General features: G+C 63.6%; 54 protein-coding genes and 1 pseudogene. 22 read left to right on the top strand and 33 right to left on the bottom strand.

What is annotated here, in order from left to right:
- Positions 1-765: M48 family metallopeptidase (locus AC07X6_RS01855; RefSeq protein WP_494789882.1), on the top strand; the 765-nt coding region annotated here is incomplete at its 5' end.
- A gap of 45 nt (positions 766-810) precedes the next feature.
- Here AC07X6_RS01855 and waaA read toward each other — a convergent pair.
- The 4 genes from waaA to AC07X6_RS01835 form a co-directional block, all read right to left on the bottom strand.
- A complete protein-coding gene (gene waaA, locus AC07X6_RS01850; protein WP_494789881.1) occupies positions 811-2088 on the bottom strand; it encodes a lipid IV(A) 3-deoxy-D-manno-octulosonic acid transferase in 1278 nt (425 codons plus the stop codon).
- A gap of 18 nt (positions 2089-2106) precedes the next feature.
- Positions 2107-3129, bottom strand: coding sequence for a lipopolysaccharide heptosyltransferase I (waaC, locus tag AC07X6_RS01845; protein WP_494789880.1), 1023 nt, complete (start codon positions 3127-3129; stop codon positions 2107-2109).
- Between the two features lie 4 nt (positions 3130-3133).
- Positions 3134-4516: a phosphomannomutase/phosphoglucomutase gene (locus AC07X6_RS01840; RefSeq protein ID WP_494789879.1), complete on the bottom strand. Its 1383-nt coding sequence runs from the start codon at positions 4514-4516 to the stop codon at positions 3134-3136.
- A 100-nt stretch (positions 4517-4616) separates the two neighbouring features.
- Positions 4617-4925: an H-NS histone family protein gene (locus AC07X6_RS01835; RefSeq protein ID WP_230538861.1), complete on the bottom strand. Its 309-nt coding sequence runs from the start codon at positions 4923-4925 to the stop codon at positions 4617-4619.
- A 176-nt stretch (positions 4926-5101) separates the two neighbouring features.
- On the opposite strand from AC07X6_RS01835, the gene AC07X6_RS01830 reads away from it, so the two are divergent.
- The 8 genes from AC07X6_RS01830 (at position 5102) to AC07X6_RS01795 (ending at position 11748) form a co-directional block, all read left to right on the top strand.
- Entirely contained in the window at positions 5102-5239 is a 138-nt protein-coding gene (locus AC07X6_RS01830) for a hypothetical protein (RefSeq protein ID WP_494789878.1), read from the top strand.
- Positions 5240-5323: 84 nt separating this feature from the next.
- Entirely contained in the window at positions 5324-6163 is an 840-nt protein-coding gene (locus AC07X6_RS01825) for a symmetrical bis(5'-nucleosyl)-tetraphosphatase (RefSeq protein WP_494789877.1), read from the top strand.
- Positions 6164-6250: 87 nt separating this feature from the next.
- Positions 6251-7171, top strand: coding sequence for an AraC family transcriptional regulator (locus AC07X6_RS01820; RefSeq protein ID WP_230538864.1), 921 nt, complete (start codon positions 6251-6253; stop codon positions 7169-7171).
- A gap of 118 nt (positions 7172-7289) precedes the next feature.
- On the top strand, positions 7290-7844 hold the full coding sequence (locus AC07X6_RS01815) for a carboxymuconolactone decarboxylase family protein (protein ID WP_494789876.1): 555 nt from the start codon (positions 7290-7292) through the stop codon (positions 7842-7844).
- Between the two features lies 1 nt (position 7845).
- Positions 7846-8925, top strand: a complete 1080-nt coding sequence (locus tag AC07X6_RS01810) for an acyl-CoA dehydrogenase family protein (RefSeq protein ID WP_494789875.1) — start codon at positions 7846-7848, stop codon at positions 8923-8925.
- Entirely contained in the window at positions 8922-9716 is a 795-nt protein-coding gene (locus AC07X6_RS01805; RefSeq protein WP_494789874.1) for an ABC transporter ATP-binding protein, read from the top strand. Before AC07X6_RS01810 ends, AC07X6_RS01805 begins: the two co-directional genes overlap by 4 nt.
- A 20-nt stretch (positions 9717-9736) precedes the next feature.
- The gene (locus AC07X6_RS01800; protein WP_070222116.1) at positions 9737-10981 is read left to right on the top strand and encodes an ABC transporter substrate-binding protein; all 1245 of its coding nucleotides are present in this window, start codon (positions 9737-9739) and stop codon (positions 10979-10981) included.
- A 2-nt stretch (positions 10982-10983) separates the two neighbouring features.
- Positions 10984-11748, top strand: a complete 765-nt coding sequence (locus tag AC07X6_RS01795; protein ID WP_494789873.1) for an ABC transporter permease — start codon at positions 10984-10986, stop codon at positions 11746-11748.
- On the opposite strand, the gene AC07X6_RS01790 is transcribed toward AC07X6_RS01795, so the two are convergent.
- The 6 genes from AC07X6_RS01790 to AC07X6_RS01765 form a co-directional block, all read right to left on the bottom strand.
- A complete protein-coding gene (locus AC07X6_RS01790) occupies positions 11745-12491 on the bottom strand; it encodes a lysophospholipid acyltransferase family protein (RefSeq protein WP_230538870.1) in 747 nt (248 codons plus the stop codon). The genes AC07X6_RS01795 and AC07X6_RS01790 overlap by 4 nt on opposite strands.
- A 107-nt stretch (positions 12492-12598) precedes the next feature.
- Entirely contained in the window at positions 12599-13900 is a 1302-nt protein-coding gene (locus AC07X6_RS01785) for a dihydroorotase (RefSeq protein ID WP_494789872.1), read from the bottom strand.
- 24 nt (positions 13901-13924) lie between these two features.
- Positions 13925-14890, bottom strand: coding sequence for an aspartate carbamoyltransferase catalytic subunit (locus AC07X6_RS01780; RefSeq protein WP_034746695.1), 966 nt, complete (start codon positions 14888-14890; stop codon positions 13925-13927).
- Positions 14883-15407 (bottom strand): bifunctional pyr operon transcriptional regulator/uracil phosphoribosyltransferase PyrR, encoded by a 525-nt coding sequence (gene pyrR / locus AC07X6_RS01775; protein ID WP_494789871.1) that lies wholly within the window; start codon positions 15405-15407, stop codon positions 14883-14885. Before pyrR ends, AC07X6_RS01780 begins: the two co-directional genes overlap by 8 nt.
- Positions 15408-15446: 39 nt before the next feature.
- Complete coding sequence (ruvX, locus tag AC07X6_RS01770) at positions 15447-15830, bottom strand: Holliday junction resolvase RuvX (protein WP_494789891.1); 384 nt, start codon at positions 15828-15830, stop codon at positions 15447-15449.
- Between the two features lie 11 nt (positions 15831-15841).
- Complete coding sequence (locus AC07X6_RS01765; RefSeq protein ID WP_077408478.1) at positions 15842-16444, bottom strand: YqgE/AlgH family protein; 603 nt, start codon at positions 16442-16444, stop codon at positions 15842-15844.
- Between the two features lie 386 nt (positions 16445-16830).
- Here AC07X6_RS01765 and AC07X6_RS01760 point away from each other — a divergent pair, with 386 nt between their 5' ends.
- Entirely contained in the window at positions 16831-18294 is a 1464-nt protein-coding gene (locus tag AC07X6_RS01760; protein ID WP_494789870.1) for a cryptochrome/photolyase family protein, read from the top strand.
- Between the two features lies 1 nt (position 18295).
- Here AC07X6_RS01760 and AC07X6_RS01755 read toward each other — a convergent pair whose 3' ends face one another.
- From AC07X6_RS01755 to AC07X6_RS01730, 6 genes are all read right to left on the bottom strand, one after another.
- Positions 18296-23569, bottom strand: a complete 5274-nt coding sequence (locus tag AC07X6_RS01755) for an Hpt domain-containing protein (RefSeq protein WP_494789869.1) — start codon at positions 23567-23569, stop codon at positions 18296-18298.
- Between the two features lie 41 nt (positions 23570-23610).
- Positions 23611-25848: a methyl-accepting chemotaxis protein gene (locus AC07X6_RS01750; protein WP_494789868.1), complete on the bottom strand. Its 2238-nt coding sequence runs from the start codon at positions 25846-25848 to the stop codon at positions 23611-23613.
- Complete coding sequence (locus tag AC07X6_RS01745) at positions 25848-26429, bottom strand: chemotaxis protein CheW (protein WP_494789867.1); 582 nt, start codon at positions 26427-26429, stop codon at positions 25848-25850. The genes AC07X6_RS01750 and AC07X6_RS01745 overlap by 1 nt, the downstream gene beginning before the upstream one ends.
- 62 nt (positions 26430-26491) lie before the next feature.
- On the bottom strand, positions 26492-26857 hold the full coding sequence (locus tag AC07X6_RS01740) for a response regulator transcription factor (protein WP_070222135.1): 366 nt from the start codon (positions 26855-26857) through the stop codon (positions 26492-26494).
- 36 nt (positions 26858-26893) lie between these two features.
- Positions 26894-27316, bottom strand: a complete 423-nt coding sequence (locus AC07X6_RS01735; RefSeq protein ID WP_494789866.1) for a response regulator — start codon at positions 27314-27316, stop codon at positions 26894-26896.
- 84 nt (positions 27317-27400) lie between these two features.
- Positions 27401-27553, bottom strand: coding sequence for a rubredoxin (locus tag AC07X6_RS01730; RefSeq protein ID WP_010401308.1), 153 nt, complete (start codon positions 27551-27553; stop codon positions 27401-27403).
- A 96-nt stretch (positions 27554-27649) separates the two neighbouring features.
- On the opposite strand from AC07X6_RS01730, the gene thiD reads away from it, so the two are divergent.
- On the top strand, positions 27650-28507 hold the full coding sequence (thiD, locus tag AC07X6_RS01725; RefSeq protein ID WP_354670243.1) for a bifunctional hydroxymethylpyrimidine kinase/phosphomethylpyrimidine kinase: 858 nt from the start codon (positions 27650-27652) through the stop codon (positions 28505-28507).
- Between the two features lie 59 nt (positions 28508-28566).
- Positions 28567-29856: a glutamate-1-semialdehyde 2,1-aminomutase gene (hemL, locus tag AC07X6_RS01720; protein WP_494789865.1), complete on the top strand. Its 1290-nt coding sequence runs from the start codon at positions 28567-28569 to the stop codon at positions 29854-29856.
- Positions 29857-29861: 5 nt separating this feature from the next.
- On the opposite strand, the gene AC07X6_RS01715 is transcribed toward hemL, so the two are convergent.
- From AC07X6_RS01715 to mpl, 9 genes are all read right to left on the bottom strand, one after another.
- Positions 29862-30578, bottom strand: a complete 717-nt coding sequence (locus AC07X6_RS01715; protein WP_494789864.1) for an HAD family hydrolase — start codon at positions 30576-30578, stop codon at positions 29862-29864.
- Between the two features lie 285 nt (positions 30579-30863).
- Positions 30864-31829, bottom strand: coding sequence for a magnesium/cobalt transporter CorA (corA, locus tag AC07X6_RS01710; protein WP_034746658.1), 966 nt, complete (start codon positions 31827-31829; stop codon positions 30864-30866).
- A 222-nt stretch (positions 31830-32051) separates the two neighbouring features.
- Positions 32052-32792, bottom strand: a complete 741-nt coding sequence (gene mtgA / locus AC07X6_RS01705; RefSeq protein ID WP_474295519.1) for a monofunctional biosynthetic peptidoglycan transglycosylase — start codon at positions 32790-32792, stop codon at positions 32052-32054.
- A complete protein-coding gene (aroE, locus tag AC07X6_RS01700) occupies positions 32774-33601 on the bottom strand; it encodes a shikimate dehydrogenase (RefSeq protein ID WP_494789863.1) in 828 nt (275 codons plus the stop codon). Before aroE ends, mtgA begins: the two co-directional genes overlap by 19 nt.
- A gap of 11 nt (positions 33602-33612) precedes the next feature.
- Entirely contained in the window at positions 33613-34470 is an 858-nt protein-coding gene (locus AC07X6_RS01695) for an energy transducer TonB family protein (RefSeq protein ID WP_494789890.1), read from the bottom strand.
- 136 nt (positions 34471-34606) lie between these two features.
- Positions 34607-36694, bottom strand: coding sequence for a ribonuclease catalytic domain-containing protein (locus tag AC07X6_RS01690; RefSeq protein WP_230538883.1), 2088 nt, complete (start codon positions 36692-36694; stop codon positions 34607-34609).
- 2 nt (positions 36695-36696) lie between these two features.
- A complete protein-coding gene (locus AC07X6_RS01685; protein ID WP_230538884.1) occupies positions 36697-37311 on the bottom strand; it encodes a chorismate--pyruvate lyase family protein in 615 nt (204 codons plus the stop codon).
- Positions 37308-37892, bottom strand: coding sequence for a YqiA/YcfP family alpha/beta fold hydrolase (locus tag AC07X6_RS01680; RefSeq protein ID WP_230538885.1), 585 nt, complete (start codon positions 37890-37892; stop codon positions 37308-37310). Before AC07X6_RS01680 ends, AC07X6_RS01685 begins: the two co-directional genes overlap by 4 nt.
- Positions 37889-39265 (bottom strand): UDP-N-acetylmuramate:L-alanyl-gamma-D-glutamyl-meso-diaminopimelate ligase, encoded by a 1377-nt coding sequence (gene mpl, locus AC07X6_RS01675; RefSeq protein WP_268993773.1) that lies wholly within the window; start codon positions 39263-39265, stop codon positions 37889-37891. The genes AC07X6_RS01680 and mpl overlap by 4 nt, the downstream gene beginning before the upstream one ends.
- A 115-nt stretch (positions 39266-39380) precedes the next feature.
- On the opposite strand from mpl, the gene AC07X6_RS01670 reads away from it, so the two are divergent.
- From AC07X6_RS01670 to AC07X6_RS01630, 9 genes and pseudogenes are all read left to right on the top strand, one after another.
- On the top strand, positions 39381-40019 hold the full coding sequence (locus AC07X6_RS01670) for a hypothetical protein (RefSeq protein ID WP_474292825.1): 639 nt from the start codon (positions 39381-39383) through the stop codon (positions 40017-40019).
- A 19-nt stretch (positions 40020-40038) separates the two neighbouring features.
- Positions 40039-40593 carry a TlpA family protein disulfide reductase gene (locus AC07X6_RS01665; RefSeq protein WP_494789862.1) on the top strand — a complete coding sequence of 185 codons (555 nt, stop codon included), beginning with the start codon at positions 40039-40041 and terminating at the stop codon, positions 40591-40593.
- An 82-nt stretch (positions 40594-40675) separates the two neighbouring features.
- Positions 40676-41113: a type II 3-dehydroquinate dehydratase gene (gene aroQ, locus AC07X6_RS01660; RefSeq protein ID WP_034746628.1), complete on the top strand. Its 438-nt coding sequence runs from the start codon at positions 40676-40678 to the stop codon at positions 41111-41113.
- Between the two features lie 91 nt (positions 41114-41204).
- Complete coding sequence (gene accB / locus AC07X6_RS01655) at positions 41205-41669, top strand: acetyl-CoA carboxylase biotin carboxyl carrier protein (RefSeq protein ID WP_070222155.1); 465 nt, start codon at positions 41205-41207, stop codon at positions 41667-41669.
- 101 nt (positions 41670-41770) lie between these two features.
- Complete coding sequence (accC, locus tag AC07X6_RS01650; protein WP_230538888.1) at positions 41771-43186, top strand: acetyl-CoA carboxylase biotin carboxylase subunit; 1416 nt, start codon at positions 41771-41773, stop codon at positions 43184-43186.
- On the top strand, positions 43183-44127 hold the full coding sequence (gene prmA, locus AC07X6_RS01645) for a 50S ribosomal protein L11 methyltransferase (RefSeq protein ID WP_230538889.1): 945 nt from the start codon (positions 43183-43185) through the stop codon (positions 44125-44127). The genes accC and prmA overlap by 4 nt, the downstream gene beginning before the upstream one ends.
- A gap of 8 nt (positions 44128-44135) precedes the next feature.
- Positions 44136-44204: pseudogene (locus AC07X6_RS01640) on the top strand (MJ0042-type zinc finger domain-containing protein); the annotation flags it as partial.
- 159 nt (positions 44205-44363) lie between these two features.
- The gene (locus AC07X6_RS01635; RefSeq protein WP_494789889.1) at positions 44364-45392 is read left to right on the top strand and encodes a DUF3426 domain-containing protein; all 1029 of its coding nucleotides are present in this window, start codon (positions 44364-44366) and stop codon (positions 45390-45392) included.
- An 11-nt stretch (positions 45393-45403) separates the two neighbouring features.
- Complete coding sequence (locus AC07X6_RS01630; RefSeq protein ID WP_494789861.1) at positions 45404-46342, top strand: carbohydrate kinase family protein; 939 nt, start codon at positions 45404-45406, stop codon at positions 46340-46342.
- A gap of 97 nt (positions 46343-46439) precedes the next feature.
- Here AC07X6_RS01630 and AC07X6_RS01625 read toward each other — a convergent pair whose 3' ends face one another.
- Both AC07X6_RS01625 and AC07X6_RS01620 read right to left on the bottom strand, forming a co-directional pair.
- Positions 46440-46973: a YggT family protein gene (locus tag AC07X6_RS01625; protein WP_227742044.1), complete on the bottom strand. Its 534-nt coding sequence runs from the start codon at positions 46971-46973 to the stop codon at positions 46440-46442.
- Positions 46974-47056: 83 nt separating this feature from the next.
- Positions 47057-48025, bottom strand: coding sequence for a transcriptional regulator (locus AC07X6_RS01620; protein WP_494789860.1), 969 nt, complete (start codon positions 48023-48025; stop codon positions 47057-47059).
- 25 nt (positions 48026-48050) lie between these two features.
- Here AC07X6_RS01620 and AC07X6_RS01615 point away from each other — a divergent pair, with 25 nt between their 5' ends.
- The gene (locus AC07X6_RS01615) at positions 48051-48338 is read left to right on the top strand and encodes a hypothetical protein (RefSeq protein WP_474292831.1); all 288 of its coding nucleotides are present in this window, start codon (positions 48051-48053) and stop codon (positions 48336-48338) included.
- A gap of 719 nt (positions 48339-49057) precedes the next feature.
- On the opposite strand, the gene AC07X6_RS01610 is transcribed toward AC07X6_RS01615, so the two are convergent.
- The 6 genes from AC07X6_RS01610 to AC07X6_RS01585 form a co-directional block, all read right to left on the bottom strand.
- Positions 49058-50209, bottom strand: coding sequence for a ribonucleotide-diphosphate reductase subunit beta (locus AC07X6_RS01610; protein ID WP_034780261.1), 1152 nt, complete (start codon positions 50207-50209; stop codon positions 49058-49060).
- 118 nt (positions 50210-50327) lie between these two features.
- Positions 50328-53279, bottom strand: coding sequence for a ribonucleoside-diphosphate reductase subunit alpha (locus AC07X6_RS01605; RefSeq protein WP_494789859.1), 2952 nt, complete (start codon positions 53277-53279; stop codon positions 50328-50330).
- 392 nt (positions 53280-53671) lie between these two features.
- Positions 53672-54283, bottom strand: a complete 612-nt coding sequence (gene ampD / locus AC07X6_RS01600; protein WP_494789858.1) for a 1,6-anhydro-N-acetylmuramyl-L-alanine amidase AmpD — start codon at positions 54281-54283, stop codon at positions 53672-53674.
- On the bottom strand, positions 54261-55337 hold the full coding sequence (locus AC07X6_RS01595) for a sigma 54-interacting transcriptional regulator (protein ID WP_494789857.1): 1077 nt from the start codon (positions 55335-55337) through the stop codon (positions 54261-54263). Before AC07X6_RS01595 ends, ampD begins: the two co-directional genes overlap by 23 nt.
- A gap of 111 nt (positions 55338-55448) precedes the next feature.
- Positions 55449-55703 carry a PP0621 family protein gene (locus tag AC07X6_RS01590; protein WP_474292835.1) on the bottom strand — a complete coding sequence of 85 codons (255 nt, stop codon included), beginning with the start codon at positions 55701-55703 and terminating at the stop codon, positions 55449-55451.
- On the bottom strand, positions 55700-56503 hold the full coding sequence (locus AC07X6_RS01585) for a cytochrome C assembly family protein (RefSeq protein WP_230538896.1): 804 nt from the start codon (positions 56501-56503) through the stop codon (positions 55700-55702). Before AC07X6_RS01585 ends, AC07X6_RS01590 begins: the two co-directional genes overlap by 4 nt.
- Positions 56504-56533 lie beyond the last annotated feature (30 nt).

Genomic DNA, 56533 nt, shown 5'->3' with positions numbered 1-56533 from the left:
CCTCCCCTGCCTTCCCCGCCACGCACCGCCGATGGCCCGCCGCTGCGCCAGCTGCAACTGGGCAGCCACCTCGTCGAATTCGCCCTGCGCCGTTCCACGCGCCGTTCCATCGGCTTCATGATCGACGATAACGGCTTGCGCGTGACGGCGCCCAAGCGCGTCACCCTGGCCGAAATCGACAACGCCATCCGCGCCAAGCAAGGCTGGATCGTCTCGAAGCTGCTGGAACGGGGCGAGCGCAAGGTGCAGCGCCAGCAGCGCCCGCCCGTTGCATGGGTCGATGGCGCCGTGCTGCCCTACCTCGGTGGCGAGATCACCTTGCGGCTGCACCAGGCGCCGCGCCACCGCGCCAGCTTCCAGCGCGAGACGAATGAGCTGCACGTGTGGGTCACGCCCACGGGCAGCGAGCAGCAGTTGAAGGAAAAAGTGAAGGGCTGGTTCCAGCACGAGGCGCGCCAGCTGTTTGAGGCGCGCCTGGACCTGTATGCGGACAAGCTGGGCGTAAGCTACGATTCGCTGTCGCTGTCGTCGGCCGGCACGCGCTGGGGCAGCTGCACCATCGAGCGCAAGATCCGCCTGAACTGGCGCCTGGTCCACTTCGCCCTGCCGCTGATCGACTACGTGGTGGCGCACGAGCTGTCGCACCTGCTGGAAATGAACCACAGCCCCCGCTTCTGGGCCACCGTGGAATCGATCTATCCCGATTACGACGGCGCCAAGCAGGCATTAAGGAAGCGCTCGCAAGAACTGCCGGTGTTGTTTTAACGGCACTCCCACCAAACGGCGCAAAGCTGGGGTCTGACCCCGGAATTAAACCAACAATAAAGGTTGGATGGCCGCGATGGTGCGCGGCGTGGCACCCCGGTGCTGGTTGGCAAACGCCAGCGCCCGCTCTCCCATGGAAGATAAACGCGCCGGATCCTGCAGCAAGGCCGCCGCCTGCGCCATCAGCGCGTCGGCATCCGCCACCAGCGCGGCGCCGCCGGCGGCAATCGCCTGCTCGGTCACCAGGGCAAAATTGAAGGTGTGCGGGCCGATCAGCACGGGCTTGCCCAGCGCTGCCGGCTCGATCAGGTTCTGTCCGCCCAGTGGCAGCAGGCTGCCGCCGACGAAGGCGCAATCGCAGGCCGCGTAGTACGCAAACATCTCGCCCATGGTATCGCCCAGCAGCACCTGCGTGCCCGCCGCCACAACATCGTCCTGCGCCAGGCCGGACCTGCGCTGCACGGCCAGGCCATGCGCCGCAATCAGTTTTTCCACCTCGTCAAAGCGCTGCGGGTGGCGCGGCACGATCAGCAGCAGCGCATCATCTGGCAAGCTGGCGCGGGTATACGCATCGAGGATCAGCGGCTCTTCCCCTTCGCGCGTGCTGGCGCACAGCAGGACGGGGCGCCGGCCGATGGCGCCGCGCAGCCAGGCGCCTGTCGCCAGCGCCGCCTCGGGCACGACGACGTCGAACTTGATGCTGCCCGTGACGACCACGTCCCGCACGCCCAGCTGGCGCACGCGATCGGCATCGTCCTGCGTCTGCGCCGCCACCAGGCTAATGCCGCGCGCCGCGTCGGCAATGAGTTGACCCAGGCGCTGCGCCTTGCCCAGCGAACGCTGCGACAGGCGCGCGTTGGCCAGCACCACGGGCACTTTGTAGCGATTGCATTGATGGATCAGATTCGGCCACACTTCCGTCTCCATCAGGATGCAGATGCGCGGCGCAAAATGGCGGATGAAACGGGCCGGCATGGCGCCCGTGTCGTACGGCAGATAACTTTGCACCAGGCGCGCGCCGTGCTTGGCGAACAGCGCCTTGCCGGTGGCGCGTCCCGTCGGCGTCATGTGCGTGAGGACGATGCGGCATGCGGGCCAGGCCGCCAGCAGCGCATCGATCAGCGGCTCGGCCGCGCGCGTCTCGCCGACGGAGACGGCGTGCAGCCAGATGGTGTCCGCAGCGGGTTCCGGCTGGCGGCCGTAAAACCCCAGGCGCTCGCCCCAGTGCTGGCGGTAGCCAGGTTCCTGGCGTCCGCGCAGCCACAGCCGCGCCAGCACCAGGGGCAAGGCCAGCCACCAGGCAAGGGTATAAAGAAGTCGCATGATTGTTTGATGTTGAAGTCAGGCGGGAGGATAGTCTGCCAGCAGGCGCTGCGCCGCGGCCAGCACTTCCGGCACGCCGGGCGGCGCGCCCTTGTCGCCCAGGTTGATGATTTTCGGCGACCAGTTGCCTTCCGTTTTCCACAGCGGCGAATCGGCATAGATTTCCACCGTCGGACGCACAAAGGCGGCCGCGATATGCGTCAGGCCCGTGTCGACGCCGATCACCAGCGCCGCGTGGCGCGCCAGCAAGGTGGCGTCGCCCATCGACAGTTTCGGCAGCACGCGGGCGTTCGGCAGGCCGGCCGCCAGTTGTTCGGCTTCCGCCTTTTCCTTGGGCGAACCCCACGGCAGCAAAATCGGCATGGGCGCGAGCGCATGGCCCAGGGCGATCCAGTTCTGCGGTGCCCATTTCTTGGCGTCGCGCGCGGTGCCGTGGAAATACACGCAGTAGGGCACCGCGCCCATCCAGTCCGGGCGCGGCTCGCTGCCGGAGACTTCCGGCAAGCCGAAATCGGCCAGCGTGTCGACCGCGTAGCCAAGTGCGGCGGCAGCCACCAGGCGGCCGCGCGCTACCGCATGCGTGCGCGGGTCGAGCGGAATGCTTTTGGTGTGGAACAGGCGCGAAATGCCTTCGTAGCCGGAGCCTTCGCTGCCGTTGGCCAGGCCGACCTTCTGTCCGCCCGGCGCCAGGCGCGCGGTGCCCATGATGATGCCCGTCTTGAGCAAGCCTTGGGTATCGAATACATAATCGTAGCGCGTCTGGCGCAGGCTGCGGAAGAAGGCGGCGATTTCCGCGCGCGTCTCCTTCTTGCCCAGGCTCTTGCGCCAGCGCCGCAGCGCGAACGGGAAGATGGTGTTCACGCGCGGATTCAGGCGCACCAGGCTGGTGTAGCCTTCCTCGACCACCCAGTCGATGGTCGCGTTCGGGAAATGGCGGGCGATGTCCGCCACCATCGGCAGGTTATGCAGCACGTCGCCCAGCGAAGATACCCGCACCAGCAGGATTTTCAAGGGCGCCTGTGCGCCAGGTTGACCGGCCATGCTGTCAGAACGGCAGGACGGCGTCAGGCTTGGCGGCCAGGATCACGCTCTTGAACTGTCCCTGGATGCGCGCCAGGGCTGCCGGCGTTTCCGCTTCGAAGCGCATGACGATCACCGGCGTGGTGTTCGACGAACGGGCCAGGCCGAAACCGTCCGCGTATTCCACGCGCAGGCCGTCGATGGTGATGATCTGTTCATTGCCGGGGAAGACGGCGTCGCGGCGCAGCATGTCCATCAGCGCGACGTTCTCGCCTTCCTTCAGTTCCAGGTGCAGTTCCGGCGTGCTGTCGGACTGCGGCAGGGAGTTCAGCAAGGCAGAAGGATCGGCTTCGCGCGTGAGGATTTCCAGCAGGCGCGCGGCCGAGTACAGACCGTCGTCGAAACCGTACCAGCGGTCCTTGAAGAAGATATGGCCGCTCATTTCGCCGCCCAGCGGCGCACCCGTCTCGCGCAGCTTGGCTTTCACCAGCGAGTGGCCCGTCTTGTACATCAGGGGCACGCCGCCATGCTTGCTGATCCACGGCGCCAGGTGGCGCGTGCACTTCACGTCGTACAGGATTTGCGCGCCAGGATGGCGGGTCAGCACGTCGGCTGCGAACAGCATCATCTGGCGGTCAGGGTAGATGATCTGGCCACCCTTGGTGACCACGCCCAAGCGGTCGCCGTCGCCGTCGAAGGCGATGCCGATTTCGGCATCCGTTTCGGCCAGGCAGCGGATCAGGTCTTGCAGGTTTTCCGGATGCGCAGGGTCCGGATGGTGGTTCGGGAAATTGCCATCGACGTCGCAGAACAATTCGATGACTTCGCAGCCCATGCCGCGGAACAGGTCGCCCGCGAAGGCGCCGGCTACGCCATTGCCGCAATCGACGGCGATCTTGATCGGGCGCGCCAACTTGACGTCGCCCAGGATGCGCTGCAGGTAGGCGGCGCGGATATCATGCGTGGCGTAGCTGCCCTGCTTGGCGCTGGCACTGCCGTCGTGCGCGACGATGCTGTGGTACAGCGCCTGGATCGCTTCGCCATGAATGGCTTCACCGGCCAGCACCATCTTGAAGCCGTTGTAGTCGGGCGGATTGTGGCTGCCCGTGACCATGATGCCGGAGCGCGTGTCGAGCACATTCGTGCCGAAGTAGACCATCGGCGTGGCCACCACGCCCAGGTCGATCACGTCGACGCCTGCCGCTTGCAATCCCTGCGCCAGCGCCGCCGTCAATTCAGGTCCCGACAGGCGGCCATCGCGGCCGATCACGACCCGCTGCTCGCCCTTGGCCAGGGCGGCCTGGCCAAAGGCCTGACCGATCTTGTGGGCCACGCTGGCATCGAGGGTTTTAGCGATGATGCCGCGAATATCGTAGGCCTTGAAGATCGTTCTGGACAATGGAAGCATGGTGTGGGCGATATATAAGAAGAAATAGGGGCTAAATAAGGTGCCTGGCAAGGTGCAGCGCGCGGCGGACCGCTTGCCACTGCGCCAAGAGTATACCGAATTATACGCGCAGCAGATCGATGGACTTGCCCGATTCCACCCATTGCCTGACCCACAGCGGCTGGCGGCCACGGCCTGTCCATTGCTCGGCCGCATTGTCAGGATGGCGGTAGCGCACCGCGACCTTGCCCGTGCGCGGGTGCAAACCATCGAGTATCAGTTGTTTCAGCGGAATGCCCGCCTGCTGCGCGATGGCCATGATCTGTTCGCGCGCCTTGTTCAAATCTTCACGTTCGCGGCTGTTCAACTCCTGTTTGACATTATCTTCCAGCTTGCGCAATTCCTGCATCGTCATCGTCGACAGATCCATTGGTACATCCTTTATATTAATTTAAATAATAAAATCACGTGGAATATACTACATTGCATAAACATTTGCGCACCGCTGCATAATCCGTCGCCAATTGAATCACGGCCCACTGATTATTTAGCGCGCCAACATTAAGATTAAATGAAGAATATGCCGGAAGCGCGCAGGGGAAATGCATGAACATCGATGAAATGGAATGCCAGGGCGGCAGGCCGGCGGATTATGTATCGATATATGGCAGCGGGAGAAGTCCAATTAAATTCCCATGCAGCATAATCGGCATCCGCTTTTCCTTCCCTCTGGCAAAAGCCTAATCAGGCACCTGCCAGGAATACCCCCGACGCCAAAGGGCAGGCATGCTTATAATGCATGCGCGTAGTTCACTTTACCCGGCACATATGAAAACTTATTTTATCGGCGATCTGCAAGGCTGCCATGCACAAACCGTCGAATTGATCGAACGGATACAGGCGGCGGCGAAAGGCCCGTACCGCCTGCTGTTCGCGGGCGACTTGATCAACCGCGGCCCGGCCTCGCTGGCCACCCTGCGCCACGTGCACGCGCTGGCCCTGCAGGGCCTGGCCGACAGTGTCCTGGGCAACCACGACTTGCATTTGCTGGCCGTGGCCAACGGCATCCGGCCCGAGCACGCGTCCGACACCCTCGCCGAAATCCTCGACGCGCCCGACCGCGATGAGTTGCTCGACTGGCTGCGCCAGCGGCCACTGGCACTGGAACACGATGGCCATGTGCTCGTGCATGCGGGCTTGCTGCCGCAATGGAGCGCGGCCCAGGCCCTATCCCTGAGCGGGGAAGTGTCCGCCATGCTGCGCAGCGATGGCTGGGTGGCGTTCCTGCGCACTATGTACGGCAACGAACCGGCCGCCTGGCGCGACGACCTGCAGGGCGCCGACCGGCTGCGCTGCATCGTCAACGCCATGACGCGGCTGCGCTTTTGCACGCCGGACGGCGTGATGGACTTCAAGATGAAGGAAAGCGGTAGCCCGCCGCCTGGCTCCGGCCTGCTGCCATGGTTCGACGTGCCGGGCCGGCGCAGCGCCGGCGACACCATCGTCTTCGGCCACTGGTCGGCGCTGGGACTGCAATTGCGCGAGCACTTGATCGGCCTCGATAGCGGCTGCGTGTGGGGCGGAAAACTGTCGGCCGTGTGCCTGGAAGACCGCTCGCTGCTGCAAGTCGACTGTCCCGCCTTCCAGCAGCATGGCGGCAAGCGGTAAGCCGCATCGCGCATATGCTTAGTCGAAATCGGTCGTTGGTCTTGCCGCGCGTGGCCCGTATGATGGCGCTTTTGCCATTGCGATCCCATGCATCCTGATACCGACAGACTGGCGCGCTGGCTGCTCGGCAGCCTGGAACTCGACACCGCCGTCCTGCATGTGGGCCAGTACTGCGGCCGCTGGCGCGCTTCCACGGCGGGCCGGGAACTGGGCAGCTTCCACCTGGTGCTCGATGGCCACTGCTATTTGCACCTCGACGGCGCGGCGCCGATTGTGCTCGGCCCGCGCGATGGCGTCTTCCTGCTGCGCGACTTGCCGCACTTCCTCAGTCCCCACAGCGATCCGCTGCAGGCGGTGAGCGCGCAAGCCATGCTGCCGCTGCAGGCGTCCACGGACGGCCCGGCGACGGCGCTGGCCTGCGGCTTCTTTCAATTTCGCGGCGCCCTCTCCGCGCTGATCGTCGACTCGTTTCCGCCGTATCTGCTGATACGCGGCGACGCGCCCGCCTTCAGCGCCGCCGCCGCGCTGTTCGACCTGATCCTGGCGGAGGCGGGCGGCGACCCGGAACAACCATCGCCGCTCATCGCGCGCCTGGTCGAACTGCTGTTCTTTTACCTGATCCGCCACGTGGCGCAGGGCGAGCAGGTGGCGGCCGGCCTGCTGTCGCTGCTGCACCAGCCCGCATTTTCGCCGCTGCTCGAACGCATGCTCGACGCCCCTGCCGACGACTGGTCGATCGAGAACATGGCCAAGGCGGCCTGCATGTCGCGCGCCAGCTTCTGCAAGCATTTCGCCAGCGCCAGCGGCCACTCGCCGGCCCAGTTCCTGCTCCTGCTGCGCATGAAGATCGCGGCGCGCCGGCTGCACGACGGCGTCTCCGTCGAACGCGCCGCCGAACTGGTGGGCTACCGCTCGCACGCCGCGTTTACACGCGCCTTCAAGCGGGTCACGGGCGAGCAGCCGGGCGCCTACCGGCGCGACCAGCGCCAGCGTCAACTGGCCAGCTAAAATCAAGAATCACACAATCACAGACGAACGAGCACAAAAGGACGACGCTGACGTCTGTTGCGTGCACGGCATGGCCGATATAATGCCCGGGTGACTTACTAACTTAGCAAGGTACCCCATGTCCCGTCTGACGCTGCACACTCTCGATACCGCCCCGGCCGACAGCCGCCCCTTCGTGGAAAAGGCCATCGCCAACAACGGCTTCCTGCCCAACCTGATCGGCGTGCTGGCCAATGCCCCGCTGGCACTGGAAACCTATCTGACCGTCTCCGGCATCAATACGCGCGCCAGCCTGACGTTGATGGAACGCGAAGTGGTGCAAATCACGGCTGCGCGCATCCATGGCTGCGATTTCTGCATCGCCGGCCATAGCGCCATCTCGCTGAAAAAAGCGGGCCAGACGCCCGACACGGTGCGCGCCCTGCAGCACGGCCAGCCGATGGGGGATGCGAAGCTCGATGCCGTCGCCGCCTTCGCCACGGCCGTCATCGCCACGCGCGGCGCCGTCAGCGACGCCGAATATCAAACCTTCCTGGCCGCCGGCTACAAGGAACAGCAGGCGCTGGAAGTGGTACTTGGCATCAGCCTGGCCACCTTGTGCAATTTCTCCAACAGCCTGGCCGGCACGCCCGTCAATCCGCAACTGACGCCCTACCTGCCTGGCGCCGTCTGATATGGCGCATCTCAATCACTGGCTGCACATGCATGCCGACCAGCTCGACCAATCATCGGACCTGGCTGAAACCGTATTACCGGCGCTGGCCGGCGACCAGCTGCTGGGCATCGGCGTGCCGCAGGAGCACGGCGGCGCGGGCGGTGACGTGCGCGATGCCATCGACGCCATCGCCAAGGTAGCCGAACAATCGGTGACGGCGGCCTTTGTCTTCTGGGGCCAGCGCTGCTTCATCGAATTCCTGCTGCAAAGCGAGAACCGCGCGCTGGCCGAGCGCCGCTTGCCCGGCCTGCTGGCAGGCACGCAGGCGGGCGCCAGCGGCCTGTCGAACGCCATGAAATTCTTGTCCGGCATCGAGCAGCTGCAAATCACGGGCGCGCGCCACGGCGACGGCTTGCTGGTCGACGGCGGCCTGGCCTGGGTGACGAACTTGCGCAAGGCGGGCTTTGTCGCGGCAGCCGCCGTGGCGCCCAACGACGGCGCGCCACCCGCCATCGTCGCCTTCGACAGCGGCACCCCAGGCGTGCAGCGCAGCGACGACCTGGACCTGATCGCCCTGCGCGGCAGCAATACGGCCTCCGTCAAACTGGCGCAGGTGCACATCCCCGCCGCGGACATCATCAGCGACAATGCGCCGGCCTGGCTGCCGCAGGTACGCCCTTCCTTCCTCGGCATGCAGTGCGGCCTGTCGATCGGCCTGGCGCGCGCCAGCCTGGCCAAAGCGGCGCAGATTTCGGCCGGTTCGCGCAACGCGCTCACGCCGCGCATCGAAGCGCTGCAAGCGACGCTGGAGTCGGCTGTCGCTACCCTGCTGACCGGCGTGCACGATGGCCGTTTCAAGAAAGAGGCGCCGGCCATGTTCCGCCTGCGCATACAGCTGGCCGACGTGCTGCAGCAGGCGCTGATGCTGGAACTGCAGGCCATGGGCGGGCGCGCCTACCTGAACGCCGAACAGCAGGGCTTTGCCCGCCGCTGGCGCGAATCGTCGTTCATCCCCATCGTCACCCCCAGCCTGACCCAATTGCAGGCAGCCTTGCAGCTGTTTGACAGCCAGCAGGCGGCAGCGGGAGCGCCGGCATGACGGCAGCGACGCAAGACTGGGCGCTGCAGGCGCAGGACCTCAGCTACGCCTATCCGGGCACGGCGCCCGTGTTCCAGCACGTCTCGCTGGGCGTGCGCAAGCGCGAAATCGTCTGCCTGCTGGGCGGCAGCGGCTGCGGCAAGTCAAGCCTGCTGCGCGTGCTGGCCGGCTTGCAGCCGCCATCGACGGGTGCAATTCAATTCCTCGATGCGCCCATGCGCGAACCGGACCCGCGCAGCGCCCTCGTGTTCCAGCAGGCGAGCCTGTTGCCGTGGCTGAACGTCACGGGCAACGCGGGTTTCGGCCTGGACTTCAAGCACCAGCCGCAGCTGACACGTGAAGCGCACCAGACGCGCGTGGCGCAAGCCATCGAAGCGGTGGGACTGAAGGGCCGCGAGAAGCTGTATCCATCCGCGCTGTCGGGCGGCATGGCGCAGCGCGTGGCGCTGGCCCGTGCGCTGGCACGCGAACCGGAACTGCTGTTCGCCGACGAACCGTTTTCGGCCCTCGACGCCATCACGCGCGCCGAAATGCAGTCGCTGCTGGTCGACGTGGTGCACCGCTGGCATACTGCCGTGCTGCTCGTCACGCACGATATCGATGAAGCGATCCTGGTGGCCGACCGCATCCTGCTCATGGGCGGCAAGCCCGGCAACATCGTGCGCGAATGGCCCGTCGCCATCGCCCAGCCGCGCATCGGCCACAGCGCCGACGTCATCGCCCTCAAGATGGATATCCTCGACGCCCTGCAAGCGCTACAACAGCAAGATCAGGCCCACGCCGCCCACTAATGCACTTTACTGGAACCTTCATGTCCCTCCCACACGATAACAAACCCCTGCATATCTGCGCCTCGTCCGATTGCGACTGCGGCCTGACGCGGCGCGACTTCCTGCGCATGTCGGCGCTGGCCACGGCCAGCGTCGCCTCTCCTCTGCTGTTCGCCGGCGACGCCATGGCCCAGCAAGGTCCGAAAGGCGACGACCAACCCGTCAAGATCGGCTACCTGCCCATCACGGACGCCACTCCCCTGCTCGTCGCCCACGCCCGCAAGCTGTTCGAAGCGGAAGGCTTGCAGGCGGAAACGCCGCGCCTCTTCCGCAGCTGGGCGCAAATCATCGAAGCCTTCGTCGCCGGCCAGGTCAACGTCATCCACCTGCTGTCGCCGGCTACCCTGTGGGTGCGCTACGGCGCCAAGTTCCCGGCCAAGGTCGTCGCCTGGAACCACGTCAACGGCTCCGCGCTGACGGTGGCCAACGAGATCAACAAGGTTTCCGACCTGGGCGGGCGCACGGTCGCCATCCCGTTCTGGTACTCGATCCACAACATCCTGCTGCAGCAAATCCTGTCCTCGAATGGCCTGACCCCGGTCACGCGCGCGCGCAACGCGGCCATCAAGCCGAATGAAGTCAACCTGATCGTGCTGGCGCCGGCCGAAATGGTCTCGGCCCTGGCCAGCAAGTCCATCGCCGGCTACATCGTGGCCGAACCGTTCAATGCGGCGGCGGAAAACGCCGGCATCGGCAAGATCCTGCGCTTCTCGGGCGACGTGTGGAAAAACCATGCCTGCTGCGTCACCTTCCTGTCCGAGCGCGACATCAACACGCGTCCCGAATGGGCACAAAAGGTCACCAACGCCATCGTCAAGGCGCAACTGTGGACGCGTTCGAACCAGGTCGACACGGCCAAGCTGCTGTCGAACGTGGGCGAGCACCGCTACACGCCGCATCCGCTGCAAGTACTGACCAAGGTGCTGGCCACCACCGATTACGCCGGCTATGAAAAGCAGGGCCTGATCGTGCACAAGAACTGGCAGCAGCGCCGCATCGACTTCCAGCCGTACCCGTTCGCCTCGTACACGGAAGAACTGGTGCGCGCCATCGGCCGCACCAAGGTCGAAGGCGATACGCGCTTCCTGGCCAACCTCGATCCGAAGTTCGCCGCGCGCGACCTGGTCGATGACCGCTTCGTGCGCAAGGCCATCACGGCAGTCGGCGGCCCGGCCGCCTTCGGCTTGCCGGCCAACCTGCTGCGCAGCGAAACCGTGGCGGTCTGACGATGGCAAGCAAGTTGTTGACGAAGTTCGGCCTGCCCCTGGTGGGGCTGGCCTGTGCCTTGCTATTGTGGTCCGTGGGCGTGACGGCGCTGGAGAAATCCACGCCGATCGCCACCGCCTTTGCGCCCTTGCCCACGGCGCTGGCGTTCCAGGAGATGCTGAGCGGTTCGGATATCTGGCTGCACGTGGTATTGAGCCTGCAAAGGGTGGCCGTGGGCCTGGGGCTGGCGATCGTCATCGGCGTGCCGCTGGGCGTGCTGGTGGCCATGTCGAAGAGTTTTTCCGGCGCGGCCATGCCGCTGTTCCAGCTGCTGCGCATGATTTCGCCGCTGTCGTGGATGCCGATCGCCGTGATGGTGCTCGGCGTCGGTGATGCGCCCGTGTACTTCCTGCTGGCGTTTGCGGCCGTCTGGCCGATTTTGCTCAATACGGCGGCCGGCGTGGCGCGGCTCGACCCGAACTGGCTGCTGCTGGCGCACAGCCTGTCGGCCACGCGCAGCGAGATCGTGTTTAAAGTGATTTTGCCGGGCATCACGGCCGATATCCTGACGGGCGTGCGCCTGGCCATTGGCATCATCTGGATCGTGCTGGTGCCAGCGGAAATGCTGGGCGTATCGGCAGGCCTCGGCTACTTCATCCTCGACACGCGCGACCGCCTCGCGTATTCGGAACTGATGGCCGCCATCGTGCTGATCGGGATGTTAGGTTTCATCCTCGACTACCTGGCCCGCGCCGCACATGCGCGCTGGCTGCACGTGAAGAACTAAGCCGCCTTGTCCAGCGGCAGCGTGGCGGCGATAGTCGCCTGCGTTGCCGCTGCCAGTTCACGGCGGTGCGCGTCGAGCGTCGCCACTGGCGCCAGGCAGGTCAGGCGCGCCGTGATCGGCGGACCGCTCAAGATCGCCACCATGCTTTGCGCAAAACTCATCTCGCCGATGAAATCGACGGCGTGATGCAACGCTCCCTTGTCATCCACATACACGAGCGCGAACGGCTGCACCGGCACCTGCGCATCGATGGCCGCCTCGAACAGGTTGGCGTGAAACGGCAGGATCTGCCCTTGCGCGGCGGTCGTGCCTTCGGGGAAGAACGCGATGCGCTCGCCCGCCGTCAATTTATCCACCAGACCCTGGAAGATCAGGCGCAGGTCGCGCTTGCTGCCGCGCGAAATGAAGATGGTGCCGGCGCGTCCCGCCAGCCAGCCCAGGATAGGCCAGGCGCGGATTTCCGCCTTGGCGACGAAACGGCAGGGGTGGACGGCGTTGATGACGAAGATGTCGAGCCACGACACGTGGTTCGCCACCACCATCGCGTGGTCAAGGGCCGGCAAGCTGTCTGCCGGCTGCGCCACATGCACGCCGCAGATGTCGAGCAGCTGCGTCGACCAGCGACGGATGCGCCGGTTACGGCCTTCCAGGTCCAGCCAGGGAAAGAGCACGGCGCTCTTGGCCATGCCGCAGCCCAGGTGAATGGCGATGCGCGCGAGGCGGTAGGTAAGCAGAAGTTTCAAATGACACCAACAAATTAAATAAGGCTCTCAGCCCCAAGCAAAATCTGGGGTCAGACCCGGCGGGACTGACCCCGGCTTCGACACCTTCGCTGGTGCACTAGCTGCAATTAGCGCTGAAACGCCACCTGTCCAGCCACGATGGTCGCCTTGACAATGCCGCTCAGCTCATAGCCGAGGAAAGGCGTGTGCTTACCCTGGCTGGCCAGCGAGGCCGACGACACGGTCCAGCGCGCGGCGGGATCGAAGACGCAGATGTCGGCCGCTTCGCCCACGGCCAGGCTGCCGGCCGGGATGCCGGCGACACGGGCCGCATCGGAAGTGACCTTGGCCACGGCGCGCGCCAGCGGACGCTCGCCCGCTTGCGGCTGGCCCAGCGCATAGTCGTCGGCCCATTTCAGGGCCAAAGACAGCAGCAGTTCCAGGCCCGTGGCACCTGGCGACGCTTCGCCGAACGGCAGCAGTTTTTCATCGTCGTCGACGGGCGTGTGGTCCGAGCACATGGCGTCGACCGTGCCGTCGAGCAGGCCGGCACGGATTGCATCGCGGTCGCGCTGGCTGCGGAACGGCGGCGTAACGCGCGCGTTCGGGTCGAAGAAGCCGATGTCGGCGTCCGTCAGGTGCACATGGTGCACGCCCACGTCGCAGGTGACGGGCAAGCCTTCGGCCTTGGCCGCACGGATCAGTTCCAGGCCCGCTGCCGACGAGATGCGGCACAGGTGCACGCGCGCGCGGCTGGCGCGCATCAATTCAAAGATCGTGTGCAGGGCGATAGTTTCGGACATCACGGGCACGCCGGACAAGCCCAGGCGCGAGGCCAGCGGACCGCTGTGGGCGATGCCGCCACGGCCGATGTGCGGGTCTTGCGGGCGCAGCCAGACGGTGTAACCGAAGGTGTTCGCATACTGCATGGCGCGCAGCAGCACGGTGGTGTCCTCGATCGGCTCTTCGGCTTGCGCAAAGCCGATGCAGCCAGCTTCCGTCAGTTCCGCCATTTCCGTCAGCGACTTGCCCTTCAAGCCCATGGTCAGCGCGCCCAGCGGGTGCACGTGGGCCTTGTTCTGCGTCTTGGCGCGGTATTTCAGCATTTCCACCAGGCCCGGCTCATCGAGCACGGGGTCGGTGTCGGGCGGGCAGACCAGGCTCGTGACGCCGCCTTGCAGCGCTGCCTGCAGTTCCGATTCCAGGGTTGCCTTGTATTCGTAGCCTGGCTCGCGCAGGCGCGCGGACAGGTCGACCAGGCCGGGAGAAACCACCAGGCCGGCCGCGTCAAAGGTGGTGTCGGCCTTGAAGCCGGCCGGGGCGCTGCCCACGGCCAGCACCTTGCCATCGGCGATAAACAGGTCTTGCAAGCCATCGATGCCATTGGCAGGGTCGATCAGGTGGCCGTTCTTGATATGTAGTGTCGTCATGCTCGCTTACTCGTCCTTGGGCTATCAGCCCTGATTACCAGCCAAAATACTCATCACCGCCATGCGCACGGCGATACCGAACGTCACCTGCGGCAGGATCACCGCCTGCGGACCGTCGGCCACGGCCGAATCGATTTCCACGCCGCGGTTCATCGGGCCCGGATGCATGACGATGGCGTCCGGTTTCGCCAGCGCCAGGCGCTCGGGCGTGAGGCCATAGCTCTTGAAGTATTCCTGCGCCGACGGCAACAGCGCGCCGCTCATGCGTTCATTCTGCAGGCGCAGCATGATGATCACGTCCACGCCTTTCAAGCCTTCATCCATGTTGGTGAAGGTGCGCACGCCCATCTGTTCCAGGCCGCCCGGCAGCAGGGTGTGCGGGCCGATGGCGCGCACTTCAGGTACGCCCAGGGTGGTCAGCGCGTGGATGTCGGAGCGGGCCACGCGGCTGTGCAGGATGTCGCCCACAATGGCCACCGTCAGGTTCGTGAAATCCTTCTTGTAGTGGCGGATCGTGTACATGTCGAGCAAGCCCTGGGTGGGGTGCGCGTGGCGTCCGTCGCCCGCGTTGACCACGTGGACGTGCGGCTGCTTGGTGTCGATCAGGTGCTTGGCAATCAGGTAGGGCGCGCCCGACTGCGCGTGACGCACGACGAACATGTCGGCATGCATGGCCGACAGGTTGTCGATGGTGTCGAGCAGGGACTCGCCCTTGCTGGCCGACGAAGCCTGGATGTTCAGGTTGATGACGTCGGCCGACAAACGCTTCGAGGCGATTTCGAAGGTGGTGCGGGTGCGCGTGGAGTTTTCAAAGAACAGGTTGAAAACGCTTTTGCCGCGCATCAGCGGCACCTTTTTCACGTCGCGGTCGGAAATGCCGACGAACGAGGAAGCCGTGTCGAGGATGTGGTTGACGATAGACTTCGGCAAGCCTTCGATCGTCAACAGATGTTGCAGTTCGCCGTGTTTATTCAGTTGCGGATTAAGCATGGTGGGTATCTATGGTGAGCGTGAATTTTCCATCGTCGGCTTGCTTCAGAACCAGGGCCTGGCCCGCCGGCACGGCAGTGAAGGCGGCCACGAAATCGGCGGCCACCGGCAGCTGGCGTTCGCCGCGGTCGACCAAGGCGGCCAGCATGATCTTGGCCGGGCGGCCATAGTCGAACAGTTCATTGATGGCCGCGCGCGTGGTGCGGCCCGTGTACAGCACGTCGTCGACCAGCAGGATGGTGGCGCCGGCCACGTCGAAGCTGATTTGCGTCGGCTTGACGTCGGCATGCAGGCCCTTCTGGGCGAAGTCATCGCGGTAGAACGAGACGTCGAGCACGCCCAGGCGGTCGAGCAGGTTCAGGTCGCGCGCCAGGCGCTCCGCCAGCCAGGCGCCGCCCGAATGGATGCCGACGATGGCGACGTTGGGGATGCCCGCCAGGCCGCTGCGCACCTGCTGCAGCAAATCTGCATACAGGGCCTCGGCGTCGAGTTGGGAAGGATTCGCAGGATGCGGCATAGAGTTCTTAATCATTCAGGAAGGGAGTCTAGGGTCAGATTAATAATTCGCGTCGAAATACTGTTGCAGGATGATGGCGGCGGCGCGGTCGTCGATGACTTCACCGCGCCTGGCGGCAATCACGGCCGAGGAATAGCGCTCGTCGACCAGTTCCACGGGCAGGTTGAAGCGGCCATGCACCTGGTTGGCGAAACGCCGGCAGCGCGCGCTCATCTCGTGCTCCGTGCCGTCCGGGTGGCTGGGCAAGCCCACCACGATGCGGCTGGCGCCCCACTCCTTGATCAGGCTGGCGATGGCGGCGAACTTCGGCTCGTTCGCCGTGGCCGTGATCACGCTGAGCGGCTTGGCCTGGCAAATCATGCTATTGCCGATGGCCACGCCAATGCGTTTCAAGCCAAAATCGAAGGCGAGGATGGTGTCGATGGCGTCACCGCTCATGCGTGGCCAGCCTCGCTCGCCAGCATGAGGGGATCGATGCCCAGCAACTTGATGGCCGCCACGTAGCGCTGCTCGATGGGGAAATCGAACAGGATGTCGGCCGAGGCGCCTACCGTCAGCCAGCCGTTGCGGCCGATCTCGTCTTCCAGCTGGCCCGGGCTCCAGCCCGAGTAGCCGATCGAGACGAGCATGCGCTCGGGACCATCACCCTTGGCGACGGCTTCGAGCACGTCGATCGAGGTGGTAAACGCCACTTCATCGGTCACCGTCAGCGACGAGGAATAGCGCGCGCCCGGCGTATGCAGCACGAAGCCGCGGTCGTCCTGCACCGGGCCGCCGAACATGATCGGCTCGTTGATGATGGGCGTGTCGCTGCCGGCCGCCAGTTTCAGGTCGATGCGGTCGAACAGCACTTCCATGGTCATGTCGGTGGGCTTGTTGATGACGACGCCCAGCACGCCGTTTTCATTGTGTTCGCACACGTACACGACCGTGCCACCGAAGATCGGATCTTGCATGGCCGGCATCGCAATCAGGAAATGGTTGGCCAGATTCAGGGTGGAGGAACCGGTTGCGGCCGGTTCTCCCATCCCCTGCATCAGACGATGTCCTGGTAGAGTCTGGTCGATTTTACTCTTTTTCATACGCGATGCTCTCTCTGTGGGCTTGCTGGCAAGTCTCGCTTACCCCGCTATCGTACGCCTGGCGCAAGCGACCGCACATCCTGGGCGGCGCGCACCGTGTTGCCAAGCGTTATTCTTGTTATGTTGTAAATTAATGATCAATTCGCCATGCCTGCGGGTGCGTTTCAATGCCAATTGTAAAATTGATTGCAAAACCGCTGTCGCACATAAAGCACCACGAACATACCCGGTAGTTTACACTGAATTGCCACCGCAGCGACGCCAAAGGCACGACGCGAGCGGCCATAAAGCCCTGTTGGCGGCAAAAAATCGCCTATCTTTGACCCTGAACATGCGAAATAATGACAATCAAGACTTCCCTGGTGTGGTTCCGGCGCGATCTGCGCGCGTTTGACCATGCTGCACTGCATCACGCCCTGCGCCAGAGCCAGGCCGTGCATTGCGTCTTCGTGTACGACACCGCCATCCTGGCAACGCTGCCGCACCGCGACCGGCGGGTCGACTTCATCCATGCCAGCGTGGCCGAGCTGGCTCATGAGCTGCGCCAACTGGGTGGCGACCTGATCGTGCTGCACGCGGACGCGGCCGAGGCAATCTCGCGCCTGGCCGCCGAATTGAACGCCGACGCCGTCTTTGCCAACCATGACTACGAGCCGCAAGCGATCGCCCGCGACGCCACGGTGGCCGCCGCGCTCACGCGCGACGCGCGCCTGTGGTTCAGCTTCAAGGACCAGGTAATCTTTGAAAAGGACGAGGTGCTGACCCTCTCGCAAAAACCCTACACCGTCTACACGCCGTACAAGAATGCCTGGCTGAAGAAAATGCGCGCCGAACCCGGCTGCCTGGCGCCGTTCGATATCGAACCGCACGCGGCCAGCCTGGCGCCGCCGCGCAATGGCACGCCGGCGCCCCTGCCCAGCTTGGGCGAGCTGGGGTTCGAGGCCAGCAACCTGGCCGCACTGGCCATTCCCACCGGCATGTCGGGCGCCAGCACGCTGTTCGAGGACTTTTTGCCGCGCGTGGCCCGCTATGACGTGGCGCGCGATTTCCCCGCCTTGAAGGGGCCGTCGTATCTGTCCATGCATCTGCGTTTCGGCACCGTGTCGCTGCGCTATCTGGTGCGCACCGTGGTCGACCTGATGGACCGGGGCGGCGGCGGCGATGGCGCGCCCGTGTGGCTGGCCGAACTGATCTGGCGCGATTTCTACGCCATGATCCTGTACCAGAACCCGCACGTGGCAGGCGGCGCCTTCAAACCGGCCTACGACGCCATCGCCTGGGAAACGGGACCCGAGGCCGATGCCGCCTTTGCCGCCTGGTGCGAGGGCCGCACCGGCTATCCGCTGGTGGACGCGGCCATGGCGCAGCTGAACCAGACGGGCTATATGCACAACCGCCTGCGCATGATCACTGCCTGCTTCCTGATCAAGGATCTGGGCATCGACTGGCGCCGCGGCGAAGCGTATTTCGCCCTGCACCTGAACGACTTCGACCTGGCGTCGAACAACGGCGGCTGGCAGTGGGCTTCGTCGTCCGGCTGCGATGCCCAGCCCTACTTCCGCATCTTCAATCCCATCACGCAATCGGAAAAATTCGATGCGGGCGGGCGCTTCATCCGCCGCTACCTGCCGCAGCTCAAGGCGCTGGGCGACAAGGAAATCCACGCGCCCTGGCTGGTGCCGCGCATGCTGCTCGAGCAAAAAAACATCGTGCTGGGGCGCGACTATCCGGAGCCGCTGGTGCAGCACGACGAGGCGCGCAAGGAGACGCTGGAACGCTATGCAGTAGTCAAGGCGGTAGCGTAGATCAGGCGCCCGCCAGCAAGCGCCCCACCTCCGCCAGCAATTCCTCTTCCTGGAACGGCTTGCCGAAATACGCATTCACGCCCAGTTCAAAGGCATGCGCGCGGTGCTTGTCGGCGCTGCGCGAGGTGATCATGATGACGGGAATGGTACGCGTCTTGTCGTCGCTGCGCACATTGCGCGTCAAATCAAAACCGTCCATGCGCGGCATTTCCACGTCGACCAGCAGCAGGGCCGGCATGGCAGCCGCTTCCAGCGCGTGCAATTGCTCCAGCGCGTCGAGGCCATCCTTGGCCAGCAGCACCTGGTAGCCTTCGCGCTCGAACAAACGCTGCATCACGCGGCGCACCGTCAGCGAATCGTCGACCACCATCACGCGCACGGCAGGCGCGGCCAGCGCACTGGTAGCCGCATGCTGCTCGCTGCTGGCCAGCGCATACTGCGACAGCAGTTCCGGATTGTGTTCCAGGTGCTGCGCCAGCGCCACGGGGTTCAGGATCAGCACGATGTCGCCCGTGCCCAGCACCGTGGCGCCGGCGATGCCCGGCATGCGCGCCAGCTGCGCCCCCACATGCTTGACCACGACCTCGCGATTGCCCACCACGTCATCGACCTGCAAGGCCAGCCTGTCATTGCCATTCCTGAGCAGCAGCACGGGAGCATGACGCTGCGTGGCTTGCGCCGCCGGCGTCTCGCCCAGCATGGCCGACAGGTGGTGCAGCGCCAGCGACTGCCCGTGCGACTCGACGCGGCCGGCCGCCCGCACCTGCTCCAGCTGTTCGCCTTTCAGATGCAGCACCTGCTCGACCAGCACCGATGGCAAGGCATACGTCTTGCCGTTCGCCGCCAGCAGCACCACTTGCGTGACGGCCAGGGTCAGCGGCAGGTGGATGGTGAAGCGCATGCCCAGGCCCGCCTGCGTCAGCGTTTCCACGCGCCCGCCCAGGGCCAGCGCCTCGGAGCGCACGATGTCCATGCCAACACCGCGTCCGGCCAGTTCCGTCAGGCTGTCGGCGGTGGAAAAACCGGGCGTAAAAATCAGTTCGGCCGCCTGCGCGTCGGACAATGGCGCGTCCGTCGCCACCAGGCCGGCGCCGTGCGCCTTGGCGCGGATGCGTTCCAGGTCCAGCCCCGCGCCATCGTCGGAAAAGGCGATCGCCACTTCATTGCCCTGCTGGCTGACCTGCACCAGCAGCTCGCCCGTCTCGCTCTTGCCGGCGGCCAGGCGCGTATCGCGCGGCTCGACGCCGTGCACGATGGCGTTGCGCAGCAGGTGTTCGAAGGGCGCCGCCATGCGTTCGAGCACGCTGCGGTCGATTTCCACGCCGCCGCCGCGGATGTCGAGGTTGACACGCTTGTCGACTTCCTTGGCGCTTTGCCGCGCCACGCGGAACAGGCGTTCGGCGATGCTGGCAAACGGCACCATGCGGATCTGCATCAGGTCGCGCTGCAGCTCGCGCGTCAGCCGCGCCTGCAGCACCAGGTCGTCCGTCACCGCATCGACGCTGTGGCTGAGGTTTTCGTGGAACGAGGCCACGTCGTTGACGCTTTCAGCCATCATGCGCGTGAGTTCCTGCAGGCGCGTAAAACGGTCGAATTCGAGCGGGTCGAATTCGCGCTCGCTGCCGACGGCCATGCGCGAGGCGATCTGCGATTCGGCCTGCATTTCCACTTCGCGCAGCTGGCGCCGCAGGCGCGCCAGGTTGTCGGAAAATTCAGACAGCGAAGCGCCCAGCACGCCGACTTCATTTTCCATCTTCGAGCGCGTGATCGACACTTCGCCGGCCTGGTTCACCAGACGGTCGAGGATATCAGCGCGCACGCGCACCAGCGCCGCCTTCGGTTCGGCCACCGGCGTGTCTTCCATGCCCGGCAAGGGCAGCAACGGTTGCTGCAACTGCTCGAACAGGTGCAGCGCATGGTCGTAATGGGCCAGCAATTCCTCGAAAGCTTGCGGCGTGGCGGTACCGGCGTGCAGCATGTTTTCGATATGCGTCTCGATTTCATGCGCATGCTGGCCCAGGCGCATGGCGCCGGCCATGCGCGCGCTACCCTTGACGGTGTGCAGGGTGCGCAGCAGCATCTGCGCCTGGCCGCTGTCGTGCGGCTGCTGCTGCCAGCTGCGCAGCGCTTCGCCGATCTGCGGCAGCAGGTCGGCGCCCTCTTCCAGGAAGACGGACAATAAATCGAGGTCGAGTTCATCGCTGATACCGGCGCTCGCGGCCAGCAGCGCGGCTGCATCGGCCGGCATGATGGCGGGCGCCGGCGCTTCCGGCGCCGCGTGCTCCAATGGCGGCGCGTGCTCGAAGCCGGCATCGAACAGGTCGTCGCTGGCGCCGGCATCAGCTGCCGGCAAGGCGGCAGCCTCCTGCTGCTGCAGCGCGTCGGCGACTATGCTTGCATACGTCGCCTCGAACAGGGTTTCGAGCTGCGGCACAGGGAGCTCGGAGAGCAATTCGGACGGCTGCGCGGGCGCGCCGACGATGCTGGCGTAAGCGGCCGCAAACAGGGCGTCGAGCCGCTCTTCCCGGCTCTCGCCGGGCGGCGCCGTCAAGGTGCGCCACAGGGTGTTGAGCGCTTCGATCATGTCCGGCTGCGTTGGCGCCAGGTCGCCCAGCGCGAACGCCTGCAGCATTTGTCCAATGCGCTGCGTGGCCTGCTCCAGCACGTCGTGCTGTTCAGCGCGCAGGCCGGCCAGCGGCGGCACCACCGTTTCGATCACCGTTTCCAGCGCGTGCGCCAGGTCGCGCAGGGACTGGAAGCCCACCGTGCCCGACGTCCCCGCCAGGGTGTGCACGGCTTGCAGCGCCTCCGCGCTGACGGCGCGCTGTTCATGGCGCCATTCGCCGAAGTCGCGCGTGAGCACGCGCAGCAATTCATCCGTCTCGGCCAGGTAGATGTTGTACAAGGGAAGGCTGATGCGCAGTTCGCCCACGTGCTTGAGGTGATCGTCAGGCGCTTCGTGCAGCGCGGGCGCCGTGGCCAACGGAAGTCCGATCACATTACCATTGCCGGCCAGCGGCGTGGCCGGACGCGGCTTGCGCAGTTCGAACGGCCCGCCTTCGCGCACGCGCTCTGCCGCCGCCAGCAGCATGCCGGCCTCGCGCTCGCGCCCCGCGCCGCCTTCCAGTTCGGCCACCCATTCGCTGAGCTGGTACCAGCCGTAATTGAGCAAGGTAAACAGATCGTCGCTGACGGGGCGCGCTTCGGCCAGCCAGGTATTCATGACGCGCTCGATGGCGCCGGCCGCTTCGGCAAACTGCGCCAGGCCGATCATGCGGCCGCTGCCTTTCAGGGTGTGGAACGAGCGGCGCAGCATGGCCAGATGGTCGCCGCTGGCGGCCTGCTCGCGCGGCAAGGCCAAGGTGGTGTCGACAAAGGCCAGCACTTCGCGCGCTTCGGCGATGAAGATGTCGAGCATTTCCGCGTCGACGTCGGTCACTGCCGGCACGGCATCCATGCCGGCGGGCGCGGCGGGCGCCAGGGCCTGGTCGAGCAAGGGCACAGGCACGGCGCCGGCGGCGGCGACTTTTTCAAAGGGCAGGGCGCGGAAAGTACCGGCGACCGCATCGAAATGAAAACGCCCGCTGGCCGCTTGCGCGTTGCGGCCCAGCATATCGACAAAAAAGCCCAGCGCACTGACATTCTGCGCGATCTCGTCGAGCGCCTCGGCGTGTGACTCCGCCTTGGCGTCTGCATTGGCATCGCCACCGGCCAGCTGCCGCACGGCCGCATCGACCTGCAGCACGGCGGCGCGCGCGTCGTCCTGTCCCAGCCCGGCCAACTGCCGCTGCAACTGCTCCAGCACGGGCGCGACGCCATCGAGTGCCCCCGCCCTCCCCGCACCCGCTGCATCCGCGTAATAGGCGTTGAGCACCTTTTCCACCTGGCGCAGTCCCGTCTTCATGTCCTCGGCCAGCGCGGCCACGGTCTGCCCCTGCTCGATCTGGCGCGACAGCTCGCCCGCCGTGACGGGCGGCGGCGCATCGCCAGCCAGCAGCGCCTGCAGGCGCGCGGCGATGGTTTCCGCATTGCCGGCGAAATCGTCGGGCAGGCGGCGCAGCTGCTCCAGGCCAGTGTCGGCAAACAGCAGCGCCATGCCGATTTCATTTTCCAGGGCCGCGCTGCGCCCGCTGGCAACGGCTTGCCGCGCCACGGCCGCGCATTCGCGCAACAGGCTGGCCAGGGCCGGCTGCTTCAGGGTCTCCACGTGTGCCGCCACCGCTTGCAGCGATGCGTCAAACTCCGTGCCCAGGACTGGATCGAGGTCGGCTTGCGCCAGGCGGCTCCAGCTGGTGCGCGCCCGCGCCAGGGCCGTGCGCGCGCCTTGCAAGGCATCCTGGTCGACCTGGCCGTAGCGCCGCGTTTCCACGTCGGCGGGCAGCATGCCGTCCAGCGCGAAGGCGGCGCGCAGCTGGCATGCCTCCGGCGTCGGCTCGCGTGCGGCGGCGATGAAGAACAGGGCGTCGCGCAGCATCGCTTCGGGCAGGCTGGCCGTCCCCTGCGCCAGGCGGCGCAATTGCAGATTGATCAGGCCGAACAACTGTTTGACGTTGAGCGTGCCCATGCCCTCTCCGCTGGCCGCCAGCCCCGCGAACGCCTGCATGGCGAACCAGAAGGTGCGCGCCGGCCCTTCCTGCTGCGCGTCGGCCACCAGGGTCAAGGTGGCGTGCAGCTCGCCCGCGTGCTGGCGCCGCGCCGCATCATCCTGCGCCTTCAGGAAAGGCAGCAGGGATTTTTCAAAGCGTCCGCGCCAGGCAGGATAGTCCGCCACGGGCGGCGTGTCGGCCAGCGCGATGGCCTGCCCTTCCAGCATCGATGAAGGCGGAAAAAACAGGTCGGCCGGGTGGATGCGCTCGGCGCCCAGCAGGGTTTGCAGGTCGCGGTAATAGGGGAACAAGCGCGCCGGCTGCGGCGGCGTGCCGGCCACCAGGTCTTCCAGGTATTCGGTTAATGCCTGATACAGCCCGGCGACGATCTGTGCATGGTCCAGCGTGTATTCCAGGCTGCCGTCGCGAAAGCGCGCCAGCGCCTGCTCCGCGCCGTCCGTCAGCAGGCTGGCGCCGGCCACGTCCACCATCACCAGCGCGCCATGCGCCTGGTGCAGGTGCGAGCGCGCGTGCTGCAGGGCCGTGGCGCGTTCCTCGCGCTCGCGACCGCCTGCCTCGAACAGGGCTGTTTTGGAGCGGCCCAGGGCTTCGCGGATTTCCACCATCACCCACGACAAAGGTTCGCTGTCGAACGGCTTGGACTGCTGTGGACTATCTGGTGTGCTCATGCATGCCTCGGTAAGGAAATCGCCCTGGACTGGCGCGGCGTTCAGGCGGCGACGCGGAAGCGCGACACCGAATTTTTCAGTTCCTGCGCCAGCATCGACAGCTTATGGATCGATTGCGCCGTTTGCTGCGTGCCATCCTGGGTCTGCTCCGTCACGCTCAGGATATGCTGGATATTCAAGGCCACGCCGCTGGCCGAACCGGCCTGCGTGCCGGTGGCGAACGAGATGCCCTGGATCAGTTCGGCCAGGTGTTTCGACACCTGGCTGATGTCGTTCAAGGCCGCACCGGCCGCATCGGACAGGTGCGCACCCTCGACCACGCCCTGCGTGGACTTTTCCATCGCGCGGGTGGCGTCCTGGGTATCGGCCTGGATGGTGCGCACCAGCGCGCCGATCTGCTTGGCGGCGGCGGCCGAACGTTCGGCCAGGCGCTGCACTTCCTCGGCGACGACGGAAAAGCCGCGCCCCGCCTCGCCGGCCGATGCGGCCTGGATGGCGGCGTTCAGCGCCAGCACGTTGGTCTGCTCGGTGATGTCGGAAATGAGCTCGGTGATTTCGCCGATTTCCTGCGACGATTCGCCCAGGCGCTTGATGCGCTTGGACGTATCCTGGATCTGCTCGCGGATTTCATGCATGCCCTTGATGGCGTTTTCCACCGCCGTCGAGCCCTGCTGCGCCGCCGCCACCGACTGGCGCGCCACGTCGGCCGAGACGCTGGCCGACTTCGACACGTCGGTAATCGCATTGGCCATCTTGACGACGGTAGCGCTGACGCCCTGGATTTCGCGCGACTGCTGCTGCGATGCGATCAGCAGCTTGCTGGAGATGCTTTGCGCCTGCGTCGAGGCGCGGTTGACCTGTTCGGCCGTCGCCGTCACCCTCCCCACCAGGCCGCGCAACTCCTCGACCGTGTAGTTGACGGAATCGGCGATGGCGCCCGTGATGTCTTCAGACACGGTGGCCTGCACCGTCAGGTCGCCGTCCGCGACCTTCTGCAATTCGTTCATCAGGCGCAGGATGGCCGCCTGGTTCTGCTCATTCTTGGCCTTGGCCTGCTCCTCCTTTTCCTGCGACAGCAGGCGCTGGATTTCCGCTTCCTGGCGCCGCCGCTCGGCGTCGCGGGTGCGGTTGACGGAGTCCTGCAGCAGCACGCGGCCAATGCCGGCCGCCGCGATCAGCGTCAGCAAGACGCCGCCGACCATCAGCCAGAAGGCGAAGCCCAGGGTTTCCTGGTTCACGTGGTACATCTGCTGCAGCAGGGTCAAGCGCTGGCGCAGGTCCTCGTTCTCGTTGAAGATCAGCTGTTCGGCGCTTTTCGCCGAACTGAACTTGTCGAGCCGGTCGAGTATCGACGACACCAGCTTCTGGTAACTATCAAAAGTGGCTTTCAGCGCCACCAGCCGGTCACGCAGTTCGGCGTCGCGCGTGGGCGCCAGTTGCAGCGACACGCTGCCATTCAACAGGCCTTCGACGGCGGTGCGGAAATACGTCGTGTCGCGCCCCAGCGAAAACGCCGTTTCCGAGCTGATGCTGCCTGACGACAGGAATTCGCTGGCGCTGCGGCTCATGCGCTGGCTCAGCATCATCAGGCGGCCGATGACGGCCAGGTCGCGCGCATTGCCGCCGCGCTGCACCTTCAGCGCCGCGATTTCCTCGGTCTGCGCCAGCAGCGCCGGCGACAACGCGTTCAACTGCTGCAAGGTCTTGTCGAATTCGCCCAGTTCCGTTTTCAGGCGCAGGATGGTGCTGGCCGCGCGGTCGCTGCTGGCCCACTTCTTGCGCGCGTCGGCCACGGCCGCCAGCAGGGCGGAACGCGACTCGCCGATATCGCGCCCGTGATACGTCCCGCCGCGCAGCATCAGGCGGAAATCCTGATTCAGTTCATTGCGGCTTTCCTCGAGCTGGCGGAACGCTTCCGGATTGCCTTGCACGGCGTTCGGCGCGGCCTTGCCGAGGCGCTGCGAATGCATCAGCGCATCGCTGGCCAGCTGCGTCTGCGCCGAGGCGATATTGCCGCTGCGCGTATTGAGGCCGACGAACAGCAGACTGGCGGCCAGGCTCAGGGCCATCACCGTCGACAGGATGCTCAGCTGCTTTTGCAGTGGAAAATGGCCGATCAGCGGCAGCTTCCAGTCCCCGGCCGGCGCGCTGGCCAGCGACTTGCGCCGTCCCAGCGCGTCGCGCAGGCGCAGCGGCAGGTCGGCTGCCGATGCCGGCTCGCCGGGCGGGTGCTGCGCTTCGGGCATGCCGGCCGCCAGGATAGGAGAATGGGCGCCCATCAGCAAATGTCCTTGTGGAGGGCCGCGCCGCCAAAGCCGGCATCGAGGAAGCGTTCCGCTTGCGCCAGCTGCGCCAGGTCCAGGCGCAGCCACTGCTGTCCTTCGCTGTCGCGCAGCGTTTGCGCCGCCCACGATGGGAGCACATCCTGCGGTGCATCCGGCAAGGAGACGGACTGCATCGCGCGCAGTTGGCGCAAGCCCAGCACGCGCTCGACCAGCAGTGCGCAGTTCAGACCCAGGCGTGGAGAAAACGTGATGATGCGGCAGTGATTGCCGGGCGCGCAAGCCGGTTCGCCCATGTAGCGGGCCAGGTCGACGACCCCCGTCAGGCGTCCGCGCATGGCCGCCAGGCCCAGGTACCAGTCCTGTGCCAGCGGCACGCCCTGGATCTGCACGCCGGCGGCAATGACGATTTCACCGAGCTGCGTCAGGTCGAGCAGGCAGGGGCGGCCGCCGAGCATCACGCCCAGTTCCTTGCGCGCCGCCAGCGCGCCGCTGCGTGCTGCCTGTATCCGCTCGATCAATTGCAGCTGATACTGGCGCAAGCGCCCCTGCCGCGCGCCCGTTTCGAGGGATGGCATGGCGGCAGCGGCAGGTGGAAAGGCCGCTGTGGACACGCCGTGACCTGGCATCGTGTGCATTCTCAGGAGAGCGCGGCGATCTTGGCCAGCAGCTCGGCTTCCACCACCGGCTTGACCAGGTAATCGCGCGCGCCCTGGCGCAAGCCCCAGATGCGGTCCGTTTCCTGGCTCTTGCTGGAGCAGATAATCACCGGCACGTCCTGCAGTTCGGGATCGCGCGCGATGGCGCGCGTGATCTGGAAGCCATTCGCACCGGGCATCACCACGTCCATCAGGATCAGGTCGGGCCTGGCCTCTTTGAGTTGCGCCAGCGCGTCGGCGCCGTCCTGCGCCGTGAGGACGGCATAACCAGCGCGCACCAGCATCTCGCTCAGGTAGTAGCGTTCTGTCGGCGAGTCATCGACGATCAGAATTGTGTGTATGGCCATCTGCTTCCTTGCTGCGTTGTCAATCAATAAAAACACTTACTCAAAATGCCCTGCCAGGTGCAGCCGCACGGCCTCCAGCAGCGCCTCGCGCGCCAGCGGCTTGGCCAGGCAGGCGCTGGCGCCCGCCATGGCGCCGCGCGCGCGGTCGAACAAGCCTTCCTTCGACGACAGCATCAGCACCGGCGTGGCGTGATATGCCGCGCTGGCCTTGATCAGGGCACAGGTGCGGTAGCCGTCCAGGCGCGGCATCACGATGTCGCACACGATCAGCGCCGGCTGGCAGTCGGCGATCTTGGCCAGGGCCTCGAAGCCGTTTTCCGCCACCACCACGCAATAACCGGCCTCGCGCAGTATCTTCGCGGCCGCGCTGCGTATCGTCGCACTGTCGTCGATGACGAGTATCGTGGCGCTGGCGCACACGGCATCGGACGGCGCCTCGGGCGGGAAAGGTCGCGTCATGTGATTATTCGACAATCTTTCATACCATAGCACAGGCGGCCGCGATACCAGCGTGCGGCAGCGGCATCCGGTGGATCGGATTGATTACAGCGCCACCATCTCGAAATCATCCTTGCGCGCACCGCATTCAGGACAGGTCCAGTTCATCGGAACATCGGCCCAACGCGTGCCCGGAGCGATGTCTTCGTCGGGCAGGCCGGCCGCTTCATCATAAACCCAGCCGCAAATAAGACACATCCACGTTTGGAATTGCTGCGTTGTTTCGTTGCTACTCACGTTCTGCCACCCTTCAATCAAGTAAAATGCTGAATTAGGTATCTTAATCTACCCGCCGTGCAAAACCAAACTTCTCCCCTCATATTAAGCTTCGGCGTGTCCGATCCGGTCGGCGCGATCGGTATCCAGGCCGATCTGGCCACGTTTTCAGCCTTCGGCTGCCACGGCCTGTCCGTCACCACGGGCCTGCTGATCAGCGACACGGCGCGCGTCGAAGACGTGCAGGCGGTCGACCCGGACTGGGTTTCCGACCAGGCGCGCGTGCTGCTGGAAGACATGTCCGTCGCCGCCATCAAGATCGGCGCGCTGGGCAGCGTGGAAAACGTCACGGCCATCGCCGAAATCGTCTCCGACTATCCGAACGTGCCGCTGATCCTCGATCCCTTCATCTCGGCGCTGCCGGAACAGGGCATGGACGACGAGGACATCCTCACCGCCGTGCGCCAACTGCTGATCCCGCAAACGACACTGCTGGTGCTCTCGCCGGTGGAGCTGGAGCGCCTGGCCGAGACCTGGCGCGACGCCGATCCGGACGACACCCTGCAAAACGACGTCGACTACCTGGTGGCGCTGGGCTGCGAATACGTGCTCGTCACCGGCATGCCGGCCGACGCCAGCAAGTCCGGTACGGGCGAAGGCAAGTTGCGCGCCAATACCCTGTTCGGCGAGGATGGCGTGGTGCGCCACGACGAATGGCAGCACCTGCCGGGCATCTTCAACGGCGCCGGCAGCACCCTGTCGGCGGCGGCCACAGCCCTGCTGGCCCTGGCGGAAAACGAAGACGATGTGCCGCAGGTGGTCGTGGCGGCGCAGGAATTTACTACCGGCGCGCTGGCCCACGCGCAGCGCCACGGCATGGGCAAGCTGGTGCCGAACCGGCTGTTCCGGCAGCAGCGCCAGCGCGGCGCCCAATAATCCCGTCCAGACAAACACAGACGACACAGACAACGATCCACTTTCAAGGCACGATTATCATGACGACGACTTCACAGAACGACATCCTGTTTGCCCGCGCACAAAAAACCACGCCAGGCGGCGTCAATTCGCCCGTGCGCGCCTTCCGCTCCGTCGGCGGCACGCCGCGCTTCATCACGCGCGCCGAAGGCCCGTATTTCTGGGATGCGGACGGCAAGCGCTATATCGACTACATCGGCTCCTGGGGCCCGGCCATCGTCGGCCACGCCCACCCGGAAGTGGTGAAAGCGGTGCAGGATGCGGCCGCGCTGGGCCTGTCGTTCGGCGCGCCGACCGAAGGCGAAGTGCTGATGGCAGAGGAAATCACGCGCCTGGTGCCGTCGATCGAGCAGGTGCGCCTGGTGTCGTCGGGCACGGAAGCGACCATGAGCGCCCTGCGCCTGGCGCGCGGCGCCACGGGACGCGACAAGATCGTCAAGTTCGAAGGCTGCTACCACGGCCACGCCGATTCGCTGCTGGTGAAAGCGGGCAGCGGCCTGCTCACCTTCGGCAACCCGACCTCGGCCGGCGTGCCGGAAGATTTCGTGAAGCACACCCTGGTGCTCGACTATAACAATGTGGAGCAGCTGAAGGACGCCTTCGACAGCTTCGGCGCGGAAATCGCCTGCGTCATCGTCGAACCGGTGGCCGGCAACATGAACCTGGTGAAAGCCACGCCGGCATTCCTGCAGGCGATGCGCGAGCTGTGCACGCAGCACGGCGCCCTGCTCATTTTCGATGAAGTCATGTGCGGCTTGCGCGTGGCCCTGGGCGGCGCGCAGGCGCTGTACGGCATCCAGCCCGACCTCACCGCGCTGGGCAAGGTGATCGGCGGCGGCATGCCGGTGGCGGCCTTCGGCGGCAGCGCGGCGCTGATGCACCATATGGCGCCGCTGGGCGCCGTCTACCAGGCCGGCACCTTGTCGGGCAACCCGGTCGCCGTGGCGGCCGGCATGGCCACCTTGAAACTGATCCAGCAGCCCGGCTTCTATGAACAGCTGGGCGCCACGGCCAAGCGCCTGGCCGAAGGCTTGACCACCGCCGCCAAGGAGGCCGGCGTGGTCTTCTGCGCCGACTACATCGGCGGCATGTTCGGCATCTACTTCAGCGCAACGCCACCGACCAGCTACGCGGAAATGATGGCGGGCGACCGCAGCAAGTTCAACGCCTTCTTCCACGCCATGCTGGACGAAGGCGTGTACTTCGCGCCAGCCGCTTTCGAGGCGGGCTTCGTCTCGGCGCAGCACGACGATGCCGTCATCGACGCCACCATCGCTGCCGCGCGCAAGGTGTTCGCCACCCTCGCTTAAACGTTTTACACTGCCGCGGTGTCCATCACCGCGGCCACCAGCGCCGGCAAACTGGCCATGTCGTTGAACACGACATGCGCGCCGGCCGCTTTCAACCTATCTTCCTGGCCGGCGGCGATATGCCCGCCGCCGATGAATCCCAATACCGTCATGCCCGCCGCCACGGCGGCCGTCACGCCCGTGACGCTGTCTTCCAGCACCAGGCACTGGCTTGGCGGCACGCCAAACGCGCTTGCTGCCGCCAGGTAGACGCCCGGATGCGGCTTGGCGTGGCCCACCAGGTCCGGCGTGAAGACGCGGCGCTCGAACAGGGGCGCCATACCAGTGCGCTCAAGCGCCGACAGCACGCGCGCGCTGACGCTGTTTGAGGCCACGGCCTTGGGCAGCGGAATGGCGGCCAGCGCCTGCGCCACGCCGGGCACGGCGCGCAATTGCGCGTCGCAAGCCGCATCGACGGCGTTGCCAATGGCCATGATCTCGTCAGCCGGCAATTGCGGCAAGCCCAGTTCCTTGTAGATATCCTGCATCAGCGGCACCAGTCGCTGCCCCAGGCGCGGCTCGATCAAGCCTTGCACGGTGACGCCCTCGGGCAGGTTCGGCAGGCGCGGCCCCAGCAATTCCAGCAGCGCTTGCAGGGCCACGGCTTCGCTGTCGATCAGTACGCCATCGCAGTCGCTGATCAAATGGGTAAAGCGCGGTGGGGCGGTAGCGGTATCAGGCATGGATTCTCCAGAAGAACAACGGTGGCAGGAAATGCGGCGGCCAGCCGGCAAGGCTGGCATCGCAACGATCATAGGTGGAACAGGCGGACGCTGCCACGCAGAAAACGTCTGAATGACGATACTATTCTGCAAAAGGCAGACTACGGGGAAAAGAATCGGGCGCCAGGCAAGCGCCTAAGCGCAAATACCAATTCAATACCACGCAATACCAATGATTATCGCTGATTTTTGAAATTGCTGCGCTCGCCTTGAAACCGGGACGCAGGAGCGCCCCGGCGAGACCGTTTATTTCAGCCAGCCGCGGTGGCGGAAATACAGGAAGGGCGCGATGGCGCTGGTGATCATCAGGCCCCACGCCCATGGATAGCCGAACGACCATTCCAGCTCCGGCATCAGCTTGAAGTTCATGCCGTACACGCTGGCGATCAGGGTGGGCGGCAGGAAGGCCACGCTGGCCACTGAGAAGATCTTGATGATCTTGTTCTGGTTGATGTTGATGAAACCGACGGTGGCATCCATCAGGAAGTTGATCTTATCAAACAGGAAAGACGTGTGACCGTCCAGCGATTCGATGTCGCGCAAGATCTGCCGCGCTTCCTCGAACTGCTCGGAATTGAGCAAGCGGCCGCGCATCAGGAAACTCACGGCGCGGCGCGTATCCATCATGTTGCGGCGGATACGGCCATTCAAATCTTCCTCGTGGGCAATGGCATTCAGCGCTTCGGCCGCGTGCGCATCGGTAAATTCCTTTTGCAGCACGCGCGTGCTGACTTCTTCCAGGTTCTGGTAGATGCCTTCGAGCACGTCGGCCGAATATTCGGCATCGGTGGCGTACAGGTCGAGCAGCACGTCCATGTAGTCGGCAATCGAGCCTGGCCGCGAGCGGGCGCGCATGCGCACCAGGCGGAACACGGGCAAGTCGTCCGTATGCATGGAAAACAAAATCTTGCGGGCCAGGATGAAGGCTACCGTGATGACGCGCGACGGGCCGTCGTCTTCTTCGCGCAAGAAATCCGTGCGCAGGTGCAAGTCGCCGTTTTCCGCTTCGTAATAGCGGGCCGACGCTTCAATATCCTTGACTTCGTCTTCGCCCGGCAGGGTGACGTTGTAGATGGCCTTGACCCAGGCCCGTTCATCATCGGTGGGGTCGGTCAGGTCGACCCACACCGGTTCGGCATTTTCGAGGTCTGCGCGGCTGTCGATCGGCACCTGGTTGAGCCGGCCATTCTGTAATACAAAGACATTGATCATGCGCGCTCTCAGCCGGATGTTGGGTTATCGTGATGTGCTGGCGCTGGCGCCAAAAATGAAAACAGCGCAAGTGTACCCGCAAAGGCCTTTTCACGACCACCCCCGGCACCGCTTTTTCACGGAAAAAGTGCGGCGTTGCACCAACCGGGGCCGATTAAGATGCTGCGCCGCAATAGTGCCAATCAAACAGCTTTAATGTTATGCAAAGAAAGCCCGTTGCCATCAAGGCAGTTCCGCCGCTCCCATACGGCGCAGGATGACGCCCGTGCGCCGGTTCAGGTAACCCGTATCGCGGTGGCGGTCGTAAAAGCGGGGATTCGGCAGCATCACGGCCAGTTTCGCCGCCTGTCCCGCGCTCAGGCCCGCCGCGCTGACCTTGTAATAGTGGCGCGCGGCCGCTTCGGCGCCAAAGGTGCCCGTGCCAAATTCCACCACGTTCAGATAAATCTCGAAAATGCGCTGCTTTTCCATCAGGTTTTCCAGCATATACGTGATGATCAGTTCCTGGCCCTTGCGCACATAGCTGCGCGAACCGGACAGGAACAGGTTCTTCGCCAACTGCTGGGTGATGGTGGAGCCGCCCGCCACGACTTTCTGCTTCTTGCTGTTCTTTTCATATGCCTTTTGCAAGGCTTCCCAGTCCACGCCTTCGTGCTCGGAAAAATTCGCGTCTTCCGAGGCGATGATGGCCCGTTTCAGGTTGTTCGAGATGCGGTTGTACGGCACCCACGTCTGCTTGATCGTGGCATTCGGATTCTTTTCCTGCAAGACAGACAACTGTTCGCGCATGAAAGCCGTGCTGGACGGGTTATGGTCGACCCACCACCAGATTTGCAGGAAAAAATACAGCTGCACGACGATAAAGGCCAGCACGGGCACGATGAACAGCCACTTGATCCAGCCGTAGCGGCTGCCGCTCTTGCGGGCCCCCTTCTTGCCGCCGCTCACAGGGCACCGCGCAATTGCGCCAGCAAGTCTTGCGTCTGCGGCCGCACGCCGCGCCACACGTAAAACGCTTCGGCTGCCTGCTCCACCAGCATGCCCAGGCCGTCGCGCACCTGCGCGCCGTGCTGGGCAGCAAAGTCCATGAAGACGGTGGGCTGGGCGCCATACATCATGTCCAGCGCCAGCGTGTGGCTGCCGAAGATAGCCGGCGGCACGGGCGGCAAGTCGCCCGCCAGGCTGGCTGAGGTGGCATTGATGACGATATCGAAAACGCCATCGGGCTGCGTGAAGCCGCCGGCGCGCAGCTGCTCCGGGTGACTCAGCGCATCGGCAAACTGCGCCACCAGTGCCTCGGCCGTGGCCACGGTACGGTTGGCAATAAAAACTTCCTGCGGTCCCTGTTCCAGCAAGGGTAGCACGACGCCGCGCGCCGCCCCGCCCGCGCCCAGCAGCAGGACGCGCTTGCCGGCGATGGCCACGCCCGCGTTGCGCATGATGTCGGCCACCAGGCCCGCGCCATCGGTATTGTCGCCAAGAATGGTGTCTCCATCAAAACGCAGGGTATTGACGGCGCCGGCGGCCCTGGCCCGCGGTGTCAGGACGGTGGCCAGCGCGCACGCGTCGAGCTTGAAAGGCACCGTCACGTTCGCGCCCTTGCCACCCTCGGCGGCAAACGTGCGGGCCGCCAGGGCAAAACCGTCGAGCGGCGCCAGCCGGCGCTCATAGACGATGGGCTCGCCCGTCTGCTGGGCAAACGCGGCGTGGATCAGGGGGGACTTGCTGTGGGCGATGGGATTGCCGAAGACACAATATTGATCAGGATTCATCTCTTGCTTGTTCAATTGCTGCCGCCAGTCAGGTTAGCTTCCATTTTTTCTTCGCGGGTAAATTTGAAACGGGTGATGACGACCCACAGGTCATCTTTGTCGCTCGACAACATATTCGGTGGGAATCGGCCGAACGGCGCCGCGCGGCGCACGATGGCCAGGGCCGCCGCATCCAGCGCGGGATTGCCCGAGCTTTTTTCCACGCGGGCGCCGCCCTCTTTCTGGTAAATCGTGCCGTCCTGGAAGATGGGGATGTACACGACCAGCTCGCCATACATCTTGCGGCCATTCTTTTGCGGGAAATTCAGGGTGCCGATTTCCTCGATGCGCTTTTGCAGGGTCTTGTAATACATGGCATAGCCGACCTCCTGCGTGCTGGGCGTAATAAAAGTCTTGCGCGGACGTTTATTCTGGTCTTCCACGGTCTGGCTGATCTCGGCCGCCATGCGCGCGATGGCCTTGCTGCTTTCCATCAAGTCCGAACCGGAAGCGAGGGGATTCGGCTTGTCCTTTTCCGTGACGGGCGCGGCGCTGTAAGGCGTCGGCCTGGCCGCCTGCGTCAGCAATTCCTGCTGTTTTTGTTCCAGTTCGGCAATGCGCCGGGCGCTGGCCTTGACGCTGTCGCCCTCTTCCACCTTGCGCATGTCGGGCAAGGGCGACTTGGCGCGGCCCTTGTCGGCCTGGCCACCGCCATCGAGGTTGGCTTGCGCCAGGGCATCGGCCTTCAGCGGCTTGTTCGCATGCTTGGCGTTGACCAGTATCACTTCCAGGCCGGGATCGGTGGCCACGGCCCGCTGCGGGGCCGGGGCGACAAAATGCATCGCCAGCAAGGCGCCATGCGCCAGCAGCGATACCGCCACGGCGATCATCAGGAAACGATTCTCTCGGAAAGACTTCACGCGCAACCCAGTTCCTTACAACACAAGATACAAGATGGCTGAATTCTACGTCAAAGGGCGGCGCGGAAAACAGTTTTAGTCCCGTTTTTCACGCCGCCCCGCGGCCTTACTTGACCTCGGGTTCGCTGACCACGTCTTCGCTGGCCAGTTCCGCCACTTCCGCGTCGGCGTCGCTGACCTGGTTCGCCGCTTCCGGCGAGGTTTCCGGCGCCACTTCGCCCTCTTCCGCGCCTTCGTCGCCCGATTCTTCCTCGTAGTCCAGCTCGGCACCGGCCGCCGCGTCGGGCACGGCGGCGATTTCCAGCAGGCGCGCTTCGATGCTCAGGTCGACTTCATCCCAGCGCAAGAGATCCAGCTTGACCTGCGCACCGCGCGCCACCGATGGCATGCCCGGCAGCTTGATGACCAGCGGAATGTCGACCAGGCGCAGGATTTCGTCTTTCAGCACCACGGCATCGACCTGGCGCGCGTTTTCCTGGTGCAGCCAGCGCAAGCACCAGTAGCGTTCCATGTTCGACTGGAAATCGCCATACGCGGCATACGCGGCGTCGAAGGCCGAAACGATGGCGAACAGGTTTGCGTCGCGCGGCTTGAACGGTGCCACCAGCGGCGCCGTCACGCCATGCTCGGCGCAAGCGATGATTTGCCACTGGTTCACCAGGTCCGTATAACGGCGCAGGGGCGAAGTGCTCCACGCGTATTGATCCACGCCAAGACCCTGGTGCGGCGCCGCATGGGTGACCATGCGCACCTGCATCTTTGCCGCCCAGCTATTGCCACTGCCGCCGCCCTGGCTGCGGTAGATGCCGGGCACGCCATGGTCGTGCAGCATCTTGCCCCAGGTACTGTTGGCAAAAATCATCAATTCGGCAACGATCTTGTCCAGCGGCGCGCCACGCTTGCGGCGCGCCACGGTGACGATGTCGTTTTCTACATAGAAGTTGAAATCGACGCGGTTGTTCTGTTCCGGCTTCAGACCAAACGCTTCGCGCTTCTTCATGCGGCCCTGTTCCAGCTGCTGCGCCCATTGCCACAGCACGGCAAAATCGGCCTTGTGCGGGTATTCTCCCTCGCCGCTGGCCAGGGTTTCCTCATTGACCACGTCGTCCAGCTGGTTATGGCGCAAATTGCTGGCGATCGGCACCAGCTCGGCGCGCGTCTGCGTGCTGACCACGGCCCAGTCCGCTTTCGGGTCCAGCGTGGCATACAGCGACAGGGCCGGGCACGTCGTGCCTTCCGCGAGCGTGAACGCATTCACGATTTCGTCGGGCAGCATGGTGATCTTGTCGCCCGGCATGTAGACGGTGGACATGCGCTGGCGCGCCATCTTGTCGATCACGTCTTCCGGGCGGATGCCCAGACCCGGCGCGGCGATGTGAATGCCCACTTTCACGGTGCCATCCGGCAACGGTTGCACGGAGAAGGCATCGTCGATCTCGGTCGTGGTCACGTCGTCGATCGAGAAGGCGGCCACGTCGGCCAGCGGCAGCTTGGCCGTCACGGCGGGCACGGGCACGTTGGGGAAACCGGCGCCTTTAGGGAAATTCTCGAAAAGAAACTTCGACAGGTGCAAATCTTTCGGCGAAGCAATGCCGCCGACCGCCAGCATCAAACGCGGCGGCGTCGTGTGCAATTCCGTGCACGCCGCTTCCAGCGCCTTGTATTCGATGGTGTTCTTGTCCGGCTTGAACAGCAGTTGCAGCACCATGGGCTGCATCGAGGCAGGCAAGCGGTTCTGTTTCAGCTCTTCCACATAGCCTGCCTGCACCAGCGCCTGCTGCTTTTTCTTTTCGATGCCGGCCAAGGCCGCCTTCAGCGACGCTTCCGGCGCCGCCTTGTAGCGGCCACGGCCCTTCTTGTAGAAATACACGGGCGCCGAATGCAGGGCCAGGATCAGGCCGGCCGCTTCCGGCGGCAATGGAGCATGGCCGAAATACTCGGCACCCAGCTCGGCAAAGCCGAACTCGTCTTCGCCCGCCACTTCCCACAGGAAATCGAGATCGATCTCGGCAGCAACGGCCTTGGCTTGTTCCAGCAGCTCGGCCGGGGCCGGCTTTTCATATTGCAGCAGCACGTCCTTGACCTTGACCTTGGTGCGCTTGCCGCTGGCCATTTCGACCTGGTACGCTTCACCCGCTTGCGACAGGACCGTGCCGACCTTGAAATCGCCGGATTCTTCAAAAAATAGATTCATTGTTATGCTTTGTTTATTAATGTGTCGGTTGCAACGGTGCGAGTGACGGACGTCAACTCCAGCACCGCCGGCAAAAATACTTCGGTTACCAGCAGCAAGCCCTGGTGACGCTGATACAGGCAACGGCGGGCAAAAAACAGCGACTTGGCGTCAAAGCGCCGCCCTTCCAATGCCAGCGCTGCCTGCGCCCGCTGCACCAGCGGGTGGCCGGCGCGCAAGCGGGCAAATTCAAGGTCGCCGCGGCGTACCATGCGGTCGCCAAACAGGGTCGTGCCCAGCGAACGCTCGCCCAGCGCGGAAAACAGGGGCCAGTCCGTGGCCGTCGCCTGCATGGGCACGACGGTATGGCCAAACACGGCCGGTCTGTTATCACAACGCAACAGCACTTCGCGTTCCCATACCCGCCCCGCGCGGTGCAAACCAATGATCGCGGCCTCGTCGCTCAAGCAGCGTGCCGTTTCCTGATGTAAACATTGCACGCGGAACGCCTGACTATGCGCTTTCAGCTTGGCCGTCAGCGAACCGCCGCCCGTCAGCCAGTGGCGCAAGGCCGGCGGCGCATTAACGGCGTTGACGTGCGCATGCCATTGCGCCTGCCGCAGCGAACCCGGCCTCACTGGGCCGCGTCCGTCGGGATGCCGCAAAATGCCAGCACGGGCGCCAGGTAGGCGGCAAATTCGCTGATGCCATGGTCGCTGCCGTCGATGACGCACTGCTGCGCCCCCTGATAATGCGCCACCATGTCGCGGTAGTCGAGCACTTCATCGCCGGTGGCGGCAATCAGGAAATAGCGTTGCGGCTCAGTAATTTTCTCTACAGCAAACGTGCGCAGCTCATCGATGTATTCGCGCTTGAACTCGAATGGCTTGTCAGAATGGAACTCCGTCGTCACGCCCACATGTTGCTCCAGGTCAATCAGGGGAACAATCGCAGGATTGAGCAGCACGGCGCGGCAGCCGAGCCGCTCGGCCAGCCAGGTGGCGTAATAGCCGCCCAGCGAGGAGCCGATGATGGTCAGGTCGGCCGGCGCCACGTCCTTGACCAAGGACAAGGCCAGTTCGATGGCCAGCTTGGGCGAGGCCGGCAATTGCGGGCATAGCCACTCTGCCTCGCGGCCCAGCGCCTGCATCTGCGCGGCCAGCAGGCGCGACTTCATCGACAGGGGCGACGAGCGGAATCCATGCAGGTACAGAATCATCGGCCCAGCGCCTCCAGCAATTTCTGGTGCACGCCGCCAAAGCCGCCGTTGCTCATGACCACGATCTGGTCGCCGGGACGGGCGCTGGCGGCCACGGCCGCCACCAGGGTATCGATGTCTTCGTAGGCGCTGGCAATCTTGCCCAGCGGCGCCAGCGCGTCGCCCAGGCTCCAGCCCAGCGCGGCATGGCTGCCGAAACCGAAGACCAGGTCGGCATCCTTCAGGCTGCCGGGCAGCGCATCTTTCATGGCGCCCAGCTTCATGGTGTTCGAACGCGGTTCCAGCACGGCCAGGATGCGGCCGCTGTTGCCAATCTTCTGGCGCAAGCCGCCCACGGTGGTGGCAATGGCCGTCGGGTGATGCGCGAAATCGTCGTACACGGTAATGCCGTTGACCACGCCGCGCACTTCCATGCGGCGCTTGACGCTCTCGAAGGTGGCCAGCGACGCGCACGCCTGGGCAATGGGCACGCCCACGTGGCGCGCGGCGGCGATGGCGGCCAGCGCATTACTGCGGTTGTGCTTGCCCGTGAGCGCCCACGCCACGTGGCCTTCCTGCTGGCCATTGAAATACACGTCGAAGCTGCCGTCGGCCTGCTCTTGCAGTTGCCAGTTGGCATCTTGACCAAAACTTTCCTGTTCACTCCAGCAACCACGCGCCAGCACGCGCTGCAGCGACGCCTCGTCGCCGTTGTACACGAGGCGGCCGATACCGGGCACGGTGCGCACCAGGTGGTGGAATTGCGTCTCAATCGCGTGCAGATCGGGGAAGATGTCGGCGTGATCGTATTCCAGGTTATTCATGACGGCCGTCTTCGCGTGGTAATGCACGAACTTGCTGCGCTTGTCGAAGAAGGCCGTATCGTATTCATCGGCTTCGATGACGAAGAAGTCGGACTCGGCGCTCTTGCCGTCGATCTTGCCGCTGAGGCGAGCCGAAATGCCAAAGTTCATCGGCACGCCGCCGATCAGGAAGCCCGGCGCGTAGCCCGCGTCTTCGAGTATCCAGGCCAGCATGGCTGATGTTGTCGTCTTGCCATGCGTGCCGGCCACGGCCAGCACCCACCGATTGCGCAAGATGTGTTCGCCGATCCACTGCGGGCCGGACACGTACGGCAGGCTGCGGTTGAGGATTTCTTCCACCAGCGGGTTGCCGCGCGAGACCACATTGCCAATCACATACAAATCCGGGTTCAACTTGGTTTGTTCCGGATCAAAGCCTTGAATCAGTTCGATTCCCTGCGATTCCAGCTGGGTGCTCATCGGCGGATAGACATTGGCATCGCAACCGGTGACTTTATGGCCGGCTTCCTTGGCCAGGACAGCCAGGCCGCCCATGAAGGTACCGCAAATGCCGAGAATATGAATATGCATGTGATCAGTGCGAAAGGTGCACGCTTAAGTAAGTAAGGCGGTGAGATAAAAAACAGCAAGTGCAGGATTTTACCTGACGCCATGACTTTTTCCGCTTCGGAGTATCATCTCGCTCATGACGAACGATGCATTTGACGATAGCGCGCAGTTGCGCCTGGAAATCGCCGCCGCTGCCGCGCGCCTCGTGGCGCAGGATGGCGCCGACTATGGCAGCGCCAAGCGCAAGGCGGCGCGGCAAGTCCTGGGCGACGCGCCGAACCTGCCGAATATACTTCCTGACAACGAGATGATCGAAGAACAGGTGCGGCAATACAATGCCCTGTTCCTGGCCGACAGCCAGCCGGCACGGCTGTTCCAGCTGCGCACGATTGCGCTGCAGGTCATGGAAGCGTTGCAACAATTTCATCCCCTGCTCAGCGGCCCCGTGCTCAACGGCACGGCCGGCCCCCACGACGAGATCTATCTGCAACTGTTTGCCGAGAGCGCCAAGGAAATCCACATCTTCCTGCTGAATAAAAATGTCGTGCTCGACATGTCGGAAAGCCCGCATTTCAAGGGAGCGCGTTATGATGCGGTCGAGACAGCCAGTTTCCTGTGGAAAAATGAAGGCGTGCACGCAGCCATGTATGAGCTCGACGATATGCGCGGCGCGCTGAAAGCCAAGGCCGACGGCAAGGTGCTGCGCACCGATATCGCCGGGCTGCGCAGCCTGCTGGCCGCCAGCCTCGCCGATGGCGTGCCGGCGGCCGACTAACATTGATATAGATAAAGTTATGACAAAAAAGAATTGGATCGCCTGCGCCATCGTCGCGCTGATGTTTGGCGGCATGGGCGCCTACGTCGGTTTGAGCAAGGAAAAAGCGAAAGCAGCGGGACCGCAGACGACCGTCATCGCGCCAGGCGCGACGGGGCCGGTGAATGAACTGTATGCGCTGTCCCTGCCGGACGCGGCGGGCGCCACGCAAGCCTTGTCGCAATGGAAAGGCAAGAATTTGCTGGTCAATTTCTGGGCGCCGTGGTGCCCGCCTTGCGTGGAAGAAATGCCGGAGTTATCCGAAGTACAAGGCCACTACGGGGCGAAAAACCTGCAGGTGATCGGCATCGGCATCGATTCGGCCAGCAATATTGCCACTTTTGCCAGCAAGGTCAAGATCGCCTATCCCGTGTACGTGTCCGGCATGAGCGGCACCGATCTGTCGCGTCATTTTGGCAATGCCACGGGCGGTTTGCCCTTTACGGTGCTGATCGGCGCCGATGGCGAAGTCAAAAAGACCTATCTGGGCCGCTTGAAATTTGATCAGTTGCGCGCCGATCTGGATAAATTGTAAATTCGGAGCGTGCTTTTTTCTCTTGCCAATGCGTATCTTTGGCGGCAAAATGCGGAACTTTCGCTAAAACGGTCTTCCATACATGGCAAAAAACCTCCTTCTGCTCAACGGTCCCAACCTGAATTTGCTGGGAACGCGCGAGCCTGAGGTCTACGGCGCCAGCACCTTGGCCGATATCGAGCAGGCAGCAATGGCGCAAGCCATGGCGGCCGGTGCCGACCTGGTCTGCTTTCAAAGCAACCACGAAGGCGCGCTGATCGACCGTATCCATGCCGCGCGAGCGGAAGGGATCGATGCCATCGTCATCAATCCGGGCGGCCTGACCCATACCAGCGTTGCCTTGCGCGATGCGCTGGCCGGGGTCGCCATTCCGTTCGTGGAAGTCCATATCTCGAATATTTATCAACGCGAAACGTTTCGACATCACTCATTTCTCAGCGCGATCGCGCAGGGGACGATCTGCGGGCTAGGTATCGATGGATATCGGTTTGCCATCGACTTTGCGCTTAAAAAACGTTAATCTACGCGATCTGCACGCATTTAGCGCGGCGATAGGTTCTTGGACATCACCGCATCACTCATAAAACAAACTACATTCCTAGGGGTTTTACATGGATCTACGAAAACTCAAGACCTTGATCGACCTGGTCGCCGAATCGGATATCGCAGAGCTGGAAGTTACCGAAGGCGAAAGCAAGGTTCGCATCGTCAAATCGTCGGCCATGCCGCAAAACCAGATGGTCATGATGCAGCCGCAAGGCATGCAAGCGCAATACCAGCCAGCCGCGCCAGCCGCCGCTCCCGCTGCGGCACCTGCCGTCGTGGTCGCCGCCGAGCCAACGGGCTATGTGGTCAAGTCGCCGATGGTCGGCACCTTCTATCGTTCGTCCGCTCCTGGCAGCGCCGCCTATGTTGAAGTGGGCTCGACCGTCAAGGAAGGTGATACCCTGTGCATCATCGAAGCGATGAAGCTCCTGAATGAAATCGACTCCGATAAAGCCGGCGTCGTGACCCAGATCCTGGTCGAAAACGGCCAACCGGTCGAATTCGGTCAACCCTTGTTTGTGATCGGCTAAAACCCAGTCCACACGGCCGGCAACGGCCGTTTGCAGTTTTAGCCCCTCACACTTGTTGTTTCGCCGGCTCGCCGGCTCTCACAGACATACGCGAACCTACCATGTTTGAAAAAATCCTGATTGCCAACCGTGGTGAAATTGCCCTCCGTATTCAGCGCGCCTGCCGCGAAATGGGCATTAAAACGGTTGTAGTCCACTCCGAAGCCGACAAGGACGCGAAATACGTCAAGCTGGCCGACGAATCCGTTTGTATCGGCCCGGCACAGTCGACCCTGAGCTACCTGAACATGCCCGCCATTATCAGCGCCGCTGAAGTGACGGATGCGCAAGCGATTCACCCAGGCTATGGCTTCTTGTCGGAAAATGCCGACTTTGCCGAACGCGTCGAGAAATCGGGCTTCGTCTTCATCGGCCCCCGTTCCGAATCGATCCGTTTGATGGGCGATAAAGTATCGGCCAAGCAAACCATGATCAAGGCTGGCGTACCGTGCGTACCGGGCTCGGAAGGCGCGTTGCCGGACGATCCGAAAGCGATCGTGCAAATTGCCCGCAAGATCGGCTACCCGGTCATCATCAAGGCCGCCGGCGGCGGTGGCGGACGCGGCATGCGCGTGGTGCACACGGAAGCTGCCCTGATCAACGCCGTGGCGATGACCAAGACGGAAGCGGGCACCGCATTCGGCAACCCTGAAGTGTACATGGAGAAGTACCTGGAAAATCCGCGCCACGTGGAAATCCAGATCCTCGCCGACGAACACAAGAACGCCGTCTGGCTGGGCGAGCGCGACTGCTCCATGCAGCGCCGCCACCAGAAAGTGATCGAAGAAGCACCAGCGCCGGGCATCCCGCGCAAACTTATCGAGAAAATCGGCGACCGTTGCGCCGAAGCGTGCCGCAAGATCGGCTACCGCGGCGCCGGCACGTTTGAATTCCTGTACGAAAACGGCGAGTTTTATTTCATTGAAATGAATACCCGCGTGCAGGTGGAGCATCCCGTCACCGAGATGATCACCGGCATCGACATCGTGCAAGAACAGATCCGCATCGCCGCCGGCGAAAAACTGCGTTTCCGCCAGCGCGACGTCTTGCTGTCGGGCCACGCCGTCGAGTGCCGCATCAATGCGGAAGACCCGTTCAAGTTCACGCCATCGCCAGGCAAGATCGTCTCCTGGCACGCACCGGGCGGCCCTGGCATCCGCGTCGACTCGCATGCCTATGCCGGCTACTATGTGCCGCCGCACTACGACTCGATGATCGGCAAAGTGATCGCTTACGGCGCCACGCGCGAGCAAGCGATCCGCCGCATGCAGATCGCCCTGTCCGAAATGGTGGTCGAAGGGATCAACACGAATATCGCCCTGCACCGCGAGCTGATGATCGATGCGCGCTTCATCGAAGGCGGCACCAACATTCACTATCTGGAACAGAAGCTGGCCGACATGCCGGACCTGGGCAAGAACCTCAATAGCGGCAGCCCCAGCATCGCCAAGAAATCCGAAATCAAGGCGGGCGCATGAGCTGGACGGAAATCGTCATTGAAATCGCCCGCGACAACGCCGAGGCCATGTCCGACGCGCTGATGGAAGCGGGCGCCCTGTCGGTGTCGGTGGAAGACGCCGACGAAGGCACGGAAGCCGAGCAGCCGCTGTTTGGCGAGCCGGGCATGGAACCGAAGGAAGCGGCGTGGGAACGCAGCCGCGTGGTGGCGCTGACGGACGTCGACGCCGACCAGGCCGCCATCGTGGCCGCTGCCGCGCAAGCGGTGGGCATGGCGGAAGCGCCCGCCTTTACCGTGCGCCCCGTGGAAGAGCAGGACTGGGTGCGCCTGACCCAGTCGCAATTCGCACCGATTCACATCGGCAAGAACATCTGGGTCGTGCCCAGCTGGCACGAGGCACCGGACCCAAGCGGCCTGATCCTGGAACTGGACCCGGGCCTGGCCTTCGGCACGGGCAGCCATCCGACCACGCGTTTATGCATGGAATGGCTGGAAGCCCATCCGGCCCCAGGCAAGACCGTGCTCGACTACGGTTGCGGTTCCGGCATCCTGGCCATGGTTGCCAAGAAACTCGGCGCGCAAACGGTGGCTGGCGTCGATATCGACCCGCAAGCGATCGAATCGGCGCGCGACAATGCCGAGCGCAACCAGTGCGACATCGAATATTTCTTGCCAGACACGTTTGCCACTTCGGCACACGCCACGGCCAAGTTTGACATCGTCGTTGCGAATATCCTGTCGAGCCCGTTGAAACTGATGGCGCCGATGCTGTCGGGCCGCGTTGCCGACGGCGGCGCCCTGATCCTGTCCGGCGTGCTGGCACGCCAGGCGGAAGAAGTGGCTGCTGCCTACGCCCCATTCATCCAGTTGGGTGTGTGGGCAGAGCAAGACGGCTGGGTAGCCCTGCATGGCCGCCTGGGCGCCACGCAAGCGCCTGCGCCTCGCGCGGAAGGTGCATAAGCACAGCAATGGCCCTCGCCACCAAATGCCCCCATTGCAACACGATATTTCGGGTCGCTGCTGACCAGTTGAAGTTACGTGGGGGCATCGTGCGCTGTGGCACGTGCAGGGAAGTATTTGACGGCAATGCCGCGCTGGTCGATCCAGCCGCGGCATCGCCGTTTTTAACATCCGCCCCCGGCACGGCCGCCCCGCCGTCGGCCAGTTACCTAGCCGACAACAGTCTGGCGTCCGCCATGGACGACGAACCCATTTATTCCCTCGACTTCGACACCTCGTTCGACCCGTTCGGCATCTTGCCGGAAACGGCGCAGCTCAAGGATGACGCAGACGATGGCGAACACATCGAGCTGGACCTCGACGTGGTCCTGCCCGACGAGGCGCTGGCCGACGCGCCGGCCGCCGCACCGCTCGACATACCTGAACCTGAAGCAACACCGGCAGAAACACTGCCAGAACCGCCAGAACCACCGTTGCCCCAGCCGATGGCGCCCTTCAAGCGCCGCCAGGTGGATGACGCGCCCGCCTTCGCCACGTATTTGCGCGATAGCCGCCGCGAACCGAACCTGGAAGCTGGCGCCGCACCGGTGCTGCCTGCGGCCGAAAAAGTCAGCCTGGACAAGCCTGCGACCGCGCGCCGGGAACCCACGCTGGCAGACCACTCGTTCGAAGCGCTGCCCGCCGCCCCCGTTGCGCCGGCGCCAGCCGAAGAGCAGGAAGAATCCGTCCTGCCGCCGGCCGACGAGGAACCGGCCTTCGTCACCCAGGGCCGGCGCCGCGAACAGAGCGGCAAAGCCTTGCGCGTGGCCATGGCCGCCGGCTCCGTGGTGCTGCTACTTTTGTTATTCCTGCAAGTAATGACCACCTTCCGCAATCCGCTGGCGGCACAATTTCCGCAATGGAAGCCGACCCTGGTCGCGCTATGCAAGCTCAGCGGCTGCCAGGTCGACTTGCCGGCGCAGATCGAGGCGCTGTCCATCGAGCAGGGCGAGCTGCAGACCTTGAAGGAACAGACCTTTTCATATGTGTCGCTGCTGCGCAACCAGAGCCGCAGCGCGCAAGCCTGGCCCAGCATCGAACTGACCCTCAACGACGCCAACGACAAGCCGGTCTTGCGCCGCGTCATCGCGCCGCGCGACTACCTGCCAGCCGCTATCGACGTGCGCCAGGGTTTTGCGCCGCGTTCGGAACAAACCATCAAACTGTACTTTGCATTAGACCAGCTCACGGCGTCTGGCTATCATATCGCCATCTTTTACCCCTAACAGACACTATCATGACCAAAACATCGCTGATCTGCGGCTCGCTTGCCACCGACACCATCATGCAATTCCCCGGCCGCTTCGGCGAATCCCTGCTGGCCGACCAGTTGCACAAGGTGAACGTCTCCTTCCTCGTACCTACCATGCGCACGGAGTTTGGCGGCTGCTCGGGTAACATCGCCTACAGCCTGAAAATGCTGGGCGGTGACCCGCGCATCGTCGGCGTGATGGGGCAAGATAGCGCCGCCTATCTGGAACGCCTGCAAAAGCTGGGCATTTCCACCGCCAACATCCTGATCAAGGCCGATAGCTACAACGCGCAGTGCTTCGTCACGGCCGATGCGGACAATAACCAGATCAATGCCTTCCACCCTGGCGCCATGTCGTTCGCGCATGAAAACCCCATCGCCAATGCCGGCCCGGCCAAGGTCGCCATCATTTCGCCGGACGGCGACCAGGGCATGCTCAAGCACGCTGCCGACCTGGCCGAACTGGGCATCCCCTTCATGTTTGACCCGGGTCAACAGTTGCCACGTTTCAATGGCGAACAGTTGATCGACTTCATCAACAAAGCCACATATGTGTCGGCCAACGATTATGAGATGGAAATGTTGATGGAACGCACGGGCTTGGCTCTGCCGGACATCGCCAGCCGCCTGGAAGCGCTGATCGTCACGCGTGGTGAAAAAGGGTCGGAAATCTATACGGACGGCAAGCGCATCGACATTCCTGTCGTGACCGCCAAGGAAGTGCTGGATCCGACCGGCTGCGGCGACGCCTACCGTGCCGGCTTGCTGTTCGGCATCACCAACGACCTGGGCTGGGAAACCAGCGGCCGCCTGGCAAGCCTGCTGGGCGCCATCAAAATCGCCACCCAGGGTGCGCAAAACCACGTGTTTACGCCAGAGAGCATTGCCGAGCAGTTCGAAGCGGCGTTTGGTTACCGTTATTAATCCAGCAAAGCCCGCGTAAGGCTGGGGTCGGACCCTGAGTGTCCGACCCCGGTATCTGCATTTGGGCTTCTAACAAGCAACGAGATCCTCTCTCGTTTTACCTCAGCACAATAATCATCCCCACCAGCACCTGCGCGATCTGCAGCAGGATCAACGCCACCAGCAGCGACAAATCCAGACTGCCCACCAGCGGCACCACCTTGCGGATCGGACGCAGCAGCGGCTCGTTCAGGGCCCGTACGAACGGCGCCAGCGGCGCATGCGGGTTGACCCAGCTGAAGATGGCTTCGATGATCAGCAAGGCCATGAAACCGTAGAGTATCCATTGCAGGAAGCGTTGCAGCGACTTGAGCAGCACCACCTCGACGGGAGCCCCGGAAATAAACAGCACCGAGCTGGCCAGCAGCACGATCAGGAAGGCGCCGATCAGGCTGGCCCAGTCATACCCGCCCACGCCCGGCACCACACGGCGCAGGGGGCGCACCAGCCAGTCGGACAATTGAAACGTGAATTGCGCCACCGACGAGGGCGGCCGCACGCGCACCGCCTGCATCCAGAAGCGCAGCAGCAACACGCCGCCCAGCAAGGTGGCGATGGTATCAACGATCAATGTAAGGATAACGATCAGCACGACTAATTCTCCAAAAAAAAACCGCTGTGTGATTGAGTCACACAGCGGCGTGTTGCCTCATCCAGGCACCCGTATCGCAGGAATTACGATGGGCGGGTGCTGGTTGGGAATGGCCAGGCTGCAGCCGGTGCCAACACGGTTTTTGCTACAGGTGCGATAGGCGCCGATGGCTTGGCGACAGGCGCTGCCTTCTTCGGTGCGGCTTTTTTAGGCGCGGCCTTCTTGGCGGCTGGCTTGGCGGCCACGGCGGCTGGTGCCGCTGGAGCTGCTGCCGGCGCTGCTGCCACGACTGGCGCGGCGGCTGGCTTGGCGGCAGGTTTCGCTGCTGCTTTCGCTGCCGGCTTGGCCGCTGGCTTGGCTGCAGCTTTTGCTGCCGGCTTCGCTGCTACCTTGGCCGCTGGCTTGGCTGCCACTTTCGCTGCTGGCTTCGCTGCAACTTTGGCAGCAGGTTTCGCTGCTGCTTTGGCTGCCGGCTTGGCGGCTACCTTGGCTGCTGGCTTGGCGGCCGGCTTCGCTGCCACCTTGGCCGCTGGCTTGGCTGCGGCCTTGGCTGCTGGCTTCGCTGCTACCTTGGCTGCTGGCTTCGCTGCTACCTTGGCCGCTGGCTTCGCTGCAGCTTTTGCTGCTGGCTTGGCTGCTGCTTTGGCGGCCGGCTTCGCTGCTGCCTTGGCGACGACTTTTTTCGCTGCTGGCTTGGCTGCCGCTTTGGCGGCCGGCTTGGCTGCTGCCTTGGCTGCAGGTTTCGTTGCGGCTTTTTTCGCTACCGGCTTCGCTGCTACCTTGGCTGCTGGCTTGGCTGCAGCTTTGGCTGCTGGCTTGGCGGCTGCTTTGGCGGCTGGCTTGGCGGCTGGCTTGGCGGCTGCCTTGGCGACGACTTTTTTCGCTGCTGGCTTGGCTGCTGCCTTGGCTGCAGGTTTCGCTGCGGCTTTTTTCACTGCTGGCTTGGCGGCTGCCTTGGCGGCAGGTTTCGCTGCGGCTTTTGCCGCCGGCTTGGCAACGGCTTTTTTCGCCGCTGGCTTGGCGGCTGCCTTGGCGACAGGTTTCGCTGCCACTTTCGCTGCCGGCTTGGCGGCTGCCTTGGCTGCCGGCTTAGCTGCCGGCTTGGCTGCCGGTTTTGCTGCTGCCTTGGCCGCTGGTTTCGCTGCGGCTTTCGCTACTGGCTTGGCAGCCACTTTTGCTGCAGGCTTGGCTGCGGCTTTGGCGGCTGGTTTTGCTGCTGGTTTCGCTGCGGCTTTGGCAGCTGGTTTAGCGACAACCGTCTTCGCTGCGGCTGCCGGCTTCTTCGCGGCAGGAGCAGCCTTGGCGGCTGGTTTCTTTACTTCTGATTTCTTAGCGGCTGTTGCCATTTGTCTCTCCTTCATCTGAGATGAGAAATTTAAGCTACAAGATTTAAACCCGTCCGGCCCACCACTGGGATAGGCCAGGCGAATTATTCATCGGCACAAACGGTCGTTTGCGCTAATGAATTCGGCACCAGCTGAACTGCTGCAACTCCTCACGTTTGCAGCACTTCAGCCATCGTCGGTGCCACCCTGCTTTATCTCGCAGCTGGTGGCAAAGTCTGAATTCGGTCATTCGTTTTCGATGCCGTGCGTTTTTTCGCTCCTCGCATCGCGCTCGCCACAACACCCATGCGTCAAATAAAAAACCGCCATGCCTGAAAAAATTCGGGCACGGCGGCAGACGAAAACGGTGTGGTTTTGTGCATATCCGTGTAAATCTGTATCCCTGTTTTGCGAGGTTTTTTCGCTACCGCGCTGGTTAAAAAACCCCGCATTCTAACGCTCGCATTTGCAATCTCATAAAGTACACGAAAACCTTGTCAATGCGCAACCGGCACGACACGTTTTCGCCCGCTTTTTTGCACGTTACGCGTGCTATCGCACAATCGCGCGGCAAATGCCGCCGCCAGCGTCTCCGGAAATGCTTTTTCGGGTGTGCGATGCGGCCATGCGCGGCATCCGGAAATCCTGGCGCAGGCCTCGTCGCATGCACCGATGATGCGCGCATTTTTCCGCCGCCACACACGCAAAAAAAAAGCGCCGTCACGATGACGGCGCTTGTTGGCGTAGCCTGAAAAAGAATTACTCCCAGTTCAGCGCACCGCCCGTTTGGTACTCGGTCACGCGGGTTTCGAAGAAGTTGCGTTCCTTCTTCATGTCGATCATTTCGCTCATCCACGGGAATGGATTTTCTTCCTGCGCGAACAGCGGCTCGATGCCGATCTGCTGCGCGCGGCGATTGGCGATGAAGCGCAAATAGCCCTTGAACATCGGCGCGTTCAGACCCAGCACGCCGCGCGGCATGGTGTCTTCTGCGTACGCGTATTCCAGTTCCACAGCCTTCATGAACAGATCCTTGATCTCTTCGCGGAAGGCGGCCGTCCACAGCTGCGGGTTTTCCATCTTGATCGTGTTGATCAAGTCGATGCCGAAGTTGCAGTGCATCGATTCGTCGCGCAGGATGTACTGGTACTGCTCGGCAGCGCCCATCATCTTGTTCTGGCGGCCCAGCGCCAGGATCTGCGTGAAGCCGACGTAGAAGAACAAACCTTCCATCAGGCAGGCGAAGACGATCAGGGACTTCAGCAGCTTCTGGTCGTTTTCCACCGTGCCGGTGACGAAGGCCGGGTCGGTCAGGGTGTTGATGAACGGGATCAGGAATTCATCCTTGTCGCGGATCGACTTGACTTCGTTGTAGGCGTTGAAGATCTCGCCTTCGTCCAGGCCCAGCGATTCGACGATGTACTGGTAGGCGTGCGTGTGGATCGCTTCCTCGAACGCCTGGCGCAGCAGGTACTGGCGGCACTCGGGCGCCGTGATGTGGCGGTAGGTGCCCAGCACGATGTTGTTGGCGGCCAGCGAGTCGGCGGTAACAAAGAAGCCCAGGTTGCGCTTGACCAGGCGGCGCTCGTCGTCCGTCAGGCCGTTCGGGTTTTTCCACAGCTCGATATCGCGCTGCATGTTCACTTCCTGCGGCATCCAGTGGTTGGCGCAGCCGGCCAGGTATTTGTCCCATGCCCACTTGTACTTGAACGGCACCAGCTGGTTGACGTCCGTCTTGCCGTTGATGATGCGCTTGTCGTCAGCATTCACGCGGCGCGCCACTTGCTCGGCGTTCGCTTCGGACGGCTCGGCGCCGGCCGGCAGGTTCAATTCGGTATTTCCCAGTGGCGCTTGCTGCGCCGGACGCGGCACAGCTGCCGACGTGGTTTCATCATCCCAAGACAACGACATATTCTTCTTCCTTTCCATGCCGGCGAGCCGGCGATCCACAACAGGCCCGTTGAATCGGACAATGCGGACATTGACAACATTGAATCAGCCCAGAAGTTCTGGGCTGACAACTAAAATCTTACTGGCAGGCTTCGCACTCTTCAAAGCCGTCATCACCGGGACGCAGATAGCAGGCTTCGCCATCGGCGTCATCCGCCGCCGCTGCCACTACCGGCGCCACGGCCACTGCTGCTGCCGCCACGACGGCTGCCTGGGCGCTCTGTGCGCTGGCCGACATGCCGCCATCGACTGCCACGGCGTTCAGGGCGCCCGTCTTGGAGGTCGATTTCTCCATGTGGGTAGCGGCGATGGTACGCAGGTAGTAGGTGGTTTTCAGGCCACGCAGCCATGCCAGCTTGTAGGTCTCGTCCAGTTTCTTGCCCGAGGCGCCAGCCATGTAGATATTCAGCGACTGGGCCTGGTCGATCCACTTCTGGCGACGCGAAGCCGCTTCCACCAGCCAGCTTGGCGACACTTCAAAGGCCGTGGCGTAGATATCGCGCAGGTCTTGCGGGATGCGGTCGATCTTCACCAGCGAGCCGTCGAAGTACTTCAGGTCGGAGATCATGACTTCATCCCACAGGTCGCGCGCCTTCAGGTCGCGCACCAGGTAGCCGTTGATCTCGGTGAATTCGCCCGACAGGTTCGATTTCACGTACAGGTTCTGGAATGTCGGCTCGATACAGGCCGAGACGCCGATGATGTTCGAAATCGTCGCCGTCGGGGCGATCGCCACGCAGTTCGAGTTGCGCATGCCGAACTTGGCGATGCGTTCGCGCACCGGGGTCCAGTCCATGGCCGACGAGGAATCGACTTCCAGGTAACCGCCGCGCTCTTCGGCCAGCAGTTTGACCGAGTCCTGCGGCAGGATGCCGCGGTCCCACAGCGAACCGGCGTACGATTCATAGCGGCCGCGCTCTTCGGCCAGTTCCGTCGACGCCAGGTAGGCGTAGTAGCAGACGGCTTCCATCGAGGTGTCGGCAAACGACACGGCGGCGTCCGAGGCGAACGGCACGCGCATCATGTGCAGGCAGTCCTGGAAGCCCATGATGCCCATGCCGACCGGACGGTGGCGCATGTTCGAGTTGCGCGCCTTGTCGACGGCGTAGTAATTGATGTCGATGACGTTGTCGAGCATGCGCATGGCGGTGCGGATGGTCTTGGCCAGCTTGACGTGATCGAGCTTGCCTTCCTTCATGTGCGCCGGCATGTTGACGGAACCGAGGTTGCAGACGGCGATTTCGTCAGGGCCCGTGTTCAGCGTGATTTCCGTGCACAGGTTCGAGCTGTGGACGACGCCGACGTGCGACTGCGGGCTGCGGATGTTGCACGGATCCTTGAACGTGATCCATGGATGGCCCGTTTCAAACAGCATCGACAGCATCTTGCGCCACAGGTCCAGTGCCGCGATCTTCTTGAAGACGCGGATTTCGCCGGCGGCGGCCTTGGCTTCGTAGCCCAGGTAAGCCTGCTCAAAAGCCTTGCCGACCTTGTCGTGCAGGTCTGGCGTGTCCGATGGCGAGAACAGGGTCCAATCGCCTTTTTCCATGACGCGCTTCATGAACATGTCGGGAATCCAGTTCGCCGTGTTCATGTCGTGCGTGCGGCGGCGGTCGTCGCCCGTATTTTTGCGCAGGTCGAGGAATTCCTCGATGTCCATATGCCAGGTTTCCAGGTAGGCGCAGACGGCGCCCTTGCGCTTGCCGCCCTGGTTGACTGCCACGGCCGTGTCGTTGACCACTTTCAGGAACGGCACCACGCCTTGCGACTTGCCGTTGGTGCCCTTGATGTGGGCGCCCAGGGCGCGTACCGGCGTCCAGTCGTTACCCAGGCCGCCGGCGAACTTGGCCAGCAATGCGTTGTCCTTGATGGCGTCGTAGATGCCTTCCAGGTCATCGGAGACGGTGCTCAGGTAGCACGACGACAACTGCGAGCGCAGGGTGCCCGAATTGAACAGGGTCGGGGTCGAGCTCATGAAGTCGAACGAGGACAGCAGGCTGTAGAACTCGATGGCGCGCGCTTCGCGGTCCGCCTCGTTCAGCGCCAGGCCCATGGCCACGCGCATGTAGAACGCCTGCGGCATTTCGATGCGTACGTCCTGGATGTGCAGGAAGTAGCGGTCGTACAGGGTTTGCAGGCCGATGTAGCCGAATTGCAAGTCGCGGTCGGCCACGATGGCTTTCGCCAGGCGCTCCAGGTCGAAACTGGCGAGTACCGGGTTCAGCAGCTCGGCGGCGATGCCCTTGGCGATGTATTGCGGGAAATAGGTCAGGTATTCGGCGGCAGCGGCCGCTTGCGGCACTTCCTTGCCGAACACTTCCTTGCGCACCGTGTGCAGCAGGATGCGCGCCGTGACCTGGCTGTAGGCCGGGTCTTTTTCCATCAGCGCGCGCGCCGCCAGGATGGCCGACTTGTGCAGCTCTTCAACGGGCACGCCGTCGTACAGGTTTTTTACGGTTTCAGCCAGGATGGCGTCGGCATCGACGTGCTTTTCCAGGCCGGCGCAGGCGGCGTTGATCAGGTCGCGCACTTCCTGCATGTCCAGCAGGCGGCGCACGCCGTTGTCAAGCACGTTCAATTGTGGTGCGGAAACTTGCGCGGACGCGCCCAGCGCTTCCTTCTGCAGGCGGCGCTCCTCCATGTGCTTGGCACGGTACAGCACGTAGGCACGCGCCACGTCGTGTTCGCCCGAACGCATCAGCGACAGTTCCACCTGGTCTTGCACGTCTTCGATATGGAAGGTGCCGCCGCCCGGATGGCGGCGCACCAGCGCGGCGACGACGCCGTCCGTCAATTGTTCCACCAGTTCGCGGATGCGTGCCGAGGCTGCGCCCTGGCCGCCGTTAACGGCCAAAAACGCCTTGGTCATGGCGATGGCGATCTTCGAAGGCTCAAATGCCACCACTGCGCCGTTGCGGCGGATGATGCGATAGTCGCCCAATGCCGCGCCCGTGCTCGCCACGCTGTTGGCCGCGCCTGGCGCTGGCGATACTGGCGTTGGATGGATGGAAATATCTTGTGGTGATTGCATTGAAGCTCCCGTTGTCAGCTAAAGTCAGCCTGCAGTTTTGCTGCCGCGTGTGTTGTTGAATAGAACGCCCGATGGTCAGGGTTTCTTCAGGTATTTGTTGCTAAATAGTAAATTAATGATACATAAAACAGGGTCAGAATTCATATCGCCACACCGCACTGCCCGGCTGGCGCGAAACACGATCGAGGGTGATAAACCGCCAGTTCCAGTGCTTTATCAGCAATCTGGGTAGCTTTGACAATAATTCTGAAAACGTCTGTGATGGCACTACATATAGTCTTTACATCCAACTTCTGCACTAATTGTAGTGCCCATCGAAGGGCGATGCAATAGTTTTCCGGCATCCGTCGGCGTAATTTTTTGTATTTTCATATACGATTTCGGTTGACTTTTCAGGGCATGGATGGAAAGCCCAATCCCCGCGAAGTAAGCGCTAACGCAGGCTGCCCGCACAGAGTTTCCAGCCAGCATACTTGGTAAAAATACCAGTCAAAAAACGGCCCCGGATCCGTCTTCCTCCCCGGTGCGATATGCTCGTGGCCACGCACCTGGGACAGCCCGTAGCGCGCCACCAGCGCCGCCGTCAGCGCCGCCAGCACGCGGTATTGCTGCGGCTGAAAGGGGACAGAGTCCGAACCTTCCATTTCAATACCGATGGAATAGCCGTTGCATTGCGGGCGCCCTGCGAACATGGACGCGCCGGCATGCCAGGCACGTTGATCAGCAGAAACATATTGCAACAGCGCACCATCGCGCCGCACAAAAAAGTGCGCCGATACCTGCAAGCCACGCAGGTCGGCGAAAGAAGGATCGGCATTATAATCTACCCGGCCCGTAAACAAGTCCGACACATGCGGCCCGCCAAAGTGGCCGCCCGGCAAGCTGATGTTATGGATCACCAGCAAGTCGACTTGCGCACCATCCGGGCGCGCATCGTGGTAGGGGGAGTCATAGCGCAGCGCGCCATCGCACCAGCCGTCTTCATCTATCGTCCATGCGCTCATCAAGTAGGGCTTCCTGTATCGTCAATTTCTGCATGCGGTAACGCAACTGGCGCACGCTCAGCCCCAGCTGGCGCGCCGCGCGCGCGCGGTGGTAGCGCGCCTGCACCAGCGCGTGCATGATCATATCGCGCTCGGCCTGGCGCAAATACACGTCCAGCGGCAGAACCGGGCCCACGCCATATGCCGCCATGCCGGGCAGGCACAGTTGCCGCTCCAACACAGCCGGCATTGCCGGCGCCGCCCGCCACGGCATGCTGCCCGGCGCGGAGGGCAAGGCCAGCCCGTCGAGCGCGATCACGCCGCCGTCGGCAAAGGCCAGCGCCCGCTCCAGCACGTTTTCCAGTTCCCGCACGTTGCCGGGAAACGCATATGCGGCCAGGGCCGCCAGCACGGGCGGCGCCAGGCTCACGGCCCGGCGTGGCGACAGGCGCGCGAGGATCACCTCACATAATACCTGCAGATCGCCGCGCCGTTCGCGCAGCGGCGGCAGCGCCAGTTCGATCACATTCAGCCGGTAAAACAGATCCTGGCGGAACGTGCCGGCGGCCACGCCGCGCGCCAGGCCCTGCTGGCTGGCACACAGGATGCGCACGTCGATCGCCTCGTCAGTACTGCCGCCCAGCTTGCGCACGCGGCGTTCCTGCAGCACGCGCAGCAGTTTTACCTGCATGGCCAGCGGCAGGTCATCGACTTCATCGAGCAGCAAACTGCCGCCATGGGCCGCCTGGAACAATCCCTGGCGCTCGTGCAGCGCGCCCGTATAGGCGCCCGGGCGGCAGCCGAAGAATTCGGCTTCCATCAACGCTTCGGGAATGGCACCGCAGTTGACGGCAATAAACGGGAAGCCGGCGCGCCCACCCTGCGCATGGATGGCGCGCGCCGCCAATTCCTTGCCCGTGCCCGATTCGCCGCGGATGGCCACCGGCGCGTCACAGCGGGCGATGCGGCCGATCTGCGCGCGCAGCGCCTGCATGGGCAGCGAGTTGCCGCTCAGTTGCGGCGCCCCCGGCTTGCCAGTGGTGGTGGTATGCGGGCTGAAGCTGGGACGGGACATGGCACGCGCCTTTCTGCAATGGCGGTGGCGAACCGCCTGCTGCAGATGCTACGCCGGACGGATGCCGGAGGCCGTTACGATACGGATGAGCAACGGGGTGCAGGCCGGCCCTTATAAGGTGGCGTGCGCGTGGCTGCAGTAATCGTGACCCTTGGCTTGCACGTTTTCCGAGGCCGGGTAATACACGCCGCAATGGGCACAGCACAGCATCAGCTCGGCATCGGGCAATTCCTGCGGCCGCACCGGCGGCGCATACGGGTTCGGCTGCTGCTGTGCGCGGGCGCGCTGCTGCATGCCCCGGATCTTGCTGCGGATAGCAAACAGCACCAGGAACACCAGCGCCAGCCAGAATAAAACACGTGTCATGCGAATCCCCGGTGTAAAACCACTTCCAGTACAAAACGGCTGCCGACATAGGCCAGCAGCAAGGTGGCGAAACCGGCCAGCGTAAAACTCAGGGCCGTCTTGCCGCGCCAGCCGCGGAAGCGGCGGCCTGCCAGCAGCGAGGCAAACAATAGCCACGACAGCATGGTAAAGACGGATTTGTGATCCCAGTTGAGCGGCTTGCCAAATAATTGCTCGGAAAACACGATGCCAGACAGCACGGTCAGGCTGAGCAGGATAAAGCCCAGGCCGATCATGCGGAACAGCAGCTTTTCCATCGTCAGCAGGGCGGGCAGCTGGTCCAGCGCGCTGCCGATGAAGCCGCGGCTTTCGCTACGCGTATGCAGGCGCGATTCCTGCAGCGCCATGAGCACGGCGTGGAAGGCGGCAATCGTCAAGGTGCTGTAGGCGAGCACGGCCACGGCAATATGCCAGCCGAAGACAGCCGACTTGCCTTCCAAGCTGACCTGGCTGCCGGGAAAGGCCCAGGCCAGGCCGATGGCAATGACGGCGCTGGGCATGACCATGCGGCGCAGTCCATCCAGGCTGAAATTGCGGTTCTCTATCCAGTAGGCGCCCACCGAGACCCACAGCGCGGCCGACAACATGGCGGAAAAGCCGAAGCGCAAGGTGCCCGGCGCCATCAGGTCGAACCACAGGGTGGCGGCGTGCGCCAGCCAGGCGACGCCGGTCAGGCCGGCAATAAGCCGGGCGCGGGACGAGGGAAGCACCGCGCACGCCGCGTACAACAGGGCGGCGATGAAAAAGAAATAAGTCTGCATAGTTTAAGTTTACACCATAGCCGGCAAGCG

Source organism: Janthinobacterium sp. GW460-12-1-14-LB5 (assembly GCF_059423585.1).
This window is presented reverse-complemented; position numbering and strand designations above follow the sequence as displayed.

Bases quoted from the DNA above. Each gene is read 5' to 3' on its own strand.
- AC07X6_RS01670 (WP_474292825.1), top strand. From the start codon at position 39,381: ATGACGAACGATGCATTTGACGATAGCGCGCAGTTGCGCCTGGAAATC.
- AC07X6_RS01595 (WP_494789857.1), bottom strand. From the start codon at position 55,337: ATGTCCCGTCCCAGCTTCAGCCCGCATACCACCACCACTGGCAAGCCG.
- AC07X6_RS01665 (WP_494789862.1), top strand. From the start codon at position 40,039: ATGACAAAAAAGAATTGGATCGCCTGCGCCATCGTCGCGCTGATGTTT.
- AC07X6_RS01820 (WP_230538864.1), top strand. From the start codon at position 6,251: ATGCATCCTGATACCGACAGACTGGCGCGCTGGCTGCTCGGCAGCCTG.
- AC07X6_RS01695 (WP_494789890.1), bottom strand. From the start codon at position 34,470: ATGATCGCCGTGGCGGTATCGCTGCTGGCGCATGGCGCCTTGCTGGCG.
- AC07X6_RS01680 (WP_230538885.1), bottom strand. From the start codon at position 37,892: ATGATTCTGTACCTGCATGGATTCCGCTCGTCGCCCCTGTCGATGAAG.
- AC07X6_RS01780 (WP_034746695.1), bottom strand. From the start codon at position 14,890: ATGCTTAATCCGCAACTGAATAAACACGGCGAACTGCAACATCTGTTG.
- prmA (WP_230538889.1), top strand. From the start codon at position 43,183: ATGAGCTGGACGGAAATCGTCATTGAAATCGCCCGCGACAACGCCGAG.
- AC07X6_RS01835 (WP_230538861.1), bottom strand. From the start codon at position 4,925: ATGGATCTGTCGACGATGACGATGCAGGAATTGCGCAAGCTGGAAGAT.
- AC07X6_RS01825 (WP_494789877.1), top strand. From the start codon at position 5,324: ATGAAAACTTATTTTATCGGCGATCTGCAAGGCTGCCATGCACAAACC.
- accC (WP_230538888.1), top strand. From the start codon at position 41,771: ATGTTTGAAAAAATCCTGATTGCCAACCGTGGTGAAATTGCCCTCCGT.
- pyrR (WP_494789871.1), bottom strand. From the start codon at position 15,407: ATGCCGCATCCTGCGAATCCTTCCCAACTCGACGCCGAGGCCCTGTAT.
- ampD (WP_494789858.1), bottom strand. From the start codon at position 54,283: ATGAGCGCATGGACGATAGATGAAGACGGCTGGTGCGATGGCGCGCTG.
- aroE (WP_494789863.1), bottom strand. From the start codon at position 33,601: ATGAATCCTGATCAATATTGTGTCTTCGGCAATCCCATCGCCCACAGC.
- accB (WP_070222155.1), top strand. From the start codon at position 41,205: ATGGATCTACGAAAACTCAAGACCTTGATCGACCTGGTCGCCGAATCG.
- AC07X6_RS01755 (WP_494789869.1), bottom strand. From the start codon at position 23,569: ATGAGCACACCAGATAGTCCACAGCAGTCCAAGCCGTTCGACAGCGAA.
- AC07X6_RS01585 (WP_230538896.1), bottom strand. From the start codon at position 56,503: ATGCAGACTTATTTCTTTTTCATCGCCGCCCTGTTGTACGCGGCGTGC.
- AC07X6_RS01730 (WP_010401308.1), bottom strand. From the start codon at position 27,553: ATGTGTCTTATTTGCGGCTGGGTTTATGATGAAGCGGCCGGCCTGCCC.
- mpl (WP_268993773.1), bottom strand. From the start codon at position 39,265: ATGCATATTCATATTCTCGGCATTTGCGGTACCTTCATGGGCGGCCTG.
- waaC (WP_494789880.1), bottom strand. From the start codon at position 3,129: ATGGCCGGTCAACCTGGCGCACAGGCGCCCTTGAAAATCCTGCTGGTG.
- AC07X6_RS01815 (WP_494789876.1), top strand. From the start codon at position 7,290: ATGTCCCGTCTGACGCTGCACACTCTCGATACCGCCCCGGCCGACAGC.
- AC07X6_RS01635 (WP_494789889.1), top strand. From the start codon at position 44,364: ATGGACGACGAACCCATTTATTCCCTCGACTTCGACACCTCGTTCGAC.
- AC07X6_RS01765 (WP_077408478.1), bottom strand. From the start codon at position 16,444: ATGCAGGGGATGGGAGAACCGGCCGCAACCGGTTCCTCCACCCTGAAT.
- AC07X6_RS01805 (WP_494789874.1), top strand. From the start codon at position 8,922: ATGACGGCAGCGACGCAAGACTGGGCGCTGCAGGCGCAGGACCTCAGC.
- AC07X6_RS01840 (WP_494789879.1), bottom strand. From the start codon at position 4,516: ATGCTTCCATTGTCCAGAACGATCTTCAAGGCCTACGATATTCGCGGC.
- AC07X6_RS01785 (WP_494789872.1), bottom strand. From the start codon at position 13,900: ATGACGACACTACATATCAAGAACGGCCACCTGATCGACCCTGCCAAT.
- AC07X6_RS01810 (WP_494789875.1), top strand. From the start codon at position 7,846: ATGGCGCATCTCAATCACTGGCTGCACATGCATGCCGACCAGCTCGAC.
- AC07X6_RS01715 (WP_494789864.1), bottom strand. From the start codon at position 30,578: ATGCCTGATACCGCTACCGCCCCACCGCGCTTTACCCATTTGATCAGC.
- hemL (WP_494789865.1), top strand. From the start codon at position 28,567: ATGACGACGACTTCACAGAACGACATCCTGTTTGCCCGCGCACAAAAA.
- AC07X6_RS01750 (WP_494789868.1), bottom strand. From the start codon at position 25,848: ATGGGCGCCCATTCTCCTATCCTGGCGGCCGGCATGCCCGAAGCGCAG.
- AC07X6_RS01735 (WP_494789866.1), bottom strand. From the start codon at position 27,316: ATGACGCGACCTTTCCCGCCCGAGGCGCCGTCCGATGCCGTGTGCGCC.
- waaA (WP_494789881.1), bottom strand. From the start codon at position 2,088: ATGCGACTTCTTTATACCCTTGCCTGGTGGCTGGCCTTGCCCCTGGTG.
- AC07X6_RS01630 (WP_494789861.1), top strand. From the start codon at position 45,404: ATGACCAAAACATCGCTGATCTGCGGCTCGCTTGCCACCGACACCATC.
- AC07X6_RS01690 (WP_230538883.1), bottom strand. From the start codon at position 36,694: ATGAATCTATTTTTTGAAGAATCCGGCGATTTCAAGGTCGGCACGGTC.
- AC07X6_RS01590 (WP_474292835.1), bottom strand. From the start codon at position 55,703: ATGACACGTGTTTTATTCTGGCTGGCGCTGGTGTTCCTGGTGCTGTTT.
- corA (WP_034746658.1), bottom strand. From the start codon at position 31,829: ATGATCAATGTCTTTGTATTACAGAATGGCCGGCTCAACCAGGTGCCG.
- AC07X6_RS01605 (WP_494789859.1), bottom strand. From the start codon at position 53,279: ATGCAATCACCACAAGATATTTCCATCCATCCAACGCCAGTATCGCCA.
- AC07X6_RS01745 (WP_494789867.1), bottom strand. From the start codon at position 26,429: ATGCCATCCCTCGAAACGGGCGCGCGGCAGGGGCGCTTGCGCCAGTAT.
- aroQ (WP_034746628.1), top strand. From the start codon at position 40,676: ATGGCAAAAAACCTCCTTCTGCTCAACGGTCCCAACCTGAATTTGCTG.
- AC07X6_RS01760 (WP_494789870.1), top strand. From the start codon at position 16,831: ATGACAATCAAGACTTCCCTGGTGTGGTTCCGGCGCGATCTGCGCGCG.
- AC07X6_RS01830 (WP_494789878.1), top strand. From the start codon at position 5,102: ATGAACATCGATGAAATGGAATGCCAGGGCGGCAGGCCGGCGGATTAT.
- AC07X6_RS01610 (WP_034780261.1), bottom strand. From the start codon at position 50,209: ATGTCGTTGTCTTGGGATGATGAAACCACGTCGGCAGCTGTGCCGCGT.
- AC07X6_RS01740 (WP_070222135.1), bottom strand. From the start codon at position 26,857: ATGGCCATACACACAATTCTGATCGTCGATGACTCGCCGACAGAACGC.
- AC07X6_RS01795 (WP_494789873.1), top strand. From the start codon at position 10,984: ATGGCAAGCAAGTTGTTGACGAAGTTCGGCCTGCCCCTGGTGGGGCTG.
- AC07X6_RS01800 (WP_070222116.1), top strand. From the start codon at position 9,737: ATGTCCCTCCCACACGATAACAAACCCCTGCATATCTGCGCCTCGTCC.